The organism is Streptococcus sp. 2021WUSS109, from assembly GCF_044427305.1.
Classification (GTDB): Bacteria; Bacillota; Bacilli; order Lactobacillales; family Streptococcaceae; genus Streptococcus; species Streptococcus suis.
This window is the reverse complement of the sequence record NZ_JAOTGF010000007.1, coordinates 1-57671: the sequence shown is the minus strand read 5'-3', so window position 1 is coordinate 57671 and position 57671 is coordinate 1. Positions and strand designations below refer to the sequence as shown.

Genomic DNA, 57671 nt, shown 5'->3' with positions numbered 1-57671 from the left:
CATTTTCTCTCACTTTCCGTCCTATCATTCTATCAAAAAAACATGAAAAATGCACTTACCAAGTAGGCCAAGCGCAAATTTTTATCATGTTGAAACTATCACCAACTCCTCAGAGATAGGGAGGAGTCCGAGATTCGTAGAATGTGAACCTCGCTGGTGTTGGAAAGCCCCTCATCTTAAATCGCTAAGTCAAAATTAAGTTGCGGTTTAACTGGCTTCAAAAGTCTGAGTATAGACTGTTGAAGGTTGGAAGTGAAACAGGTCGGGGAATTGTTTCAGCCCGAGCCTAAAAATAAAGAAGCGAGGTAAAAGAACGAAGTTCTTCACTGCTAATCCAGTTAAATTGCTAGATCGAATTTTAACTGCGGCTTAACCGGCTCATAGTCCACCAACTCAAAATCTTCTGCTTTAATATCAAAAAAGTTTGTTCCGTCTGGGACGTTCAAGACCAAACGAGGCTCTACTTCAGATGGTGTACGACGGAGCAATTCTTCAGCTTGTTCAAACTGATTGTCATAGATGTGAAGATTGTTGATGAAATAGAAAAACTTCCCAACCTTCCAGCCAAAATGTTTAGCAATCATCATCTGAAGGGCTACATACTGCATCGCGTTGATATGATGGGCTACTAGCATATCATTTGACCGCTGAGTTAGAGTTGCATCCAGGTAAATCTCCCCATTCACTCGTCGAACGTCAAACATAGTCTGAAAGGCACATGGCAAGAGACCTGCAGATTGGTCAAACGCTTCATAATCCCACAAAGAAATCACATTGCGGCGATTCCATGGATTTTCCTCCAATTGCTTGAGGATTTTTGAAATGATGTCATGTTTTTTCACAATAGCACCGTAACGTTCACCGATTGTCCCTGTCCCTTCAACTTCCCAGTCATTCCAATATTGGACACCGTATTTTTCCTGTAAAACCGACAAATCATTGGTCTGGTCTTGGTAAATCCAGAGAATTTCCTTGATGGCCGACTTAATTGGAATAGGTCTAAGTGTTGTAATAGGAAACTCGCCCTTAGACAAATCATATTCAGCAAAGGCACCTGTAACGTACTTGGAATTAGCTACATTTCCATCCTTGTAACGTGGGCGAGCATTTTCTGAAAAAACGCCCTCTTCCATAATCTTACGAATGTTTTCTTTAAAAATAATATCTGCTTTAGTCATGGTCTTAGTATAGCAAATTCTAGCAAAAAACTCCAGTTTTGCACCGGAGTTCTCATTTGAAAAAGAATGAATAAAAATTAAGGTGGAACAAACCAGATAGGGCAGTTATTAGGCTGAACTGTATAAAATACAAGGCAACCAAGAGAACACTCAACAATATCTGACGAACATTTTTAGTGTAAATAGCCGTTGGTAAGCTGGCTAGTCCGAAAAATGGAATGATGAAAAATGTTAGTTTAAAATTCACATTTACAATATCAAACCATTGCCCTATTGGCAAAAATAGCATGACGAAGAGAAAAATTGCGATACCATACAAAACTAGATTTAATCTTTTTAGTAAAGTCAGGTTCATAACCGCTCCTTCTAGGGGCCAAATATAAAGTAGCCAATACCGAATATCAGAGGAAATGAGATTATTAAGAAGATACTAATCAAACCAGTCCACAATTTTTTATAATAGATAGATAGTATGAGAATTAGAGCCCCCAGTAGAGGGAGAATCAACATGGTTGCTACGTTTCCCCAGCTAGACGGGAAAAACCAGTCACGAATCCAGTTATCAAGGAAAAAAGCAGATAACAAAATCAATAAACCAAGAATGGTCAGATAGTTGATTATTTTAGACATGTTTACCTGTTTCATAAGGTGACACTCCTTTCTCTTTACACTTTCATTGTACGCTTAAATACTACATTTTTCAATATATGTATATAAAGAAAATGTGACAGCGGAATTGAAAAAAAGCAGAGTTTCCCCTGCTTCAGTTATTATTTCAAAACAAGTGATGCTGCGCCCAATACACCTGCATCATTACCACGTGTTGCCAAAACAATTTGTGTACTTTCCTTAATTTGTGGGAAGCTATTTTCAGCAAAGACCTTACGAACGCCATCCAATAAGAACTCTCCCGCAGCTGATACACCACCACCCAGAACGATGTAGGCTGGATTGAGGACTGCAGCAATGTTTGCACAAGCAACACCTAAGTATTCTGAGAAGTGACGGTAGACAATCAAAGCCAAGTCATCGCCTTCTTTTGCCAAATCAAAGACATCTTTAGCCGTTACATCTTGCCCATCATCAATCATTTGTTTCAGTTTTGCATCGCCTGCGTATTGGTCCGCATAACGACGGCTAAGGTTGACAATACCTGTCGCTGAAGCCACGGTTTCCAAGCAACCTTTCTTACCACAAGTACATGCAAATGGCTCATCAAAGTCAACTGTGATATGGCCCAATTCGCCACCAGCGCCTTTGACACCACGAATCAAGTTTCCAGCAGCGATGACTCCGCCACCAACACCTGTACCAAGCGTCATAAAGACAACGTTTGGATTGTTGTTTCCAGCACCAACCCACTGCTCACCTAGAGCTGCTACGTTTGCATCATTGTCGATAAAGAATGGTAAACCGAGCGCAGATTCAAACTGATCTTTAACCAATTGCAAGGTCTTCCAGTTGAGGTTATAGGCTCCGATAACAGTGCCAGCTTCACTATCAACGATACCAGGAGACCCCATACCAACACCCAAAAAGTCATCTTTTGTCAAACCATGGGTTTCAAATCGCTGCTTGATACTGTCAATAATATCAGGTACAATGTGACTTCCCTCATCCAAAATATTGGTCTTGATAGACCATTTTTCTTGAATTTCTCCTTCAGTAGTCAAAATGGCCAATTTAACAGAAGTTCCCCCAAGGTCAATACCGATAATTTTTTTAGACATAATCATCACCTCAAATGTATTTTCTTTATTATAACACAATGCAAAGGTTTGCGTAAAGCCTTTGCAAAAATTTGTACGGATAAAAATAAATTGCTCTATCGAAAGAGATAGAGCAAAATTAAAAATTGAATATGTAAGATAAACCTTCCAATGGAAAAGAGCATAACTGTCGTAAAATTACTACCTTCTTTCGTTCCATTATAGAGAAAAAGAGTAGAAATAAAGGTAAATCCCAAAGCAAACCCCACCATCTGCAAGTCGTGATAAGACTGACTATAAAAATACAAGGTGCTTGTCAGCAATATCATGGATAGGATAGTTAAAATCAAGCGCAATGTATTCATTTTTTGGGTCTTTAGATAGCTAAACAAAGCCGCTCCCAAGGTCACCAAGAGATAGATGACCATATATGACATGACAAGAACTTTCATCTAGCCCTCCAGTTCGCTCAAATACTCATACCGCTCATATTTTTCCAAGAGCAGGTCGTTTTTCTCATCCAATTCCTTCTGCAAATCGGACAATTTTGTAAAATCACTACCACAGGTCAGCATTTCCGCCTCGATTTTCGCAATCCGCTCCTCCAAGTCAGCAATATCCTCTTCGATGGTTGCCCATTCCTGCTTCTCAAAGTAGGACATCCGCTTCTTGTTCTCTTTGACCTTCTCGGTTTTCTCCTTTGGTTTTTCCAAGGAAATGGCAGAGCTGGAAGCCAGAAAGGCCTTCTCATCCAGATAGTCTGTGTAGTTGCCAAAGAAAGTCTCTATACCGCTATCTTCGAAAGCCAAGATTTTATTGGCTACCTTGTCTAGGAAATAACGGTCGTGACTAACGGTAATGACTGGACCAGTAAAGCCCTGCAAGAAATGTTCCAAGACTGTCAGAGTCGCTATGTCCAAGTCGTTGGTCGGCTCATCTAGTAAGAGAACATTGGGCCGTTGCAAGAGAATCTTCAGCAAATAAAGTCGCTTCTTCTCCCCACCAGACAACTTTTCAATCAGGGTACCATGGGTATTACGTGGGAAGAGGAATTGTTCTAAGAGTTCGGCAATAGAAACCATACCAGATGTCGTCTTAGCTTCTTCTGCCACTTCCTGCAAGAAATTGATGACCCGCTTGCTTTCGTCCAAGCCCTTGATGGTCTGAGAAAAATAACCGATACGGATAGTTTCACCAATATCTACCTTACCGCTGTCTGCCTGCAAATCACCTGCAATAAGATTGAGTAAGGTAGATTTTCCTTTACCATTATCACCGACAATTCCTATGCGGTCCTTGTTTTGAATGAGCAGGTTAAAGTCTTTTAAAATGGGCTTGTCAGGATAGGAAAAGCTGACATTTTCAAAGTTAATGACTTTTTTACCGATACGAGAGGTTTCAAAATTGATTTCCAGTTCGCTATCGTCTATCTTGTTGGCTAAATCGCCTTTGAGGTCATGGAAACGATTGATACGGGCCTGTTGCTTGGTTGCACGAGCTTGAGGTTGTCTGCGCATCCAAGCCAGCTCTTGTTTGTAGAGCTGCTCTTTCTTATGGCGAAGGGCGGCATCTCGCTCGTCCTGTTCTGCCTTCAAGCGAACATAGTCCTGGTAATTTCCCTGATATTCGGTTAAGCTGGCGCGGTCCAATTCAAAAATCCGTGTCGCCACATTGTCCAAGAAATAGCGATCGTGGGTAATAAAGAGAACAGACTTTTTAGTATTTTTCAAGAAAGTCGTCAACCACTCAATGGTATCAATGTCCAGGTGGTTAGTCGGTTCATCCAGCAAGAGCAAGTCAGCATTGCCAAGGAGGACTTGGGCCAATTGCACTCGTCTACGTAGACCACCCGATAACTCAGCAACGGTTTTGTTGAGGTCTGTTAGCCCAAGTTTCGACAAGACAGTCTTGACCTGGCTTTCAATCTCCCAAGCATTGAGAGAATCCATCTCAGCCATGACTTTCTCCAGTCTTGCTTGACTGGCTTCATCGTAATGAGATAAGAGCAGCTCGTATTCACGAATCAGCTGGGTTTCACGGAGGTCAGATGAAAGAATGGTGTCTAAAACTGTCTTACTTTCATCAAAATCAGGTTCCTGGGTCAGATAGGCGATTTTATAGGCATTTTTAGTGCGAAAAGGCGACACGTCTCCATCAAAACCGATGCGACCTGACAGAACATCCAACAAAGTCGTCTTTCCAGTACCATTGACCCCAATAATCCCGATTCGGTCGCCCTGATGGATGATGAAAGACAAATCAGCAAAGACCGTTTTATCACCGACAGATTTAGTCAGGTGTTCAACGATAAAATCACTCATTCTCTAAAATTCCTTTCACAAATGTCATAATCGCTTGCTCTTCGTTTTCCAGCTGTCCTTCCACAATCTGGAATTCCACCTCTTTGAGTAGTTCTCCTAGTACTGGACCAGGTTTGAGGTCAAATGCTTTCATCAGATGACCACCATTGACAACAATTTCATGCTTGTCATGGATAGTCAAGGCTTGGTCAATCTTGTCAATTGCTGCAAAATCTGTAACAAGACCTTGTGCTTGACGGAGTTCCTCTACTAAGTACAAGAATTCTTTGCCATACTTGAAACAGATTTGCTTGGTAACAGGTCCTTCTTGGCGGAGCTGGTAAATCTCTACCAACTTGACCACGCTGCGTTGGAAATCATTGCTGGTTTTCCATTTTTTCAGGAAGGACTTGATGTTATCAATACCTAGGCAGACAAAGAGCAGGGCCCAAGCTTGTTCAGATGTCGAAAAGCAAAATTCCTCTGTCAGACTTGTTAGCATGGCCTCTAATTCATCACTTTTTCCAGCTAAATCAGGCAAGAAATTGTAAGCCTTGGAATCAATCATAGCGCGCAAGCCTTTTCGCCAAAAGTCCGCCATCAGGAGTTTATCAAACTCGATAAAACTACGTTCCACCGAGATTTTTTCCAAAAGCGGTGCGGTTTGAACCATGGCTTCAAAGGTCGTCGGTTCAATCTCAAAGTCCAAGGTCGCCGCAAAGCGAAATCCACGCATGATACGGAGAGCATCTTCGTTGAAACGCTCAGCCGGGATGCCTACAGCCCGTAGGGTGCGGTTTTCTAAGTCATTCATCCCATCAAAGAGGTCAACAATCTGTGCATCTTCATCCAGAGCAAAGGCATTGACTGTGAAGTCGCGACGTTTGAGATCCTCTTCTAAGGAACGCACAAAAGAAACCTGACTCGGCCTACGGAAGTCGACATACTCCTCCTCTGTACGAAAGGTGGTGATTTCATACTCCTTTTTCCCCTCTAATACCAACACCGTACCGTGTTCAATTCCGACATCAATAGTCCGTGAAAAGATTTGTTTCGTTTCCTGAGGGTAGCTGGATGTCGCAATATCGACATCATGAATAGGCCTACCGAGAATGGCATCACGAACGGAACCGCCAACGAAATAAGCCTCGTAACCAGCTGCTTTAATTTTCTCTAAAATCGGCAAAGCCTCCTGAAACTCAGAAGGCAGATTGTTTAATTTCATAATAAGTGTTCCAAACCATAAACGAGTTGTGAGCGTTTGACTACCTCTTTAATGCCGAGATTGACACCGCCCATAAAGGAAATACGATCGTAAGAGTCATGACGAATGGTCAAGCCTTCTCCCTGTGCCCCAAAAATCACTTCCTGATGGGCAACAAGGCCTGGCAAGCGTACTGAGTGGATACGGAAGCCGTCAAATTCTGCACCGCGAGCGCCAGCAATCAGTTCTTCTTCATCCGCTGCACCTTGAGTCTGTGACGGACGGACTTGTGAAATGAGTTCGGCCGTTTTGACAGCCGTACCACTCGGTGCATCCTTTTTCTTATCATGGTGTAATTCAATGATTTCAAGATTTGGGAAATACTTGGCTGCCTGTGCTGCAAATTGCATAAGCAAGATAGCGCCAATAGCAAAGTTAGGAGCAATCAAGCCTCCCAAGCCCTTCTCAGCAGACAAGGCGGTTAATTCTTCAATTTCTTCTGGGGTAAAGCCCGTTGTTCCAACCACAGGTGCAAAGCCGTTCTCCAAGGCAAAGCAAGTGTTTTCATAAGCAAATTTTGGCGTTGTAAAATCCACCCAGACATCAGCTTCTAGGCTGGCAACTTCTTCTTTGGTCTTGAAAACAGGAACACCATCTACTTCTGTTTCTGTCGCAAATGGGTCTACCAAGGCAGCCAGACTAAGTTCTGCGTCACCCTTGACCATCTCAACAGCCGTTGAGCCCATTTTTCCTTTGAATCCTGCGATAATTACCTTAATTGTCATGCAAACTCCTATTCAATAATGGGAGAAATACCAAAGGCCACTGCCCCTTCTCCCAAGTGCGTACCGATGACCGAACCAAATGACACGATTGGTAAATCGCTACCGACACCTGCTTCTTCCAACTGCTGTTTAAAGTTTTCAGCCTTCTGAGGTGCGTTGGCGTGAATAATAGCAATCTGATATTGTCCTTCTTTGGTTTGTTCTTGGAGGATTTCCAAGAGTCGCTTAATGGCCTTCTTCTCCGTCCGAACTTTTTCATACACTTCAATCTTACCCTCGCCTGTAAAATACAGAATAGGTTTGATGCTCAAAAGATTGCCAAGCAAGGCTGCACCATTGGACAAGCGACCACCTTTTACCAAATGATTGAGGTCATCAACCATGATGAAGGCTGTAGTCTTCCCAATTTCTTGGTCCAATTTCCCAGTAATCTCTTCAAAACTAAGTCCCGCATCAGCCCATTTGAGAACATTTTCGACCATCATGCCTAAAGGAGCCGATGTGATTTTGGTATCTGGAAAGGCAACGGTTAATCCTTCAAATTCATCAGCCAAATATTGAATATTTTGATAAAAACCTGAAATACCTGATGACAAGAATAAGCCAAGTGCGTGTGTATAGCCTTTCTCTGTTAATTTAGCCAGAATTTCTTCTAGTTCCATCAAACTCGGTTGACTTGTTTTAGGTAATTCTTTCGATGAAGCCATTTTTTGATAAAACTCTTCAACCGTCAAATTTTGCCCTTCGATATAATTTTCCCCATCGATGCTGACTGGAATACTTAGGACAAACAGGTCATCCCGCTCAATACTTTGAACATTCAAAACAGCCGATGAGTCAGTTATAACTGCTAATTTCATATTAAAACTCCAAATTCACTCCTGGTGCATCAAAGGCGATTTCAGTAACCTCATAAGTCATTCGTTTTAAAATGTCCAAAAGAGGCTCTACCAAAACACGTTTTTCCTCATCAGTAAATTCAGTTGGCTCTTCTACCAATCGATTTGGTAAGTGAACGGCCTGACTCATGGCACCTGAAATCACAAAATGATCTAGTACAATCATAAAGCGCAAAATGGTAATCATCGATGTTCGATTTTCTGCACGATTTTGCTCAATCAATTGAAAGTCAACTTTCAATTTTGTTTCCGGAATTCCGTTCTCTTTTTCCCACGCATGATTGCGGGCATCAAAATGATACTGATTGACAAATTCTTTATCGCGAATGATTTCCATTTCAAGACTCCTCTAATAACAATAATACTCACATTATACCATAATCCTCGTGAAATAGCTAAAAAACCTTGCCAGAAGCAAGGTTTCAATTAAAATTATTTAGCTTTACGAAGTGCTCCGTAAAGGACACCTGATACAACCGCACCGATCAAAACATAGGCGATGTAAAGCAATGGATTAGATGTCAAAGCGATAACGAAGATACCACCGTGAGGAGCCATCAATTGGATGCCTGACAAACCAACCAAGGCACCTGCAAGGGCAGAACCAGCGATAAAGCTTGGGATTGCACGAGCTGGGTCAGCAGCACCAAACGGAATCGCACCTTCAGTGATGAATGAAAGCCCCATAACAATGTTTGTCAAACCTGAGTTACGCTCTTCTTGTGTGAATTTGTCTTTGAAAAGAAGGGTTGCAACGAATACTGCCAACGGTGGAACCATACCACCTGCCATTACCGCTGCCATGGCAACAGAACCACCATCTGCAACAGTTGCTGCAAGTGTACCTGTACCGAAGACATAAGCTGCCTTGTTGACTGGACCACCCATATCGACTGCCATCATACCACCGAGGACAAGGCCGAGGAGAATAGCAGAGCTACCTTCAAGACCTGCAAGGAAGTTGTTCATACCTGTGTTGATTGCTGCCATTGGGATGTTAACGAAGAACATCAAGAAACCAGTGATTGCTGTTCCCAAAAGTGGCAAGAGCAAGATTGCATTCAAACCTTGGAGTGATTTTGGCATATTACGCAAAGCGTTGCGAAGAACGAGCACTACACCACCAGCAAGGAAACCACCAACAAGGGCACCCAAGAAACCAGATGATACACCTGCAAGAGCAAGCGTTTCTTCACCACCAGCTGCGTAAGGAATTTTACCGAACGCAAGACCGCTACTAGCAATTGCACCAGCTACGAAACCTGCAACCAAACCTGGTTTTTCAGCGATTGAGTAAGCAATATAACCTGCTAGAAGTGGCAACATGAAGCCGAAGGCTGCTCCACCGATCTTCATGAACATAGCTGCGATTTCATGGTATGAACCAAGACTACCAAGGCTGTCTTGTGGCACACCTAGAGCTCCATCGAATAGGAAGGCAAGGGCAATCAAGATACCGCCACCGATAACGAATGGCAACATTTGAGACACACCACTCATCAAGTGTTTATAGAACGCTTTGCCAAGACTGAGTTTTTCTGAAGATTCCACAGTAGCTGCTCCTTCTGACGCAGTGTAGGCTGATGCTTTACCATCCAAGATAAGGTTAATTAATTTTTCTGGTTGTTTGATTCCAGCTGCAACTGGCCGAGATACCAAAGGTTTGCCATTGAAGCGAGGCATATCAATAGCCTTATCTGCTGCGATGATAACACCTGCTGCATTCTTAATGTCTTCAGCGGTTAGTTTGTTTCCAACACCTGAAGCACCGTTGGTTTCAACCTTGATGTCAACACCCATCTCAGCAGCTTGTTTCTTAAGTGCTTCTTCTGCCATGTAAGTGTGGGCGATACCTGTTGTACATGCTGTAACAGCAACGATAAATGGACGGTCACCATTTGGTGCTGCAACTACTTCTTCGGCAGCCTTATCTGCTGCTTCAGCTTCGTCAAAGACTGAAATGACTTCTTCTGGGCTAGAAACACCACGAAGTTTGTCAGCAAATCCAGGCTTCATCAAGTATTTAGACAATTCAGCAAGGGCAGCCAAGTGTGTATCGTTTGCACCTTCTGGAGCTGCAATCATGAAGAACAAATCAGTTGGTTGACCATCAAGACTTGCATAGTCGACACCTTTGTTTGATTTTGCAAAGAGAACAGTCGCTTCTTTTACAGCCGCATTCTTAGCGTGTGGCATTGCGATACCGTCACCAAGTCCTGTTGTCGTTTGTGCTTCACGGTTCATGATACCTGTTTTGAATACGTCAAAATCCGTTACATAACCTTTATCAACCAAACTAGCAATCATTTCATCAATAACTACTTCCTTGCTTGTCGCTTGCAAATCAAGTAACATGACATCTTTTCTCAAAACGTCTTGAATTTTCATAGTGTTTCTACCTCAACTTTTTCATAAGTTTCCTTAATAAATTCGATACTTGCCAAATCATCTGAAAAGGCTGTTGCCGTACCGCAAGCAACTCCCCATTTGAGGGCTTCGATTGGGTCTTGTGAGCGAACGTATTCACCTGTAAAACCTGCCACCATGGAGTCTCCAGCTCCGACAGAGTTTTTCACTGTTCCCTTGATTGGTTTGGCAAAGTAAGTAGCTGCTGGAGTGACCAACAAAGCCCCATCCCCTGCCATAGAAATGATCACATTCTGAGCACCCATTTCTAAGATTTTCTTAGCATAGGTCTCGATGTCTGCGATGCCATTCAACTCGACATTGAAGATTGCTTCAAGTTCATGGTTGTTTGGCTTGACCAAGAGTGGCTGGTGTGCTAGTGAGTCAAGAAGTGTTTGACCTTCAAAGTCACAGACCACTTGCGCTCCTGCTTTTTTAGCCACAGGAATCAGCCTATTGTAGACTTCATTTCCAAGACTAGCTGGAGCAGACCCCGCGAAGACAACGGTGTCTTCTTTGGTCAATCCTGCTAAGACCATTTCTAATTCGGCCAACTGTGTATCTGTCACAATCGGACCCAAACCGTTGATTTCTGTTTCTTGGTCAGCTTTGATTTTCACGTTAATACGTGTATCTTGATCAACCTGAACAAAATCAGTATCAATTCCTTCGGCAATCAATCCATCTTTGATGAACTGACCTGTGAATCCCCCAAGGAAACCCGTTGCTGTATTCGGATAGCCCAATCGCTTCAAAACACGGCTAACGTTAATTCCCTTACCGCCGGCATACTTATCGTCGCTCTCCATACGATTGACACTGCCCGTCTCGACATGTTCTAAACGAACGATATAGTCAATCGCTGGATTGAGCGTAACTGTATAAATCATACCTCGATTACCCTCGTTTTCTCTTTTATGATGTCCAACAAACTGCTTTCTGAAGATTGGCAGATAATGTTGGATTTTTCGATTGCCGCAACTTTAACAAAGGAGAATTGACCAATTTTAGAAGCATCTGCCAAAACATAGCTTTCTTTAGCATTGTCTATGATAGTGCGTTTGATGGTCGCTTCTTCAATATCTGGCGTTGTAAAATAGTTTTTATCAATACCATTCATCCCCAGAAATGCCTTATCAAAATTGAGCTGTCGAATTTGTTCCAAAGCTACTGCTCCAACGGAGGCATCTGTTGATTGCTTAACAAAACCACCTATAATGATTGTTTTTATCTTGTGTTCAACCAGCCTCACTGCGTGGTGAATAGAATTGGTAACGACTGTCAGATTTTCCTGCTGAAGATAATCAATCAGTATCCCTGTGGTTGTACCTGCATCTAAAAAAATTACGTCTCCGTTATCAATCTGTCGAGCTGCTCTTTCCGCAATCTCTCGTTTTTCTTGAACGTTTTTGACAGATTTTTCTAGAATAGACTCTTCAAGTTGCAAATTTCCTGGCGCTTCAGCACCGCCGTGTACACGACGAAGCTTACCTTCGTTTTCCAACTCGTCCAAATCCCTACGTACAGTAGACTCAGATGTATCAAGAACTTCGATTAATTCCTCTAGCCGAACAAACTGTTGAGAGTGTATTCGCTCCAATATAATCTGTTTTCGTTCTGATTTGAGTATGTTCAACACCTCCTGCAATCGTTTACAAAAATCATTATACACGATTTTCTGTCATTGTCAATCATTTTCTATCATTTTCTTTCAAAAAAATAAAAAAACTAGCAGAATCTACGCTTCCACTAGTTTCTCAATCATTTTTTTCATCATGTCCATTTCTTCTGGACGGCCAATAGATAGGCGAATATGCCCTTCTAATTTACCTGTTGGATAATATTTGAAATTCCAATCCTGTGCCAAGGCTTGCTGATAAAATTCTTCTGCCCACGGTGCTTTAAACGTTACAAAACTAGCCTGACTAGGAAGAACTTGACAGTTATCTAACCCTTGCAAGAATAAAATCATTTCTTCTCGCAAATTCTGAATTACTCCCACCGTTTCTAAAACTTTGTCTGTATAATTCAATGCAACAGCTGCCATTTTTGCAGTCAAGTTTGACAAGCTGAATGGGGGAATGACCTTGTCCAATTCATAAATTAACTCTTCACTTCCTACCGCAAAGCCAACTCGTAAACCTGCAAGTCCAAAAGCCTTTGATAAGGTCCGTAAAACTAAAACATTGTCAAATTGTTGTAGACGACTGATGAAGCTTTCGACATTTGCAAATTCAATATAAGCCTCATCTACAACGAGTAACCCTTTAAAAGAAATAGCCAATTTCTCCAAATCTTCTAGCGAATAAGCTACTGAAGAAGGATTGTTAGGATTGGAAAGCATGATTATCTTCGCCTTCAACTCCTCTGCACGCGCCAACAATTTCTCTACTGGCAGGACAAGTGTATCGTTTTTTGCTTCCAAATCAATGGCTTCAAAACGACTACCGTGCATGTGATTATAGGTTTCATACATGAAGAAGTCTGGATTGACAGTCAAAAAAGTATCATCCTTTTCCATAAAGGTGGAAACAATCATGTGAATAAGGTGATCAGAGCCCACACCTACTGTTACTTGTCTGGGATTCACTCCAAGATAGGCCGCATATTTCTCAATCAGCTCGGAGTAAGTGTTATCACCATAAAAACTTAATTGACTGACATCCAAATTTTCCAAGGTCTCTTGTGGCAAAAAGGACCAATCAATGATACGATTTTCGTTATTTCCTAAATCAAATCTTGCCTTTTGTTTGATTTTATAAGGTTGGTAATGTTCAAATACCTTGCGTTTCATCATTTCTCCTTCTAGCAAGAAAAACACAGTCTAATCAACTGTGTCTTCTGCCTTGATTTTTTCAAAAATAGTTAACTCTTCAGCTGTAAAGTTGTAGTTTTCTAACAAGTCTGGACGACGTTGATAGGTTTTGCGTAGACTCTCTTCCAAACGCCATTTACGAATATTTTCATGGTGACCGCTCATTAATACATCTGGAACTACCATTCCACGATACTCGTATGGTCGGGTGTATTGAGGATATTCCAATAGCCCTGATGAAAAACTATCATCCGTATGACTGACTTCCTTGCCAATAACCTCTGGAATCAGGCGAACGGTAGCATCAATCATGGTCATAGCTGCCAACTCTCCACCTGTCAGAACATAGTCTCCGAGAGAGATTTCATCTGTTACCAAGGTCTTAATCCGCTCATCATATCCTTCATAGTGACCGCAAATGAAAATCAGCTGCTCTTCCTGTGCCAATTCTTCGGCATAGGCCTGATTGAAAGTACGCCCAGCGGGATCCAATAGGATAACACGTGGCTTGGTTTGTTCAATGCTATCCATGGTATCAAAAATTGGCTGGGCACGGAGCAACATGCCTTGTCCTCCACCATAGGGTTCATCGTCCACATGGCGAGCCTTTTCAGCATTCTCTCGGAAATTGTGGTAGTTGATTTCTAGCAAACCCTTGTCACGCGCCTTACCCACAATAGAGTGTTCTAGAGGTGCAAACATCTCAGGGAAGAGGGTCAAAATATCAATTCTCATCGTCTAGGCCCTCGAGCAATTCCACATCGACACGGTTATTTGGAATATCAATGTTCAAGACAACAGGTGGAATATATGGCAAGAGCAGGTCTTTCTTACCTTTTCGTTTCACCACCCAGACATCATTGGCACCTGGCTGTAAGATTTCCTTGATTTGTCCGATCAGAATATCATTCTCATAGACATCCAAGCCGATAATTTCATGGTAATAAAACTCACCATCTTCAAGGTCGGTCAAGTTTTCCTCGGCAATTTTCAAACTAAAGCCCTTGTACTTTTCAATATCGTTGATATGGTACATGCCCTTAAACTTGATAATATCAAAGTTCTTAGCCTTACGGTGACTAGCAATTTCCACTTCCATGACAAACTGATCCTTGTCATCAAAAAGTGCAAGCTTTGCCCCTTTTTTAAAACGTTCTTCTGCAAAATCGGTCACAGACAAAACACGCATTTCCCCTTGTAGGCCTTGCGTGTTAACAATCTTTCCTACGTTAAAATAATTCATAATTTCTCCATTTGATTTTCTATCCTTTTATTTTAACATGAGCAAGATATTTTCACAAGAGAGAAAAAGCCGGATGCCTCCGACTTTCATAGTTAATTTATTTCACGGACAAATGGGAATGAGCTATTTTGATCAAGCGCAAATTAAGAGCTATTCCGCAGACAAAAATCCCTGAAATAAGACCGATCCAATAGGCTTCTGGACCCATTTGGATAAATCTTTCAAGCAAGAATGCGACTGGGAAGGTCATGGACCAATAGGCAACCAAACCAAGTATAAATGGAACAGTCGTATCCTTGTAACCACGTAAAATCCCCTGAATAGGTGCTGTAAAGGCATCTGCTAACTGGAACATGAGGGCAAAGCTCAGGAAATGCGAGGTCAGACGGATAAATTCTGCGTCATTACCATAAAGGTAGGCAACTTTGGAGCGGAAAAAATATAGGAAAGTTAGCGTCAAACCTGCAAAACCAAGTGCAACCAAGCGTCCCAGACGGCTGTAGGCTTTCACATCCTGTGGTCGTTTAGCCCCTACTTCATAAGCAATGACAATAGCTAGGGCTGAAGAAACTGAGGCAGGAAAGGCATATAATAATGTCGCAAAGTTCATAGCTGACTGGTGGGCTGCTATAATCTGTGCTGAAAATTTTGCCATGTAGAGTCCTACTACTGCAAAAATTGCTACTTCTGCAAAGACTTGTAATCCGATGGGAAGACCGATTTTCAAGCCTTCCTTCAATAAAGAAAGGTCAATCGGACTCCACCGCCAAATCTGATAAGAAGAAATAGTCTTATTTTTGCACATGACAAGGACAATTACGAGTAACACGGCCCAGTAAGCTAAAGCAGTACCCAATCCAGCTCCAGCTCCGCCCAGGGCCGGTAGGCCCATTTTCCCATAAATTAAGAGATAGTTAAAGAGGCTGTTAAATGGGACAAGGAGCAACATGAGGTACATGGATAGCTGAGTCAAGCCGAGGGCGTCGAAAAAAGAGCGACAGACACTAAAGAGCAAGAGGGGCAGAATGCCAATGGAAATAAAATAGAGGTACTGCCGACCAACTTGAAAAACAGATTCATCAAGTCCAAACTGAGCCAAGGCGGGAACAGCGATAAATAGGACCGAGCACAAGAGTAAAATGGTTAATCCAATGGCCAGATAGACAAACTGATGAAACTCCTCACGAATCTTATCTCTTTCACCTTTTCCTAAATATTGAGCGATGATTGGGACCAATGCAGATACAATCCCTGTTAGAAATGAAAAAAGCGGATTCCAAAGACTTGTTGCCATGGAAACACCTGCCAAATCCATAGTACTATACTGACCAGTCATCATGGTATCGATAAAGGATGCGGAGTAATTAGCAAATTGGTAAATTAAAATGGGCAAAAATATTTTGATAAAGAGCCAGAGCTTCTCTTTGTTATTTCTTGTTTGGTACATACTTATTCTCTTTCAATTTTATATAAATATTGTAACAAGAAAAGGACCTGCATTGCAAGTCCTCTTTGACTAGATAGAGTCACCATTCCAGATAGAGTTTTTCACGATAACATAGTCCACATGCTTCAAGCTGGTAATGTCACGTCCTCCTGCATAAGAAATAGATGACTGCAAATCTTGCTCCATTTCAACCAGAGTATCTTTTAAATGTCCTTTGGCAGGGAGTAAGATTTTCTTGCCTTCTACGTTTTTATAGGCACCTTTTTGGTATTCAGATGCTGAACCGTAGTACTCTTTGAATTTCTCACCATCAACTTCAATTGTTTTACCTGGGCTTTCAATGTGACCGGCAAAGAGCGAACCAATCATGACCATGCTTGCACCGAAGCGGATGGATTTGGCAATATCTCCGTGGGTACGAATACCACCGTCCGCAATAATTGGTTTACGGGCAGCTTTTGCGCACCAACGAAGGGCAGCCAACTGCCAACCACCTGTACCAAAACCAGTCTTAACCTTTGTAATACATACTTTACCTGGACCAATACCAACTTTTGTCGCATCTGCACCAGCATTTTCTAGTTCACGAACTGCTTCTGGAGTACCGACATTACCTGCAATGACGAACGTCTCAGGCAGTTCTTTCTTGATATGTTGAATCATCTTGATAACACTTTCTGCATGGCCATGAGCAATATCAATGGTGATAAACTCAGGAGCATCAGCTTTCAAGCTAGTCACAAACTCATATTCATATTCTTTTACGCCAACAGAGATAGAAGCAATCAAACCTTGCTCGTGCATGCGTTTGATAAATGGAATACGACCAGCTTCATCGAAACGATGCATGATGTAGAAATACCCTTCTTTGGCAAGCATTTCTGCTACATCTTCATCAATAATAGTCTGCATATTAGCTGGAACAACTGGTAATTTAAAGCTATATTTCCCAAGAGTCACTGTTGTATCTGCCTCGGAACGGCTATTGATGATACATTTATTTGGAATGAGCTGAATATCTTCGTAGTCAAAAACTGGAGTTTCGTTGAACATGCTTCTACCTCTTTTTCTTAACATTGGAACAGAAAAACGGTTTGTTTTTCGTATTTTTTCCTTATTACAAGATATAGTATAGCTTATTGTTTGTGTTTTGTCAATAAAAAAGAAACCTATCTAGACAATATTCGGATATATCACTTTTTAGGATTGTTTATAAAATATAACATTCGTATAATTCTTTTCTGAGTTACTATTCTTATAAAATTTAAAAAAATGTTCAGAATTTACTCAAACAATTTTACATAAAAACTAAAAAAATCTTCAAAAACAGAAGATTTTTTAGTCAAATTCATATAATTGTGGGAATTTTTCGCATTCAGGGTTCTTAGGATGGCAAACCTCACGACCAAAATAAATCATAGCTTGATGAGCAGGGAGCCAGAGTTCAGGAGGTAAGACTTCCATGACTCGTTTTTCTGTTTCCAGGGGTGTAGCCGATTTTTTGACAATATCGTGGTGTTTACAAATCCGTCCCACGTGGGTATCAACTGCGAAGGCGGGAATTCCGAAACCGACACTTAAAACAACATTGGCCGTTTTTCTTCCCACTCCTGCCAAGGCTTCTAATTCCTCACGAGTTTGAGGAACAATGCCGTTATGCCGTTCCATCAACTGCTGGGCACAGTCTTTTAAAAACTTTGCCTTGTTTCGGTACAAACCCAAACGAGAAATATAAGGCTCAATATCCTTCACTTCTGCTGCCGCCATGGCTTGGGGCGTAGGGAAAGCTGCGAACAAACCAGGTGTTGCCTTATTCACCGCAGCATCTGTAGTTTGAGCAGATAAGAGCACTGCACATACCAACTCAAAGTGATTTCGAAAGTCCAAGCTAGGCTTAGCATCAGGATATAGAGCGATGATTTCTTCAATAACTTTTCTTGCACGTTTTTTTGATAATACCATGAATTCATTATAGCATGAAAACTTGGATTTATCTAAAATCTGGATTGTCATAAACCTCATTCCTCGTGGTATAATAAGAAGAAAAGGGGGAATATGTATGGACTTACAAGAACTCTGTAGAAAGGTCATTCAAGCAAGGCCACGCAACAGCCATAAGGGAAGCTATGGTCGAGTCTTGCTGATTGGTGGACTGTATCCCTATGGTGGAGCGATTATCATGGCCGCACTAGCAACCGTCAACAGTGGAGCAGGCTTGGTAACTGTTGCTACTGAAAAAGATAACATACCAGCCTTACATAGTCATCTGCCTGAAGCCATGGCATTTTCATTTGACGATCAAGCCTTGCTGATAAGCAGCTTAGAAAATGCTGACTTGGTATTGATTGGTCCAGGTTTTGGGGAAAATAGCAGAGCTGAACAGTTATTGGACTTTGTTTTTGAACATTTATCTGACCAGCAGATTTTAGTTCTTGACGGCTCAGCCCTTACCTTAGTCGCAAAGCAAAACAGAAAGAACTTCCCGTGTAAACAAGTCATCCTGACACCCCACCAGAAAGAATGGGAACGGTTATCAGCCATTCCGGTTGCTGACCAAACAAGCCAAAGAAATCTTGAAGCCCTGCAATCTTTTCAAGAAAATACAATCCTTGTAGCTAAAAGTTCTGCTACTCAAATCCTAAAAAACCAGCCAAACCAAGTCACCCCAATTGGAGCTGGTGGTCCCTACCAAGCAACAGGAGGTATGGGAGATACTCTTGCAGGTATGATTGCAGGATTTGCTGTACAATTTCCCCATGTTCAACTATATGAAAGAATCCTTGTAGCAACCTACCTCCACTCCTATATTGCTGACCAACTGGCTCAAGATTATTATCTTGTAAAGCCAACTGATATCTCAAGAAACATCCAAAAGACAATGCTTCAATTTCAAACACAAACAACCGCCTAATCAATGATTAAGCGGTCTTTTATATAACAAACTCGTGATTAAAGCCTGACAAATGGTAGAAAATGATACTCAATGCAAATCAAAAGTTGCCTAGGAAACGAAGCCGAAGATAGAACTGGAGTTCATCAAGGCAAGTTGACAACGGATAATTTTGATTTTCGAAGAGTATGACTATATTTTCTTAGACTTCTTCTTTATGACGTCGTTTGCTTACCAACAGAGTCCCTAGCCCAATAATGACACCAAGAACAAGATAGTATCTCGTATCATTTTCTCCAGTATTTGGTAGTTGAGTCACCTGTTTTTCTTGATTAGGGCTAGATAGACTAGCTTGCAAAGTGACTGGACGAGGTAAAGTTGGTTGAGGGTTTGGCTTCTGACCTATCGGTACATGCCCTGAATTCCCAGTATCTTTTACAGGAGGTGCCTGTACATCAACTTTTTCTGAGTCTATAGGTGGAGGCGTTACAGTGCCTTCATCTTTTTTGTCAGTGGCAGTATTTGCTGGCTCTTTGGCATCATTTGTTGAAGTAGCAACACCATCCAGTTCTGCCTGAGCGCTTGTCAGAACGGCTAGAGCTTGATCGACACTTGCTTGGCTTGCAGATTCATCAGCTAGAATCGCTTTCGCTGCTTCAACTGCCTGGTCATAAGCTTGTTTCACGTTTTCAGATGCATTGAGATACTTAGCATCTGTCGCTTTTAATACGGAAGAAACGGATACTGCGCTACGAAGGGCTGAAATATCAGTCTTTTGACCATCTAAGCCGGCTTTCGCTGCTAACAAGTCCGCCAACGCTTGGTTGACAACTGCCTGTGTTACATTCTCTTGGTTCAATACAAGTTGTGCTGAACGAACAGCTGTATCATAGGCAATTTGTTTGGTATTTTCAGCATTGTAATAAATAAAGTTTGCCTGAGTCGGTGTGTAGTTTGATACTTCAGCAATTAGTTTTTCCTTATCGGTAGCCTGACCGTTTAACTGCTCTCTCGCTGCCACAAGACTGGCAACTGCTGAATCTACTTGTGTCTGATTGTGTTTGTTGGCATATACTGCATTGGCATCTTCTAATGCTTTAGCATAGGCAGTTTGAAGTTCTGGACTAGCATTGTAATAACGCGCTGTTTCTTCAAGTCCTGCAAGTTCAGCAATCAGTTCTTTCAAAGCAACTTTATTAATCAAGGTTAATTTCTTAACATTTGACTGGTTTGCAAGTACTGCTACGTCTAATTCTTCCAAAAATTCATAGCCTTCTGGGAGGGTTGGAAGGATAGTGTAGGTACCAACTGGTACAAATTTACCATAATCAGTCTTAGAATATTTAGCATTTGGTAGCTGAATAGTCTGACCATCAGCAGTTACCAGTTGGATGGTTGAACCAGAAGGTAGTAATGCATCAATATCTACCAGCAAGTTGGCCTTATCTTTCAAAGTCACATAGAAATTCACCTCAGCAATGCTATTTTCTTCCGAAATCGTCACGACTGCTTTTGTTTCACCTGCTAGGCTTGACCACTCTGTATCATATAGGAATAAATCAAAGGTGTAAGTACCAAATGGTAGCTTGAGAACGCTAGTATCGCCGGCATATCGTGGTAATTCTGCAACAATCTTGCCTGTTTCATCGGTGACTGAGTAAGAGAAAAGTATTGGTACAGGACTATTTGTGTCTTTATCAAGAATATTGACAGTTACCAATCCTTTTTCATTGCCAATACTGATCAGATTCTCTACTTTTTCATAGCTGATGTTACCAGCATAATCCTCTACTGTGTAGTAGAATTTTGAAATATCTGCAAGATCAAGAGGCAATGTGAAGGAACCATCGTCATTTTGTGCCACAAATACCTTGTTATCAGAAACGGTTACATCACCATTTTCTAATAAGGAAGGAATAGTTGTCGTACCATTGGCATCTGCTACAAGATAGAATACTTGCTCGCGATATAGACCAGACTCTCCTTTTTCAATGGCTGGGCGAGGGTTAAATGTAAAGTTTGTTTCATCATAGGTTGCGGTCGTAATAACTGGTGATTGTCTATCAATGATAACATCGAAAATCATAGTTTGGACTGCTGCACCTGGAACTTCAGATGAGTAGGTCAAAACGTATTGATATTTACCATCTGCTAAAGTATTCCCCTCACTGTCTGTTCCATTCCATTCAGTAGGGTAAACAATGCTTGATTTTGGATTTTTAGGATTGCCACTATAGAAGTTTTTATTGCCTGACTGTGGTTGACTTTCCCAAAGTGGATTTCTGCGCTCAGTATCATCTGCAGCATAGACACTTGCGACTAAATTAGTATAATTTCTTAAGAATACACCTTTGAAGGCTAGAAAATCTTGGTTCTCATCCCCATTTGGTGAGATAGCCAAGTGAGGCTTACCAGATTCATCGAGCTCTAAAACAAAATACCCTGCTTTGTTTTTAAATGTTCCGAGGGTCTTGAGTGCAAAGTCAGAACGCTTGTTTGTAGAATAGATTAATTCTTTACTTCCTGTCACGAGACCTGTGTAGTGATGGCTAATATCAACCGCATCTAGCTGTGCTGCAACAGGTTCAAAGTAGAAGCCCCCTTTACCATCAGCAATAAGATTGTAAATCGGCTTTTCTAGAACGGCTAGATTTTGGAATTCCCCACGGAAACCAACGTATGGAATGCTGACAATATCACCGCCGTCGGCTACATCTGTAAATCGAACAAAACCTTCAAGATAGTAACCGTTTTTCATCAATCCTGTCAATTCTTCTGCAAAGCTTGATGCATCGACATTAATTGTAACAGTTGTACTTGAATTAGCTTTCACAGTCACCTTACCGCCAGCAATCTCTGCTAATAGACGTGGAGCCAAGGTGATCAATCCGTTTTGAACAGTATCCGTTGTTAACTGTGTTGAGTAGTTTAAAGTCTTATCTTCGTTTGTAATGTTATGAAGTGTGACCGTAAAGCTGAATGTATCCTCAACATTTCCCAAGGTAATGCTGCCATACCCATCTTCGCCAGTCAAATATAAACCTGTAGAAATAGCTGCCGCAGTATCAATAATACCCGCACCTTGTTGACGTGGTGAAGTGTAGGCATTCGTATCTTTGTTCACATGAGCTTTTGCAGTAGACATAAGCAAGTGTTTTACTAATGCTTCGATTTCTTGAGGAGACTTAGTTGGATAAGTTTCCTGTAAATATTGTTTTACTAATACAGCTACTCCCGCCACATGTGGAGAAGCCATACTTGTTCCCTGCATGTTGGCATAGTCATTATCATTAATCGCTGCATAAATAGCACCACCCGGAGCAGCTAAGTCTGGTTTTAGTTCGCCATCTGCTGATAGGCCCCAACTTGAAAAATCTGAAAGAAGACCTGCTTTGGGGTTAGGACGAATGTCTGTTTCATTATTGAACGCAATCTTATATGGCTTAGCCGCCAAAGCTTCACCGAATTCCAATGGAATGAAGATAGATGGAATTGCGGTAGCTGTATCATCCAGTTGCATGCTCACATTGGCTTCACCTGGGCGGCTATTGAAAATAACGACCCCTACTGCCCCTGCAGCTGTTGCATTGGCTATTTTTTCTGAGAAACTGATGGTTCCTCGTTTGATGAGCGCAAGTTTTCCAGTCAAATCTAAACCATCAAAATCCGAAGCCTGACCGATTCCTGCATAGACATATTCATATTCTTTCCCGATTTCAAATGGTACAGGACTTTTCTCTGGATTATCGAACGAACTCTTTCCGTAGTTCAAATCAGCATTATTTTCTAAGCCAATGATATTAATTACTTTACTGCCAACCGTTGTGTTATTGTAAGAAGCGACAGAAATTGCATCGCGAGCTGTTGAAGGAGCTCCGACCAAGCCATAATCTGGATAATCGGCTGACGGATTAGAATGACCTGAACCAAATGTTCCATCATTACCAGCGGCAATAACAACAGAAACACCTGCACGACGAGCAGCCTCGATTGCTGCAGTCACATTTTCATTCATGTTAACAACAGAGCCGTTAGCTCCTCCCAAGCTGAGGTTGATGCTATCGGCACCCAATTTTACAGCATCTTCAATCGCCTTTACGTACAATGCTGCGCCTGTTGTAGCTTTGAGATCTGAGAATACGCGCATAAACATGATTTGCGCTTCAGGAGCTACACCATACATTAATTGTCCAGCAACTGGTTGCGTCGGATTTCCTGTGGCAATGCTTGTCACGTGCATACCGTGTGAACGTTTATCTTCTTCTTTCAAGACAGTATTCACATCGACATAGTTATAACCAAATACAACCTTATCGTTAAACCATTCACCGTAGGTAATTCCTGCTGCCTTTTTAGCTGCTTCTATCTCTTTTTCTGATTTATATTTCGCAGTTGAGAGGTTTGAAATACGCAATATGTCGTGGTCAACATCAAGACCAGAGTCTATGATTGCAACTACTGTTCCTTCGCCTTTGTAACCACTGTCCCAAACTTTAGGTACTGTAATGATCGTATTACTATCAATGTTTTGTGGTTTCGCTTCTTCCTGATTAGTAATAGCAGTAGTCACATCTGCTGTGGAAAGCTTCTCCTCTTCTTCTACTTTTTTCTCTGAAGTAGCTGGAGTTTCTACAGCTGGTTGAGTTGCTTCTGTCTCTGCATTTGTGACATTTTCAAAAGCAGTTCTTCCCTCTCCATTATCTGTGGTGGTCACATCAGTTGGGTTAGCCTCCACAGAAGTGTCAACTAACTCCTCGACTACGGGAGTTTTTGAGGCTGATTCGCTTACGATTGCTTCAGGAACAGTTGTTTCCGCCTTAGTCTCTACAAGGCTTGTCAATTCATCTGCAGCTACCGATGGTGCACCTGCAAACAAAAAAACTGCACCCAAAAGAACAGACACAGTTCCAATTTTATACTTCCGAAGTGAGAAAGTTTCTTTCTTTTTCATAACTTTTCCTCCTAGTTTTTCTCCTTTATTATTGGCAAAGCCAATAAATATATTAAAACATAAAATTATCAGCATTGCAAGTATATTCTGAAAATTCAGTTATTTATTCAAACTATAACTAGCTATCAATAATATCTATAACCATAGATACAGATAATGCACACTAAAAAGGGAGTGAGCAAGACATTCATGATGGCTCCGTCCTTACCCACAGAATAATGAAATAAGCATAAAGCCCTCACTAAGATTATATACCTAATGAGGGCCATTATTGATGTTAATTATGATGACAAAACTGCTCTACCCTACTGATAAGAACCACAATATGCGCTCAAGAATATGACTAAAATTCAGTAGATAGGCTCTCTAATTTTAAGAAGGAAGGAATTGTCATAGATAATCATGTGTAGATCAAGTCGATATTGTCGTTTGTATTCCCCTTAATTTGTCCAAAGTGTTACTTAGCTACATTTGATACAACGACTAAAGGTCTACCGTGCTTACCACGATTTTCTCAGTCAATTTCATGTGGAAGCTGTTGGTATGGAAAGCACAGGTGTCTATTGGCGACCTGTCTGGCATGCTCTATGTGATGACTTCGAGCTAATACTTGCTCAACCAGCCCACATGAAGGCCATTACAGGTCAGAAAACTGACAAGAAAGACGCTTACTGGATTGCCAAATGAATGCGGATTGGTCTGCTGCCTCGGAGTTTCGTTCCCGATGAAATTATTCCTGAATTGAGAAAGTTGACCAGACAACGAAAACAGTATAATATTGGGACTTTTCTACCTCATCTCTTTGTTAAGACAATCTAAAAAAATGCTAATCTCCCCCAAATATCCTACGAACGGCATGAATTTGAGAGATTGGAACTGCAACGAGCAAGGAATCACCCATAGAAAGTTGGCTATTTCCTTTCACAATCCTTGACTTACCATGATGAATTTGACTGGTAATCAAGCATGAATCCGGCAAACGTAACTCACTTACAAATATTTGATCCAATGTTTCGTTGACAACAACCTCTATTAAGGTCATATGTTCTTGCTGTTCTACTTCTTCTGGCAGAATTTTTTCCAACATTGCTTCATAGACTGGCGCGCCACCTAAGAGGTCCATCATCACATAGGAACTCAAAGCTACCAACCCGATGACCATCAATTGGTTCAAACTTCCTACCATTTCAGTAACTAAAATAATAGCAGTTAGAGGTGCTTTGGAAATCGCTGCGAAAAAGCCTGCCATACCCAATACAATAAACAATAGCATCTGGTCCTGACTGATGAAACCAATATCAAGGAAGAACCGTGCGACAAAAAGCCCAAGGAGACTTCCTAAAGTTAATATGGGCAAAAAGATGCCCCCTGGTAGACCAGAACCATAGGAAATCATGCTCCAGACAAATCGTATTAAAATCAGGATTGCCAATGTCAGTAGTCCTTGTTCCAAATATGGAAGCTCTAAAATCAAATGATGCCCGCCACCCAACAGATTAGGGAAAAAATAACCAATCGGTATAATGAACAAAAAGGCAAATACACTGTAGTATGGAACTGGGAGAGGAATGATTTTTGAGAGGAGGGTATAGAAACCTTGTATATTGAGGATAACAACTTCATACACATATCCAGCAAGTCCAAGGAAAACTCCAAGTAAGATATAGATCCAATATTGGTCAAGAGATAGTAACTGTAAGTCCTTCGGCATATGCAAAACAGGCATTAATCCAAAAACATGTAAGGAAATAAAGTTCGCAGTGATACTGGCTGCCAGGGCTGAGACCCATACCAGACGTGAAAACTGATGATAGACTTCCTCCACAACAAATAAAAGGCCTGCTATTGGTGCATTGAAAGCTGCTGCCAAACCTGCCGCAGCGCCACTAGCAATCAAACTCCTTCTTTCCATTTCACTGGATTTAAGAAGAACTGATACACCTTTAGCCGTTACAGCTCCTAGTTGAATGCTGGGACCTTCACGCCCCAGCATTAGGCCAGATGCAATGGATAAAACACCGCCGATAAATTTTTTCCAAAGGACTGACCACCAGTTTAAATCCATAATTCCTTTTAGTTCTGCCTCTACCTGAGGTATACCAGAACCTTTTGCATTTGGCTCGTCTTTGATCAACTTGCCAACAAGTAAAGCTATGACCAGATAAAGCCCTCCAATAAGAAGTAAATAGATTACATTGTCTGTTGCCAGAGAATAGAGGTGCGTAAAGACAGAAAATAGTTTTTCAATGGCTAAGCGAAATGCAACGACCACTAAACCAGCGACAATGCCAACTAAACTACCACGCAGAACCGAATAGAGGATTGATTGAGAAATAAAACTAACTTCTTTCCGGTGATTTTCCATTGGGATTTCCCTTCCTTTCTATAGTATGTATGACCAAAAAATGGGAGCAATAAGTACTTAGTAAAGAACCTCACTCCCATTCTTTTATTTACATTGCTACCTGTCCAATCAGACTATTTCCGATACATCTTGAATTGGAGATAGAGGTCATTATACATTCCAAGCATCTCTGGTCCAAGATTATCATAAACTTCCATCTTCTTCATCGTTTCTTCTGAAGGATAGAAAGATTCGTCGTTCTGAGTCTCCTCATCCAGCATAGCCTTGGCTGCAGGAATTGGTGTTGAATAACCAACATATTCTGCATTGCGAAGCGCATTTTCAGGACGAAGCATAAAACTCATAAAGGCGTAAGCTCCATCAATATTTTTTGCTGTTTTTGGAATGACCATATTATCGAACCAAAGGTTAGAACCTTTTGATGGTACAACATAGCGCAGATTTTCATTTCCATCCAACATCTCACTAGCTTCACCAGAGAAAGATACTGCGATAGCTGCCGCATCTTGTATCATATAACCTTTTATCTCATCAGCAACAATTGCTTTGACGTTTGGAGTTAGATTATAGAGATGTTCGGTAGCCTTTTCAATCTCGGTAGGATTGTTGGAATTGAGACTATACCCTAGTGATTGTAGACCAACCCCCATAACTTCACGCACACCATCAATTAACATGATATTGTCACGATATTCTTCTGACCACAAGTCTTCCCATTCCTGAGGAGGATTTTCTACCATGGTTTCATTGTAAACAATGCCCAAGGTTCCCCAGAAATATGGAATAGAATAATCATTATTCTTGTCAAAGCTAAGTCCCATAAATCGTGGATCGATATTTTCTATCCCTTCAATCTTAGATTTATCTAGCTTGATTAACATATTTTCTTCTGTCATCTTAGAAATCATGTACTCAGATGGGATTGTCAAATCGTATGTTGTTCCACCCTGCTTAATCTTTGTGTACATGGATTCGTTGGAGTCAAAGGTCTGATAATCTACCTGAATACCTGTTTCAGCAGTGAATTCTGCGAGTAATTCTGGGTCAATATAATCGCCCCAGTTATAGATGACAAGCTTATCAGTTGTCCCCTGGGTTGAATCAGCTTCTAACTTATAACTAATTCCCCATAAAACTAGGACAATAGCTATAATTCCTACAAAAAATGAATACAATCGTTTCATTAGTTGGCCTCCTTTTCACGTGAGATGAAATAATAACCCACTACCAATAAGATAGAGAAAAGGAAAACTAGGGTTGACAAGGCATTGATTTCCAGAGAAATTCCCTTACGAGCTCGAGAGTAAATCTCAACAGATAGGTTTGAGTATCCATTTCCTGTTACGAAGAAGGTCACGGCAAAGTCATCCAAAGAATAGGTAAAGGCCATGAAGTATCCAGCAATGATGGCTGGTGTCAAGTATGGCAACATGATTTCTTTCAGCATTTGTGGCTGAGTTGCCCCCAAATCATAAGCTGCTGAAATCATATCTGCGTTCATCTCTTTCAGCCGTGGCAAGACCATCAATACTACGATTGGAATAGAAAAGGCAATATGACTGAGCAATACCGAGACAAAGCCAAGCTGGAAACCAATCATGGTAAAGAGAATTAGGAAACTCGCCCCAATCATGACATCTGGTGCTACCATCAAAATATTATTGACAGACAAGAGTGCATTTTGAAAACGAGGTTTTGCCTGATAGATATAGATGGCGCCGAAAGTTCCGATAAAGGTCGCAATCAAAGAACTCAAAAAAGCTAATAGGAAGGTTTGAGCTAAGATGAGCATGAGACGGCTATCGCCAAGCATAGATGAAAAATGCTCCAAGGTAAAGCCTGTAAAGCCATTCATATCTCCGCCTTCATTAAAGGCATAAAAAATGAGATAGAAAATCGGTAAGTAGAGAAGGAGAAAGGCAACTGTTAAGTAGATATTTGCAAATTTCTTCATTATTTCTTCCTCTCTTTCGTCATCCACATAATCAAGAGCATGGCCAAAATCAAGACCACACCAATGGTTGAACCCATTCCCCAGTTTTGTGTTGTGAGGAAATGTTGTTCGATGGCTGTTCCCAGTGTAATGACTCGATTACCTCCAATCAAACGGGTCAACATGAAGAGGCTCAAACTCGGAATAAAAACTGCTTGAACACCTGAACGAACACCGTTCATGGAAAGAGGAAAAATAACTTTTGTAAAGGTCTGCCAAGGAGTTGCCCCCAAATCACGACTGGCATTGATTAGGTTTTTATCCAAATCATCCAAGGCGTTAAAGATCGGCAAAATCATAAACGGAATCTCGATATAGGCTGCAACAGCAATAAAGGAGAAATCTGTGAAAAGAATTTGCTGAGCTCCTAGACCAATAAATTCTAGGAACTGGTTGATAGAGCCGTGTTGCCCAAAAATACCGATAAAGGCATAGGCTTTCAGCAAAAGATTGACCCAGGTTGGCAAGATAATCAACATGAGCCAGAGTTGTCTATGCTTGAGCTTGGTCAAGAAATAGGCTGCTGGGTAGGAAACCAAAAGTGTGACCAGAGTAATAATACCTGCGTAAAAAATAGAGTTAAAACTCATTCGCAGATAGGTCATATTTGGCGAGTTAAAATAGGTCTGGTAGTTGGCCAAAGTGAAATTGCCATGAATATCAAAGAAAGATTTGAAGATAATCAAGGCAACTGGAGCGAGTACAAAGAGAAAGACCCATAGGGCATAGGGAATTACAAAAAGCCTAGAGGTTTTCTTCATTGCGTTCCTCCTCAATGGCGTTAATCAAGCCATCTTCTACTTCTTCCACTTCAACATATTCTTCGATACGAGCATCGAATTCTTCCTCTGTTTCATTGAGACGCATGATATGAATATCTTCTGGCTCAAAGCTTAGTCCAATCACTTCTCCGACAATGGCCTTACGAGTTGAGTGAATCATCCACTCATTACCAAGGTCGTCATAGGCGATGATTTCGTAGTGAACACCACGGAAGAGCTGAGTATCCACTTTTACCTGCAATTTGCCTTCTTCAGGTAAGGTAATCTGCAAATCTTCTGGACGGATAACAACTTCAACTTCTTCGTTTGGTCGCATACCGCCATCGACAGCTTCAAAGCGTTTGCCGTTAAACTCAACCAAGTAGTCTTCTATCATGCGGCCTGGAAGGATATTGGATTCACCGATGAAGGTAGCAACAAAATGGTTGATTGGCTCGTCGTAAATGTCCACTGGCGTCCCAGACTGGACAATCTCACCTTCATTCATGACAAAAATCCAGTCACTCATGGCCAGAGCTTCTTCTTGGTCATGGGTAACGAAGACGAAGGTAATTCCTAGACGTTGTTGCAATTCACGCAGTTCGTACTGCATTTCCGTTCTTAGTTTCAAGTCCAGAGCAGAAAGTGGTTCATCTAGCAAGACAACACGAGGCTGGTTGATAATCGCACGTGCAATAGCAACCCGCTGGCGTTGACCACCAGACAATTTCTGAATGGAACGATTTTCATAACCAGAAAGTCGGACCATTTGTAAGGCTTCTGTCACACGGCGTTCGATTTCAGCCTTGTCAACTTTTCGTAATTTAAGAGGAAAAGCCACATTTTCAAAGACAGTCATATGTGGGAAAAGGGCATAGGACTGGAAAACAGTATGGACATCCCGTTTATTGGTCGGAACATCATTAATCCGTTGACCGTCCAGATAAATATCACCTGAACTCGCATCCAATAGACCAGCAATAATGTTCAAAATCGTTGATTTACCTGAACCAGAAGCTCCTAAAAGGGTATAAAATTTCCCCTCTTCCAATTCAAAACTAATATCCTTTAATACAGTTGTTCCACTGTCTTCAAATACTTTTGAAACGTTCTTAAATTCAATAATTGGCTTTTTCAATTCTCATAAATTCCTTCTTTTTTGTAAGAGCCTGATGGCTAGAGTGTATCAGCAGGGTCGCCGATAATACGCACCTCTCTCTCCAGAGTAATTCCTGAAGATTTTTCAACGACTTCAATCACATGGGCAATCAAATGTTCATAGTCCAATGCCGTTCCATCAGCAACATTGACCATAAAGCCAGCGTGTTTTTCAGAAACTTCGACTCCACCGATTCGATAACCTTTTAAACCCGCATCCATAATCAACTGTCCTGCGAAGTGACCAAGTGGACGTTTGAATACTGAACCACAAGATGGATATTCCAAAGGTTGCTTGAGCTCGCGTAAATGTGTCAAACGAGCCATTTCTTGTTGAATAACCGTATGATTTCCTGGCTTGAGGGCAAATTTTGCAGACAAAACAATCGCACCGTTTTCTTGCAAGATAGAAGAACGGTAGCCAAATCGTAACTCACGATTGTCCAATGTTTCGACATAACCTGCTGGAGTCAAAATCTGCGCTGAAACTAGAATGTGTGCTACTTCACCTCCGTAAGCACCTGCATTCATATAGACAGCACCACCAACGCTTCCCGGAATACCACAAGCAAATTCAAATCCTGATAAAGAATGGAAAAGTGCGACTTTTGTCGTTTCAATCAGATTGGCACCTGCTTCCGCTTCAATGGTGTATCCTGATACAGTAACGGAGTTAAGTTTATCCATACGGATAACAAAACCACGAATACCGCCATCTCGGACAATGATATTACTTGAATTTCCTAATACTTGCCATGGAATACCTTCGCGTTTAGCAAATTCTACTATACGAACAATCTCGTAACGATTCCGCGGAAAAGCTAGATAATCAACAGCTCCTCCTACTTTTGTATAGGTATATTCTTTTAAAGGCTCATCGAATCGAATATCGATGCCTTCTAATTCAAGCCTAATTTTATCTTTCATAACCTTCTCATTTCAATTTAAGATATACAGGATTTATTATACCAAAAATTACAGGAGAAAACGAATAAAATTCAACAAAAATACTTTCACAAGCCAAATTAATTTGCCCCAATATTTTGAAATGGAGAATGGAATGCACAAAAAAAGGAGTTCCCTTCCTACCGCATATAGTTGCGATGGCGAACTCCAATAAAATAAACATTTTTAGTTTTGCAAATGATAGATTCTCACTATCTATACAATAGCAATCCCCTTGGTATCAACTTGAAGGCGGTGGACGGTTCCGTCTAGATTTAGTTCCTCTAATGCTAGAACAATAGCGTCCTCCCTATCTTTGGGCGCTAATACCATCACTGTTGGACCGGCACCTGATAAGTAGGTTGCATAGGCTCCCAACTCCTGTGCAGTTTGCTTGATTGGACAAAACTCCTTAACAAGTAGCTGACGAAACGGTTCATGGAACATGTCTGACTGAATTGCTTTCCCAGCTTTTTCCAGATCACCTGCCATCAAACTGGCAACAGCAACGTTTGCAATGGCACTAGCAGCCACTGCTTTCTTGTACCCCATCTGAGAAGGTAGTACACCTCGGCTTTCAACCGTACGCAGTGGGTAGTTTGGAATAAAGGCAACAAAACTTGCTTCTGGGAATTCTGTTACAACTGCCTGTACTTTCTTATTAACATAGCTAGAGATGACTAAATTACCAAAAATTGCTGGTGCTACATTATCAGGATGTCCTTCAATTTCTGTAGCTTTGAGCAATTTTTCATCCGCTGTCATATTCAAACCTGCTAATTGATTAGCCAATTCGATACCAGCTACGATAACGGAACTGGATGAACCCAAACCGCGTGCCAAGGGAATATCGCTAATCATTCTGATACGATGCGGCTGCAATCCTTTTTCAATCTTTAAAGCTGTCTTGATCAAAAGATTGTTCTTGTCTGATGGAACATGTTCAAGATTGTGCTCAATCACCCATTCATCAGTCTCTTCAAACACTTCAATCGTTAGATATTTCGAAAGGGCAACACCTACTGAATCAAATCCTGGACCGATATTAGCTGAAGTTGCTGGAATAATAATTTTCATTGCTTATTCTCCCAGTACTTTAAAGGTATTTAAGACAGTAAAGTCTGTTTCTTTACTCAATTTGTCTGTTACATTTTCCAACTGAGTCTTACTCATTTCATGGGTCACAATCACTAGACGGGCTGTTTCTCCATCTGCAGCTTGTTGCAGAATTTGCTTGAAGGAAATTTCTTCAGAATTGAAGATTTCTGCTAAACGAAGCATTTTTCCATTTTTATCAGGCGCATCAATTGAGAAATAATATTCGCTCTTCACATCGCTTGGGGCGGACAATTGAAGTGGGCGGCTATATTCGTTAAAAGCTTTGCCGATAGTATTGTCTTTCAAGCGACGAACGATACGAATAATGTCAGCCATAACACTTGTTGCAGTCGGTTTTTGCCCAGCACCCGGTCCATAGTACATAGACTGGCCGATGCCGATAGATTCGACAAATACAGCATTCATCACACCATTCACGCTTGCAAGTGGATGATTTTTCGGTAGGAAGGTTGGAGATACTTCGGCAGCAATACCAGAGGTAGTTTCTTGAATATCACCCACAAGTTTGATGACATAGCCCAACTCTTGTGCCACTGCTACATCTTCTGGCGTGATATTTGAAATACCCTTGTGTGCTACGTGTTCAAAATCAACTGTCATCCCGAAAGCAAATTGACTGAGGATAACAGCCTTGTAAGCCGCATCAATTCCCTCAACGTCATTTGTTGGGTCAGATTCTGCATAGCCAAGTTCCTGTGCTGTTTGAAGAGCTTTTTCGTAAGTCCATCCTTCATCAACCATCTTAGTCAACATGAAGTTTGAAGTACCATTCAATACACCTAGGATACGAGTCACCTTATCAGCAGCCAATGAGTTAACCAAGGTACGCAAGATTGGAATACCACCTGCAACTGCAGCTTCATAATAAAGTGCAAGACCTTTCTCTTCAGCCAAGGCACGCAATTCGCTACCATGAACAGCAAGTAAATCCTTATTGGCTGTTACAATATGCTTGCCTGCTTCCAAGGCACGTGTAATAAATGTTTTTGCTGGCTCAATACGTCCCATCAGCTCAACGACAATGGCGATGTCTTCGTCAGCCAAAATGTCATCAATATTTGTTACAAAATGATAGTCATGACCTGCAGCCAAGAGACGGTCTTTTTCTGCTTCATCCTTGACCAAAACCTTAGCAACTTCAATACTATCATGCGCGGCTTTCTCTATTTTTTCCTGGTTTTCTTCTAATAAAAATGGCACACCACTCGCAACGGTTCCAAATCCTAATAATCCTATCTTAACTACCATGTGCTCTCCTTTAAAATGTATTTCTCCCATTATAACAAATATTCTGACTATTTGGCAAAAAATTTGATATAATTGTTTTAATATATGATTATGGAGATAAGATAATGAAACATTCAAGAAGAGCCCGTCGAAGCCGCACACAAAAGAAACAACTTGTGCCAATGCTACTTGGTATCGCATTATTAGTAGTGACTCTACTATCTATTTTTCTAATCTTTCTAAAACAGCCATCTAAGCAACAAAGTGATTCCAAAGCTTCAACGGTAGAGACAACAACCAGTTCGAGTGTTATGACTTCAGAAAGTAGTGAAGTACAAACAGAAATCATTTGGGAACAACAAACTGAACCTATCAAACTTCCAATCCTCATGTATCATGCCATTCACGTAATGGCTCCTGAGGAAGAAGCTAATGCGAATCTTATCGTAGATCCAACGACTTTCGAAAGTCATCTAAAAGCATTGCAAGATGCAGGTTACTATACTTTATCACCTGAAGAGGCTTATAAGGTATTGACAGAAAATGTCCTTCCTGCTGGCAAAAAGGTTGTCTGGCTAACCTTTGACGATAGCCTCTGGGATTTTTATAGTTATGCCTACCCATTGCTTAAGCAATATCAAATGAAGGCAACCAACAATGTCATTACAGGGTTTACTGAATATGGACAAGCAGGGCACCTTACTCTTGATCAAATCAAGGAAATGCAGACCGCAGGGCTCTCCTTCCAAGGGCATACCGTCAACCACCCTGATTTAGAGTATAGTTCTATCGAGGATCAAACAAATGAACTTACTTCCTCTAAAGCCTATCTTGACAGCCAATTAAATCAGGAAACCATCGCTATCGCCTACCCTGGTGGACGATACTCAGCAGATACAGTAGCCTTAACTGAACAAGCTGGCTACAAACTTGGTGTGACTACTAACAACGGCTTAGCTTCTGCTAGTGACGGATTACTGACTCTCAATCGTGTCCGCATCCTCCCAACCACTACCGCTGAGGGACTATTATCCGAAATTTCCTATTAATTTTCACAAACATGTATATGAGAAAACTCCCTGTCACTGACAAGGGAGTTCGTTTTTTATTTGGATTCACTAAACTGGCTTTGATAAAGATTATAATAGAAACCTTTGTCTGCCAAAAGACTTTCATGGTTACCTTGTTCGATAATCTGTCCATCTTTCAAGACCAAAATCTTATCAGCTTCCTGAATGGTAGATAAGCGATGAGCGATGACGAAACTTGTCCGCCCTTTCATCAACCGTTTCATGGCCTTTTGAATCAAGAGTTCCAAACGGGTATCAACTGAAGAAGTCGCTTCGTCAAGAATCAGAATAGCAGGGTCTGCCAACAAGGCACGCGCAATAGTCAAAAGTTGCTTCTGACCTTGGGAAATATTACTGGATTCCTGGTTCATTTCCATGTTGTAGCCACCAGGCAGGGTACGGATAAAGTGGTCAACGTTTGCTGCTTTGGCAGCTTCCACAATTTCCTCATCCGTCGCATCCAGTCGTCCAAAACGCATGTTTTCCTTGATGGTTCCTTCATAGAGCCAAGCATCTTGCAAGACCATACCAAATTGACTACGGTAGGATTGACGTGAAAGATTTCGAATATCCTGCCCATCCACCTTGATAGCACCGGATGTGACATCATAGAAACGCATGAGCAAGTTGATAAGAGTAGTCTTACCTGCCCCCGTTGGTCCAACGATAGCCACCATTTCTCCTGGCTTAACATTAAGATTAAAGTTACGGATAAGCGGCTTGTCTTCTGAATAGCCGAATTCAACCTGTTCAAAGCTGACTTGTCCGGTCAGACTAGCTGTCAACTCTAGCGCATTGGCGTCTTCTTCGTCAAGCTCATCTAAGACTGAAAAGATGCGTTCAAGGGAAGATTTAGCAGACTGCAACTGGGGTGCCAACTGGGTCAAGGTTTGGACTGGCTGAGAAATCTGCCAGACGTATTGGACGAAGGCCTGCATATTACCAACTGTCAATGTACCCGCAAGAACTTTCAGACCAGCAAGTAAGGCCACGACTACATAGGCAATGTTCGATAAGCCGTGTACCAGGGGCATGAGCAAGCCTGACATAAAACTAGCCTTGAAACCAACTTCCTGCAAATCTGCGGTAATCTGGCGAAATTCTTCTGTAGAAATTTCTTCACGGCCGTAGAGTTTGAGAACGTTAAAACCTGTCAGATTTTCTTGGACAAAGCCGTTCAATCGACCTAGGGCATCAGCCTGTTGCTTGAAATAAGGCTGGGATTTGCCCATGACAAACTTGGAACCAAAATAGGTCACTGGAACCAAGGTTACGACCACAAGAGCCAGGGATACATCCAACCAGAAACACATGAACATGGCTAGAGAGAGAGTCAGGACGGCATTGACTAACTGAAGGAAACTTTGTTGTAGGGCATTGGAAACAGTTTCGACATCGCTTGTAAAACGACCTAGCAAATCACCATACTGGTGCTTGTCAAAATAAGAAACAGGAATCTTGTTAATCTTGTGACTCAAATCCTGCCGCAGTTCCTTGGTTGCTCCCTGCACTGCCTTGGTCATAAAATAGTTAGAACCATAGGCGCCGATTTCATACATAAGGGCACGAAGTGCATAGAGCGCAAGCATGATGGCAATGTAGGAATAGTTAATCTGCGCTCCGTCTACTCCATTTGCCATGTCCAACAGATTCTTGGTCAATTCTGTGATGATAAGCCCAAGTACAAAGGGCTCCAGAGCATTCATAACTGCACTGATGGTCTTTAGAAAAACAGCTAAAAATACAGAAGATTTATAACGACGCAAATAGTCCCAAACACGGGTAAATACTGATCTATTCTTCATAATTCCTCCTATTCTTCTGTTAGCGATTGACGGTTAAGTTGAGAGTTGGCAATTTCTCGGTAAATCTCATTGCTTTCCATCAATTCATTGTGGGTGCCGCGGCCAACGATTTCACCTTCGTTCAGCACGATAATCTGGTCAGCATCCATAATGGTTCCGACGCGTTGGGCAACAATCAGCACCGTCGCATTTTCCGTCACTTCCTTCAAACGACTCCGCAAAATTGCATCCGTCTTATAATCCAAGGCTGAGAAAGAATCATCAAAAATATAAATATCGGGCTGTTTGACAATAGCACGTGCAATGGACAAACGTTGCTTTTGCCCGCCTGACAGGTTGCTTCCGCCCTCAGCTAGATGGGTGTCGAATTTTTCTTCCTTACTCTCGATAAACTCCTTAGCCTGAGCCACATCCGTCGCATCATGAAGTTCTGCAAGACTAGCATCCATCTTACCGTACTTTAAGTTTTCCGCGATAGTTCCGGTAAATAGCAGAGCTTTCTGCGGAATAAAGCCAATCTTGCTGCGGAGTGCCTTTAGATTGTAGCGTCTGACATCCACACCGTCCACCAAGATACGACCAAGTGTCACATCATAGAAACGTGGAATCAAGTTGACCAAGGAAGACTTACCAGAACCTGTTGAACCAATAAAGGCAATCGTTTCACCAGGCTTAGCTTTGAAGGAAATATTGTGCAGCACAGGCGATTCCGTTTCACCAGGGTAGGCAAACGTTACATTTTCAAATTCCAAATAACCACGAGTATCTGTTTCAGTTATGCCGTCTTCATTCTTAGAAATGGAAATGGGCATGTCCAAGACTTCCTGAATCCGTTGGCTCGATACCGACATACGTGGATACATGTTAAACAAGTTAGCAAAGAGCAAGAAAGAGAAAAGCGCGTGGAAACTATATTCGATAAAGGCTACCAAATCACCGATTTGCAGACTGCCTGTTTGTAAAGGAGCCAATGCGAACCAGACAATGGCTACAATCATAGCAATAATAATCTGGACAAAGAGCGGCTCTGTCAATCCAGTCAGATTAAAGAGTTTTTTGGAAATATCGGTATATTCCTCATTGACCGACTCAAAGCGCTCCTCTTGAAACTCCTCACGAGTAAAGGCACGAATGACACGTAAGCCCATGAGATTTTCACGAACATATTGGTTGATCGTGTCCAAACGTTTTTGTTGCTTTTCAGAAAGAGGACGAGTTTTGGTTGCCACATAGAAAATAACAAAAACCAGAAAAGGCATGGCTACTGCTACTGTCCAGGCCAAGCTCGGACTGGTTACCAAGGTCATGATGACAGAAGCAATCATCATCAAGGGTGTAATAATACCCAGTTTCAACACCATTTCAGAGAATTGCATAAGAACAAAAGCATCATTTGTCATACGAGCAACTAGAGAAGAAACACCAATCTGCTCATATTCATGATGAGAATAGTCCTGAATTTTCTCATACAGATCATTTCGAATATCTTTGACGATGTTGGTAGTCAATTTTCCAGCTGCATAGGCAAGTGTCACTCGACCAACAATACCGAGCAGAACAATCAATCCCATCATCCCCGCCCAGTAGTAAAGCTGTCCAACATTGTTTTTTGTAATCCCTTGGTCAATCATTCTTGCCAAAAATGTCGGCAAGCCCAAGTTAACTACAATGAATAGGAAAGCTCCGAACAAGTCTAAGGCAATCCACTTAGGATATTTTTTCAAATAGGTCCAAATCAGATTCATCATTTCTTCCTTTCTATATGTTAAAAAGGGGCTAGGCCCCTTTTTAACGTTAAAAGCCACCAAACGGTGACTTTCTATTCTTTCTCGTCGATCACTAAACGAACTTTTTTATCACTTGTTGGAACAGAATAGACAATCGTTCTGATTGCAGAAATTGTGCGTCCTTTTCTACCAATGATACGTCCAATATCAGATTGATCCAAATCCAAATGATATTCCAAGAATTCAGGTGTATCAACAATTTTTATTGTCAAGCTATCAGGCTGTGAAATCAAAGGTTTCACAATCGCAATAATGAGATTTTCAATCATGTCCATAAGTGTTCTCGCTTACTGTTCTTACTTAGAGAATTTTTGTTCGTGGAATTTCTTCAATACGCCAGCGTTTGAAAGAAGGCTACGAACTGTATCAGATGGTTGTGCACCTTTTGCCAACCACTCAAGTACACGCTCTTCTTTAAGAGTTACTGAGTTTTCAGCCAAAAGTGGGTTGTAAGTACCAACAGTTTCGATGAAACGACCATCACGTGGTGCACGTGAGTCTGCAACGTTGATACGGTAGAAAGGTTTCTTTTTAGAACCCATACGAGTCAAACGGATTTTTACTGCCATTTTTAAATGTTCTCTTTTCTTTGTATTTTTATTCGGTGAAATAGCAGAGCTATTTAGCACATGTTCTATTATACCACACTTTGACAGGGTGTCAAGAAAAAAACTTGACAGGTTTTAAAAAAATTTATTGTTCGAGCATATCTGCTAGTTCTCTCAGTTGACTTGCTAGATTTGTACGGTCAAACAGTAAATTATAGACTCCATCTTCACTCAATACTCCGCAAGGAATACCATTGAAATGACCCTTATTAGATAAATCAAGATCTTCCATATAGGTCTGGCTCTGGTAATAATCTAATAACTGTAAATAAGTCGATTGTTCCTGGCTAAGTTGTGCCATACTATCGGAAAGGGACTGGTTCAGCTCTAGCTGTCTGTTAAATATTTTTTCCATTTCCTCTACACGTTTTCTTGCTTCCATAATATTTTTCATCAGTGTGTACTACCACCACCCTTTTTAATATCCTCTTTATCCCTATATTCAACAATCGCTCCTATAGCTACTTCAACTCCTCTTACAATATCGTTCAAAGACATGGAAGCCAGTCCTGGCTTGTCGACAACCTGCTCTGGCAAGAAGGGAATATGGAGAAAACCGACCTTAGTCTTTGGAAATTGTTTCTCCGCCAAGTAAAGAGCTTGATACATGAGATGGTTGCAGACAAAGGTCCCAGCAGTATTAGAAACAGAAGCTGGAAGCCCAATCTTATGAATAGCTTCAACCATTGCTTTGATGGGTAAGGTGGAGAAATAAGCAGGCTGACCATCTTCTCGAATCGTTCTATCAATCGGCTGTTGCCCTTCATTGTCTGGAATGCGTGCATCATCTTGGTTAATGGCTATACGCTCAGGAGTTAAATCAACTCGCCCACCAGCCTGACCAATACATAGTACCGCATCAGGTAAATGTTCTGCCATTTTCTCCTCTAAAACATCCGCAGCCTTGTCAAAAACAGTCGGAATCTCTACAAGAATAATCTCTGCACCAGCAATGGTCTTAGGTAGAGATTTTATCGTTTCCAAGGATGGGTTAATAGGCTCGCCACCAAAGGGATCAAAGCCTGTTACGATGATTTTCATACTTCCTCCTCCAAAATAATTTCTCCGTAGTGAAATTTTTGATTGGGTCTGACATGACGTTTAAAGCCGAATTCTTCAAAGACCTGATCTCGAAAATGAGCCTTTATAATCAATTTCTTCCTAGCTACTCGTTTAGCCTCAGATACAATTTCCTCCGTTAAACGGCTTCTGTCAGCCAAACCAGACAAGCCAGAAAGATTTTGTGATTCCTTGATTTCTTCTGAAAACATGGGATCAAAGTAAATGACATCAACAGACTTATCTATTTGCTCTTTCAAATAAGTCAAACTATCTGTCCAAATTGTCTGGATAGATTTCATGGCTCGATTGACCTCTTGCAGCCCACTATCAAAATCCTGTAAACCCCGACTCACAATAAAGTGCACTAGCTTAGAACTTTCCAAGGCTGTCACCCGATGACCAGCACTCGCTAACACTATGCTATCAGATCCCAAGCCCATAGTACAGTCTATTATTGATTGTTTTTCTTTTCCAAGCAATCCTAAAAGCGGATCTCTTCCAGACTTAATCCGCAACATGGCAGTATCTGGGTGGAAAAATAAAACCTGCCCACCCCTCTGTTCTAGTATCAATTTATCCTTATAAAGAACCAAGACAGCCTCGTAGGTACCTAACATTTTTCCAACCGACTGCTTCTTTCTTTCCTTGTATTCAATTCCCAGTTCACTGGCAATCCGTCTAGCCCTATAGACCAGCCCCTCATCCATCCCAAGACTAGTTGTTACAATCATTTTCATACTCTTCAGTATATCAAAAAATCAGGACGAACTCAAAGCTCATCCTGATAGTATCTTCTATATAGCCTGTGTCATGAAGCTACGGCTTTCCAACACCTTAATCATGGCTTCTGCTGTATCAAGGGCTGTAAAGAGTGGGATTCCACCTTCAATGGCAGAGCTTCGAATGACTTGACCGTCACCATCTGCCACCCGTTTTTTCCCAACCGTATTGATAATAGCCTGAACCTTACCTGCCCGAACAAGACTAGGAATATCTGGACAGGAATCATCGCCTAATTTGCCAACAGTTGTTACAGCAAGTCCATTTTCTGTTAGAAAGGCGGCTGTTCCTGCCGTAGCCAGTAGGCCATAACCAAGTTCATAGAAACGTTGAGCCAGACCAAGCACTTCTTCCTTGTCTTCATCTGCAATGGTAAAGACAACGTTGCCAAACTCAGCCAGGTGCTGATAACTTGCCTCGAAAGCCTTATAAAGCGCTTTTTCCAGTGTCAAGTCTGACCCCATAATTTCACCAGTAGATTTCATCTCAGGTCCCAGCAAACTATCTACTTTTGCTAGTTTCGTGAACGAGAAGACCGGTGCCTTGACGTGCACTTGGTTGCTCTCAGGATAAAGACCGTCTTGGTAACCCAGTTCCGCAAGGCTTTGTCCCAAAATCAATTTGGTTGCAACCTGAGCCATTGGAATGTCTGTGACTTTGGACAAGAATGGCACCGTACGACTGGCACGAGGATTGACCTCAATGACATAGACCGTTTCATCCTTGATGACAAACTGGATATTCATCATACCGATACAGTTGAGACCGATTGCCAAGCGTTTGGTGTAGTCTGCAATGGTCGCCTGCACTTCTTTGGACAAGGTTTGTGGCGGATAAACGGCCATAGAGTCCCCTGAGTGAACCCCAGCGCGCTCGATATGCTCCATAATACCCGGAATCAAGACATCCTTACCATCTGAAATAGCATCCACTTCACACTCACGACCGACGATGTAAGAATCCACCAAAACTGGGTGCTCTGGCGAAGCCTTGACCGCAGTTCTCACATAAGAACGTAAATCCTCTTCATTTTCGACAATCTCCATAGCACGACCGCCCAAGACATAAGAGGGACGAACAAGTACCGGGAAACCAATTTTGCGGGCCGCTTCAAGAGCTTCCTCTTCGTTGGTTGCGGTTTGGCCTGGTGGCTGTGGAATCCCTAGGTCTTTCAGGGCTTTTTCAAATAAATCCCTGTCTTCAGCTCTATCCAAATCCGCCACCTGTGTCCCCAAGATTGGAATGCCTGCTTTGGCCAATGGCTCTGCCAAATTGATAGCCGTCTGGCCACCGAACTGAACGATAACCCCTTTGGGTTCCTCAAGGTCGATCACATTCAAAACATCTTCCAAGGTCAACGGCTCGAAGTAAAGCTTGTCCGAAACCGAAAAGTCAGTTGACACAGTTTCAGGGTTTGAGTTCATAATGATAGCTTCGTAGCCCGCTGCCTGAATAGCCTTAACAGAATGCACCGTCGCATAGTCAAACTCAACGCCCTGACCGATACGAATTGGACCAGAACCCAGCACCAAAACAGATTCTTTCTCCGAACGGATGGACTCATTTTCCCACTCATAAGTTGAATAGAAATATGGCGTGGAACTTTCGAACTCAGCCGCACAAGTGTCCACCATCTTGTAAACGGGTACAATCTTGTGGTCTGTTCTCAGTTGACGGATGTAGGATTCAGTTCTGCCCCAGAGTTCCGCAATCTTGCGGTCTGCAAAACCGTATTTCTTAGCTTTTTTCAATAAATCAATATTATCGTGATTAATTGCCAATTCCTGCTCGATTTCTAAGATATGAAGCAACTTATCAAGGAAGAAAAGATCAATCTTCGTCAATTGAGCTAGTTCTTCTACTGTATAGCCACGTCGAAGGGCTTCTGAAAGATAGAAGAGTCGATCATCCTGTGCCTTGACAATCTTTTCAACCAATTGGTCATCTGTCACTTGGCTGAGTTCTGGCATTTCATTGTGGTAAACACCGATTTCCAAAGAACGGCAGGCCTTGAGCAGACTTTCTTCGATATTGCGACCAATAGCCATGACCTCACCAGTTGCCTTCATCTGCGTTCCAAGGCGGCGCTCCCCTTTTTCAAACTTGTCAAATGGGAAACGTGGAATCTTAGCCACAACGTAGTCAAGAGCAGGCTCGAACATGGCATAGGTTGTTCCTGTAACTGGGTTTACCATTTCATCCAAGGTCAAGCCAACCGCAATTTTTGCTGCCAATTTGGCAATAGGATAACCTGTCGCTTTCGACGCCAAGGCAGAGGAACGCGATACACGAGGATTGACTTCAATGACATAATATTTGAAACTATGTGGATCAAGTGCCAACTGCACATTACAGCCACCTTCGATTTTGAGGGCGCGAATAATGCTGAGACTGGCATCACGCAACATCTGGTTTTCAATATCCGAAAGCGTCTGCGTTGGGGCAAATACGATAGAATCTCCTGTATGAATTCCCACAGGGTCAAAGTTTTCCATGTTACATACGACCAAGGCATTGTCAGCCGCATCCCGCATCACTTCGTATTCAATTTCTTTGAAACCAGCAATCGAACGCTCAATCAAACACTGGGTCACTGGTGACAATTTTAGACCATTTTCTGCTATTTCACGCAGTTCTTCTTCATTGGCACACATACCACCGCCAGTACCACCCAGCGTGAAGGCTGGACGAACAATGACAGGATAGCCAATTTCAGCAGCAAATTCCAAAGCCTCATCAACTGTTGTCACAATCGTTGACTCAGGAATAGGCTGATTGAGATCTTCCATGAGTTGTTTGAAGAGGTCGCGATCCTCTGCCTGATCAATTGCAGACAGTTTAGTTCCCAACAACTCAACTCCAAGCTCATCTAAAATACCAGCCTTAGACAATTCCATGGCCATGTTGAGACCAGTCTGACCACCCAGGGTTGGCAAGAGAGCATCTGGACGCTCCTTCCGTAAAATCCGTGTGACAAATTCAAGCGTGATTGGCTCAATATAAACCTTATCTGCTATTTCCTTGTCTGTCATAATGGTCGCAGGGTTTGAATTGACCAGAACAACGCTATAGCCTTCTTCCTTCAAAGCCAAACAAGCCTGAGTCCCAGCATAATCAAACTCCGCAGCCTGACCGATAATAATCGGACCAGACCCAATCACCATAATTTTCTTAATATCCGTACGTTTTGGCATAATGTATGATACAAAGCCCGTTAAGAGGACAAAGCGAAAATAGGAAACACGACGCTGATGCTTCAAGCATCAAGACGACGTTTATCTTTTTCGCACAGTCCTTAGGGCGTGTTCGAATATGAAAATCAAATCTTATTCGAACCTGTACCTTCTCCTTTCTATTCGTCGCCTCTCTGAGCGACATTAAATAAGATAAGTCCGACGTTTAGAATCTCAATTCGATAATAATTGAAATTCTAAACTAGTGTCAGAGTTAGCAAAGGTCCCATTGGACTTTGCGTAGGAGGACACATGCGTTAGCATGAAGTCCGACTTGCTCTGACCGACGCAGTAAGGTTTAGCTCGATAGTAGTTAAGCCTTACTGCCCTTTTTTAAACGAATCCATCAATTCCATAAATTCGTCAAACAAATAGCTGGCATCATGTGGACCAGGTGCAGCATCTGGGTGGAATTGAACAGAGAAACCTGGATAGTACTTGTGGCGTACCCCTTCTACTGATTTGTCATTGATTTCTTCATGAGTAATCATTAAACATTCAGGTAAATCTTCACGAGCCACTGCATAACCGTGGTTCTGACTGGTAAAGTCCACTCGACCTGTCGCAATTTCACGAACAGCATGGTTGAAACCACGGTGACCAAACTTCATTTTATAAGTCGTTGCCCCATTTGCTTTAGCAAAGAGTTGGTGCCCCATACAGATACCAAAAATTGGAATTTTTCCGAGAATGCCCCGAATCATGTCCAAAGCTTCTGGAACATCATCTGGGTTACCAGGACCGTTTGAAAGCATGACACCGTCTGGATTGAGGGCAAGAATTTCTTCAGCAGTCGTATCATAAGGGACAACTGTCACATTGCAATCACGCTTGGCTAACTCTCTAAGAATAGAATGTTTCAATCCAAAATCAACCAAAACAACACTACGTCCAACTCCAGGTGCAGGATAGGCTGTTTTTGTCGATACTTGCTGGATGTTGTTGGTTGGCAAAACAGTCGCTCTCAACTGGTCTGTCAAATGCTCAACGGAATCACCAACATTTGCCAATGTCGCCTTCATGGTCCCGTGCTGACGAATAATTTTAGTTAGGGCGCGTGTGTCAATTCCAGAAATTGCTGGAATTTTCTTAACCTTTAAAAATTCATCCAAAGTCATCTGGTTACGCCAATTACTTGCTCGACGAGCCCACTCGCTAACAACCACTCCCTTACAAGTCGGTTTGATCGACTCGAAATCATCACGGTTAATCCCGTAATTTCCTACCAAGGGATAGGTAAAGGTTAAAATCTGACCATTATAAGACTGGTCCGTGATGGATTCCTGATAACCTGTCATCCCAGTTGAGAAAACCAACTCACCAGTCACATCAATATCAGCACCGAAGGCCTCCCCCTCAAAAATAGTGCCATTTTCCAAAATTAAACGTCTTTTTGACATAATCTATGATACAAAGCCCGTTAAAAGGACAAAGTGAAAATAGGAAATTCGGCGCCGACGCTATAGGCGTCAAGTCGATATTTATCTTTTTCACACAGTCCTTAGGGCGTGTTCGAATATAAAAATCAAATCTTACTCGAACCTGTACCTTCTCCTTTCTATTCGTCGCCTCTCTGGGCGACATTAAATAAGATAAGTCTAACAAATTTCTAACTGCTCAGTTCTAAGATACCTGAACAGCTTACTTTTAAGCCTTGCCATTGACAATTGCTTCCAAAATCGCCATCCGGACAAATACACCATTCTGCATTTGACGGACAATACGTGATTTGGGTGCTTCAACTAGAGAATCATCAATCTCAACATCGCGGTTAACAGGGGCAGGATGCATAACAATTGCAGTATCTTTCAAGCGTTTGTAGCGCTCCTCTGTTAAACCATGCAAACGGTTATAAGTTTCTTTAGAAAAACCACCATCACCATCATGACGCTCGTGTTGCACACGGAGCAACATCAGTACATCTACCGTTTCCACAATATCATCAATATTCAAATGCTGACCATAGACGTCAAATTCCTCTGCGTACCATTCCTCCGGTCCAGCAAAGAAAATCTCAGCTCCCAGACGCTTCAAAATTTGCATATTGGACTTAGCAACCCGTGAGTGTGTAATATCACCTGCAATGGCAATCTTCAAGCCTTCAAAAGTTCCAAATTCTTCATAAATAGTCATCAAATCAAGTAGGGATTGGCTTGGGTGTTGACCTGAACCATCACCACCATTGACAATTGAAGTCTGAATGGTAGGACTATCGATCAATTGCTTGTAATAATCCACTTCCGAGTGACGAATCACGCAGATGTCTACCCCAAGTGCCGACATGGTCAAAATGGTATCATACAAGGTTTCACCCTTATTGACTGAGCTGGTACGAGCATCAAAGTCAATCATTCCCATATCCAAACGAAGCTCTGCCATTTCAAAAGACTTATGCGTCCGAGTTGAATCCTCAAAGAAAAGGTTAGAAGCATAGTACTTCCGATCCAACTCTACCTTTTCACCGCGTTTAAAAGCAATACCACGTTGAATGAGTCCCAATACTTCTTCATTTGAGAGGGTCTCCATTGTAACCAAGTGTTTGAGTGAAACTTTACCATTTGTAATTGTCATGATGATACCTACCTTTATGATCTAGATGTAGAATGAGAATTTGTAAACGAAGCGACTATGCACCTTCAACCAGAAGGACAGCGTCTTGACCATCGATTTCAGCCATGTGCACAATGATTTCTTCAGAACGGCTAGTTGGGATATTCTTCCCAACATAATCTGCTCGAATAGGCAACTCCCTGTGTCCACGATCCACAAGTACCGCTAAACTAACACGAGCTGGACGGCCCAAGGACACTATGTTGTCAATAGCAGCACGAATAGTTCGTCCTGTATAAAGCACATCATCTACTAATATAACATCACGATCGTTGACATTGGCAGTCATATTTGTCGTATCATCTTCTACCTTCATGTCATCTCGAAACGGTTTGGTATCCAACTCACCCAACGGAACGTCGATACCCTCTAATTGCTTAAGTCTCTCCTGAATCCTCTTTGCAATGAAAACACCCCGTGTTTTAATCCCTGCAAGGACAATATTATCCAAATTCTTATTCCGTTCGATAATTTCATAAGTGATGCGGGTGATTGCCCGTTTCATAGTCATATCGTCAACGATTTCTTTTGTCTTCATAAGACCTCCAAAAGTATAGAAAAAGTCTCCTTATACAAGGAGACTATGAAAATATAGGCTAGTTAGAACCAACCTGCTTAACATCCGACTCCTTGTCTGCCTCTCTGGACAGGTTTTAAAGGATTTATTAAGCAGAGTATAGCATAAAATCTCAGCCTTGACAATTTTTTTCTGAAAAAATATAGAAATTATCGGATTTTACTGAGAATTTTTTCCAAAAGACAATGAAGTCTTAAGGTTTATGGATTTTAGTCCCGCCAATAGAAAACCGCAGACTAGATAGGCGATAAAGATGACTCCAGCATAAGTCAAAACATAGGTCCAACCATACTTAGGGACATTGAGAAAGAAATAAGCAAAAGGACTGTCCTTAGCATCTGGGATTGGAATTTTTATGAAAAGACCATTCACTAGACCAAAAATCATGTAGAGAACAGGCAGAAGCGTCCACCAAATCGGGTCAAACCACTTGTACTGTTGCTGACGATCTACTATTAGGGTATCTAACAAAAAATATAAGGGAACAATATAATGGCAGAGCAGATTTTCAAGTCGCCAGAAATCGTCTGCCAAAGGTGCCAACATAAAGTGATAGACTACACAGGTAATCATGATAGACATGGTTACAGCAGCCTTTATCCGAAGAAAACGTGACGTCTGTAAATCCACACTTTTACTCATGGCATAGACCATATAGATAGCAAACAGAGATACTAATAAATTAGATTGTACCGTATAATACATGAGCATCCCGATACCATATTTAATGATTTCTAAGGCGGTACCTGTGATGGCTAAAATGGCTAACAGGCATCTACTGTAAAACAAAATACTTTGATGTTTCATAATATCCTTTCAAAAACAGGAAAAGACTGGTTAACCAGTCCTCTCTCTTAGATTTTCTTAACAAATTCAGATTTCAACTTCATGGCACCAAAACCATCGATTTTACAATCAATATTGTGATCGCCTTCAACGATACGGATGCCTTTAACACGTGTACCTTGTTTAAGGTCCTTAGGCGCACCTTTCACTTTCAAGTCTTTGATAAGCGTCACAGTATCGCCGTCCGCCAAACGATTACCGTTAGCATCAATTGCAACAGGTCCACTTTCTTCCTCAGCTACATCTGCTGGGTTCCATTCGTATGCACACTCAGGGCAAACCAAGAGGGCACCGTCTTCATAGACATATTCAGAATTACATTTTGGACAATTTGGTAAAGTTTCCATTCTTACTCTCCTTAACATTTTTCATGTTCTAGTATAGCATTTGTTGAAAAAATGGGCAAGATGATAAGGTTTTCATGCTATTATTCAGCCTTGCGCAGTTTTTCAAGTGCCTCCTGAAAAATAGCTGGCGCTTCTGCCGTAAATTCAACAACCTCGCCAGTTCTCGGATGGGTAAATCCAAGCGTTCTGGCATGAAGAAATTGGCCATGCCCTTTTAGTGTTTTCCTTGGGCCGTAAGCTTCATCACCCGCAACCGGATGACCAATATAAGCCATGTGGACACGAATTTGGTGAGTTCGTCCTGTTTCCAAGGTCAATTCCACCAAAGTGTAGTCACCAAAACGCTCCAGAACCTGAAAACGTGTCACCGCTTCTTTCCCTTTGGCAGTCACCGCTTGTTTCTTGCGGTCTTTCTCAGAACGACCAATCGGCGCCTCAATTACCCCGCGATCGTTTGGTAGATTGCCGTGTACAATGGCCCAATACTTACGAAGGGATTTCTTGTCTTTCAATTCAGCAGCAAGCTTTGTATGGGCATCATCGTTTTTAGCAACCATGAGCAGGCCAGAAGTATCCTTATCAATCCGATGAACAATTCCTGGTCGCAAGACACCATTGATGCCTGACAAATCTTTTACGTGATAAAGAAGAGCATTAACTAGCGTTCCAGACGTGTGACCAGCCGACGGATGAACGACCATCCCTTGAGGTTTATTTACAACAGCAACATCCTCGTCCTGAAAGACAATCTCTAAAGGAATATCCTCAGCAACATAGTCGATTTCTTCTACTTCTGGAATTTGATAGGTTAGGACATCCCCAACCTGTACACTATATTTAGCTTTTTTAGGCTGTCCATTGACCAAAACCTGACCAGCCTTAATCTGCTCATTTGCAACCGAACGAGACAAATTCGTCAAATCCGACAATGCCTTATCCAAACGAATGCCACCAACTTCAACTCTTACTTCCATTACTCTCTTCTTTCATAATACAAATAAATAAAATACCTACACCAACTGTCAGACAAACATCTGCTACATTAAATACAGGGAAACTAATAAAATCCAAGTGAAACATGTCCACCACATATCCCAGTCTAAGACGATCAATAAAATTCCCAAGAGCACCAGCAATCATCAAAGACAGACTGAATAAAGTCCAGATATTACCCTTGATCTGTTTGATATAGTACCACACTAGGCCTGTCACAGCAACAATTGTCATTATCGTGAAAAACCACTGCTGATTTTGTAAAATCGACCAGGCCGCACCATAATTTCTTAGATAAGCTAAGCTCATCAATCCTGGTATAAATTCCGTTACCGTATCTAATTCAACATTGGCAACTGTCCAAGCTTTTACAAGCTGGTCCAGACCAATTAATACTACCATCAAAAATGGAAATCCAATTTTACGCATTTTCATCCTTCTTCTTATCAAAATATGCCTGCATGGTTTCAATAAAGTCTTTGGCACAAGAACTAAGTTCATCATTGGCTCGTTTAACGTAGACCATGCGATTGTCTACCTTTCCTTTGAGAGGAATTACTGTAATGCCATTGACACTCTCATCATCAAGATAGCCCGAACCAGTTGCATAGGCATCCGTACGCTCCAAAATTCCATTCAAAGTAGCACGGTCTGTCACATCAAACACAACCGAGGAATCCGACGTATCAATCAAGTTCTCGGAATAATAGAGATAAGCCTCTTTTTCTTGAGTGAACCGTACGGTAGGTAGACCTACCAAATCTGCTGGCTCAATCTCAGCTTTCTTTGTCAAAGGATGATCTTCACGAAGGTAGATATGAGTCTGAAATGCAGACAAATCTACAGCTTGCAAGTGAAGTTTATCCAATTTCTGCATGATTCCTTTTGTATTTCTCTCGTTCAAATAAATAATACCAAGCTCGCTATAACCTTGAGCAACCTCATCTAAGATCTGTACTGTAGTCGATTCAAAAATGCGAAAATGAGGGTACTGCGGGTGGCTACGAGAGAACTCCGTAATCAATGGGGGAAGAAAATCATAATGCTGACTTGAAATTGAAAAAGTCTTCTCACCTTCCTCAGGTTGCAAATAGAGATGCTCAAACTGATCAAATCCCTTAACTAAAGCCTGAGCTTTCTCATAGAATTCCATCCCTTTTTGTGTCAAAAAAGTTCCTGAACTAGTTCGGCTAAAAATTTGAAAACCTAACTCTTTTTCCAAATCACGAATGGAAATAGACAAACTAGGCTGGGAAACGTACATTTTTTCCGCTGCCTCACGAAAAGTCCCGCTATTGGCAATCGCCACCACATAGCGCAATTGTTGAATATTCATACCCGATACCTCTTAAAACTGCTTCTACCATTATATCAAAAAACGCAAGAATTTGCTGAACTCTTGCGTTTTCGCAAATAGACTATTCTTCTATTATATAACTACCAGGTTCCCAATTTCTCTTCTTCAACTGCAATTTGAAAGGCTTTGGAATTTCTGTTCGCCAAATCATTAATGACTAATTTTACTAAGTTGGAACCCATACCACTTCCTCTGAACATTTCATCTACTCCTGAACGTAGAACTTATAGGAAGCGCAACAGTGCAGAAGGCAAAATATTTTTATCCTATAGTGAAGATATTGCCGTCTTGAATCACTTCTATCGTACACTTTTAAAAATAGCAAAATCAAATTACAAAAAAGACTCTCCGAAAACAACTCGGAAAGCCTATTGTTAAGCCATTTTCAGACTTATTTTGCGATTGGGTAAACAGATACTTGTTTCTTATCGCGACCTTTACGTTCGAAGCGTACAACGCCTTCTACTTTAGCGTAAAGAGTGTCATCTCCACCACGACCTACGTTAGCTCCTGGGTAGATTTTTGTACCACGTTGGCGGTAAAGGATTGAACCACCTGATACAGTTTGGCCGTCAGCAGCTTTCGCACCAAGGCGTTTTGCTTGTGAATCACGACCGTTTGACGTTGAACCTCCACCTTTTTTGTGGGCCATAAATTGCAAGTTAGCAAGATTCAAGTTTAACATATGTTATTCCTCCGAATTTCTGTAATGATTGCTTCAAGCTACGCCTTAAGCGTTGATAGCGTTGATAGCGTTGATAACAACTTTTGTGTAAGGTTGACGGTGACCTTGTTTGCGGTGGCTACCTTTTTTAGGTTTGTACTTGAAGGTAACAACTTTTTTCTGTTTACCTTGTTTTTCAACAGTACCAACAACAGTAGCGCCTGCTACAAGTGGAGTACCCACAACAGTTTTCTCACCACCAACAAGAACTACTTCTTCGAAAGTAACTTCTTGACCTGCTTCAACGTTCAATTTTTCAACGTAGATAGCTTGACCGACTTCAACTTTAACTTGTTTGCCGCCAGTTTTAATGATTGCATATGTGCTCATTATGCACCTCCTATGATTTTTGGGCCTTGCCCGAATTTGATGTGAAGACTCGCCTAGTACCGTGGGACGAACCACTTTATCTTGCTCAATAAAAATTAAGGTCAGACTTGCTTCAATAGTCTAAGGATAGACTATTGAAGGTTGGAAATATAACGAACATAGTTCGTGTCGTCGCAGACGCAGGTAGAACTTAGGTTCACCAAGTTAAGTCAACGACGTTTGAGCTTAATTTTTGCAGAGCAACGGTATTCGTGCGGTTGCACAGGATGTGTGCATAGTCAACTATTGTAATATACCAAAAAACACTCGCAAAAGCAAGTGTTTTGAATTATTTTTCTTACATTTCAAAAACTTCGCTCTCCTGCTTGTTTGGTAAGAACAGAGAGAGGACAATTCCGACAAGAGCTGGTAATAACCATGCTAATGATTGTCCAGCCAATGGCAGAGCTGAGATGATTTTTGAAACAGCAGTCCAGTTGAATTGTCCTGCTAACACTTCTACCAATGACAAAGCTGTCACTACTCCCACAGTTAATTGCATACCGTAGGTCGAAAGCGGTACAAATTTGTTCACAATGGTAATCAAGACAATACAGATGGTAATTGGATAGAGAACCAAAAGAACTGGAACTGAGAAAGTGATGATATTGTTCAAACCGAGGTTAGCAATCCCAAAACCAATCAAAGTAAAGATTGTCGCATACACTTTGTAGCTAAAATGTGGGAAACGCTCAGCGAAAAATTCACCTGAAGAAACAATCAAGCCAGCCGTTGTCGTAAAACAAGTAACGATAACCATGGCAGCTAAGAAAATTTGTGCACCTGGTCCAAAAATAGCCTGTGTTGCTTGCGAAAGAATGTAAACACCCTTGTTGGTATCAGAAGCCAAAACATCAGCAGGCACTAGGAAATGATTTCCAAGGAAGGCCAGACCGACATAGAGTGCTGAGAAAGTTAAGGCCACAACAAAACCAACAGACCAGATGGTTGAAACATATTCCTTCTTGCTGGAGAAACCAAGTTGTTTTAAGGTATTCACTGCTACAACACTAAAGGCAATTGAGGCAAGGGCATCAAGGGTGTTGTATCCTTCAATAAATCCTGTACCAAATGCCTGTCCTGCTGAGTAAGCATCGGCTGCAGGAAGTGGATTTGTAGAACCATATTTAACAATACCTAGCACCACTAAAATCACAATCAAAATGGCAAAAACAGGGGTTAAAATACGTCCGATACTGTTTAAGATTTGAGATGGATTGAGGGCAATTAAATAGGCTGCCACAAAGTAAAGAGCTGTAAAACCAAACAACCATAGACCCAGATTCGCTTCACCCAACAATGGAGCAATTCCAACCTCAAATGACGTTGTAGCTGTACGTGGAATTGCAAAAAATGGTCCAATCGCCAAATACAAGGCAACAAGATAAACAGTAGCAAACAAGGGTGAAATCTTACGTGAGATCTCATGTACGTACCCTTTAGGGTTGAGTGTTCCTACAATCAAAGCAATCACGGCAATTCCGACACCTGATACGACAAATCCTAAAATGGCTGGCCAGAAATTATCACCAGATAAGACACCAAGTGCAGGTGGGAAAATCAAGTTTCCTGCACCAAAAAACATACCAAACAGGAGTAAACCTGTTAGCGCTCCTTTTTTCATAATAACTCCTTTGTATTTTTCTGAAGTCTTATTATATCATACAAATTCGATTTTTCCGAACGATTCGTATTAAAAAATCCAGCAATAACTGGATTTACATGTATGTCAAAATAATTGTATGCTACAGTAAGTCTTCAATCAAACTATCCACTTCGTCTTTCACTTCCTCTTTCGGTGTGATTTCAGTTACGATAATCCCAGCCACAGCTCGTTCTACCAAGCTTTCAACATCCATACGGGCTTCGTATTGCTCGACATTTTTAATTTTAGGGTTGGTTTTTGGACGGTCAGGGGCAAAGATAGTACAGCAATCCTCAAATGGCTGGATGGAAATGTCAAATGTATCAATTTCTTGAGCAATATCAATGATTTCCAACTTGTCCATGGTAACGACTGGACGGATAACAGGTGTATTTATCACCGCATTGATAGCCTGCATGGATTCCAAGGTTTGACTGGCCACTTGTCCTAGACTTTCACCATTAATAATAACCATGGCACCACGCTCTTCCCGTACTCGGTCTGTAATCCGCATCATGAAGCGACGTGTCAAGGTCATCAAATAAGCTTCAGGTGCCTTTTCCTTGATTTCTTCTTGAATTTCTGTAAACGGCACTTCGATAAAGGTGATATTACCACCAAAGGCAGTCAATTTACGAGTCAAATCATGGGCCTTTTTAAGTGCACCTGGGCTAGTATAAGGCGGACTTGCAAAGTGCAGGGCTTCGATTTCAACCCCACGTTTAAGTGCTAAATAGCCCGCAACAGGCGAATCAATACCACCTGATAGCATCAGCGTACCCTTGCCAGATGTACCAACTGGAAGACCGCCCGCTCCCTTGATTTCTTCATGGGAAATATAAGCAGCGTCAGGACGAATTTCCACTCGCAAGGTAATATCTGGTGACTTCATTTGCACTTGCACATTTGGAATGGCTGTAAAAACCGCATCTCCAAGGACTTGGTTAAGGTCACGGCTGTCCAGTTCAAAACTGTGGTCGCTTCGACGTGCCGCAATCTTGAATGTCATCCCTTCCTTGTAAATAGACTGCATAATCTCCACAACTGCCTCTTTCAAGGCCGGAACAGACTTTTCAATCTTATAAGATGGTGCGAAATTTTGGATCCCAAAAATCTTCTTCAAAGAAGCTGAGACTTCCTGATAATCTGCCCCGTTCAAATAGACATGACCACGGTCACGGTCAAAATAAACCGTCACTTCTGGGTAAACAGAAAGGACATGCTTGATATTATTGCGGAGTTTGTTAACAAACCGCATCTTGTTTTTCCCTTTAGTTGACAATTCGCCATAGCGAATCATAATTTCTGAATAGTTCAATAGTCTACTGCCTACTTCCTATAATATTTTTAAGTTCTGAAACCATCAACTCCGGTTTCTCTGAATCAATTTGAATAATTTTATCTTCATCCAAACGATGAGAAGTATTTGAAAAAGAGAGGATAACCTTATTGTATTCTAATGCTTTACTAATTATTTCATCTACTTCTCTACCATGATTGATATCTAAGTAACAATCTGCTTGCTTCAGTAATATATCCAAACTATAATCTGCATACACCAATGGATAAAGTTGACAGTTGGAAAATTTGCGTCCTAATTGTTCCAAACTTGAAGAGATACAGGTTGGAGCAGCTATATGAAAATCCATCTCCGGTAAATGTTCCAACAGATACTCAATATGCTCAATCCTATCTGATACTGTAAGGATAAAAGCATGTGTACTGGCTTGTTCTCTTTTCTTTATAACTAAATTCTTTTGACCATATACCAAAGAATCATTTGGAACATCTTTTGTAACAACAGTCCCTGCACCGATGATTACATTATCTCCAATGGTGACTCCTTTTGTAATCACACAGTTCGCTCCAATCCAGGAATTTTTGCCAATTACAACTGGAGCAACTGTAGAAGACAACCTGCCAATATGGTAAGCAGAATAAGAATGATCAAAGTCAAAAATTCGCACACCATCTCCTAGCATAGTATTTTCACCAATCTCAATCGAGTGAAAACAACGGATATTCGAATAGTTGTTGATATAAACATTGTCACCCAATGTTAAAGACGCACCATTATTGACTTCAATACTGATAAAATTACGCAAAACAACATTATTTCCAACTGAGAGTTTCCCAACTGGCGAAAGCTGAAAATCATAAAAACTTCCTTTTTTGATTAACTTTGATTCCGAAAGAACATCCGTCATCAGTTGCTACCTTACTTTCTGTGTGTTTTGATAAATTTGTTTGAAAATCGTGAGGAATTGTTCGATTTGCCCCATATCATTATCATCATCCAAGCTGATACGGACGGCAGTTTGAGCCAACTTCTGCGGAACACCCATAGCAATTAGTGTTCCAGCTGGTTTTCCAGCCTTGGACGAGCAGGCCGAGGTTGTCGAAATGTAAATCTGGTGGTCTTCAAAGGCATGGACGATAACTTCACCACGGATATTTTTAATCCCGAAAGTTACGATGCTTGGCACAAAGTCATCTATTCCAGAAAAAACTGTCACATCGTCGTATTTGCCCAATTCATCTACCAGAATCTGCTTCATGGCTACAAGTCGCTTCTGGCTGTCTGTCGCCTTGTCCAAGGTCAAGCGGAGCGCCTTAGCCGTTGCTGCGATACCTGCCACATTTTCAGTTGTTGAGCGTTTGTCGCTTTCCTGTCCTCCTCCTGTCAATAGCGGAGCGATTTTCTTGCCTGACTTGACATAGACGAAACCTACTCCTCTGACGGAGTGGAATTTGTGACCTGAAAAACTGGCAAAATCAACTCGGTCTGTCAAATACCGTTCCGTCGGCACCTTGCCGATAGCCTGCACAGCATCCACATGGAAGGAAATGGTTGGCTTATCAGCTAAAAGCTGGGAAATTTCCTGAATGGGCTGAATAGCACCAATTTCATTATTGACGGCCATGATAGAAACCAGTGTGGTATCTGGACGAATCAAGCTTTCTAAGGCTGAAACATCAACAAAACCTTGGGCATTGACCGGAGCCAAATCCACCTCAAAACCTTGCGTTTTGAGCCAAAGTGCAGACTCTTTTACCGCTGGATGCTCAATAGCTGACACGATGATGTGCTTGCCCAGATGTGCCTTTTCAAATGCTACTCCCTTGATGACCCAGTTGTCACCTTCCGTACCACCTGAGGTGAAAAAGATTTCTTTGCTATCCTGGCCAAGCAAGTCTGCGATTTGCTTGCGGGAAGCTTCTAAAATCCGTGTTGCCTGACTGCCTAAACTATGGAGGCTAGAGGGGTTTCCCCAGATTTTTGTCGCCACTTCCGTATAGGTCTTGAGAACTTCTGGATAGACCTGTGTCGTTGCCGCATTATCAAAATAGATCATTTTTTATATTCCTTTTATTGCAATAGTCCTATTTTATCATGTTTTTATGCCTTTCGGCAATCTTTAAGATAGTTTTAAACTTCCTATCTTAAACTAAAGGTGGAGGTACATCATGAATACACGTAAGAATACAAATAAAAAACCGGCTGGTTTAACTAATTTTCAAAAATATTTAACCTTTATCGGGTCTATTTTAGGGATTATCACTGCCTGCATCACTATCTACACCTTTACAGCAAAACCTGCAACATCCTCAACATCTCCAAGTACTACCATTTCATCATCCAGCGACACTAGCCCCAGCCAATCATCCAGCGACAATCCGTTAACAGAAGTACAAGATTTAACAAGTTCAAGCTCCGAAACAACATCCTCAACCCAAACCGAGACCAGCTCTTCAGTAGAGTCTACTGCCTCTTCCTCGTCTACAGAAACGTCTGTTACCCAAGCTTCGGAGACAAGGACAGAAACCAGTACTGATACAGAGGTAACTAGTGGGGCATCCGAAACGACTTCTAATCAATAGCACAAAAATATTTGTTTTACTTTCTTGGATTTGATATACTAATTTCAGGAGGTGTGCAATATGAAATACGTCATTCTAAAAACGCCGATTTTCGTTTGGCTACTGATTTTTGCACTTATACAAGTCTTCGCCTTATCGTCATTTTTACCAGAACCATTTGATACTCGTTCATTGCTCCCCATGGGAGTATTAACCGGCTGTTCAATCAGGGTTCCCAGTGAAGTTAAAGACCAGGATGGCCAGTATGCTCCATTTAAGTACTTATGGTGGGTGATACTAGGATGGACTGTAATCGGTATTCTATTTGGTATCACTATAAAAGCACCACTAGAATTGCACATTGCCCTGATTGTACATGCAATCGCAGGAGGAATAGGCTACCGCCTTATTGAACGTTATGCAGTTTATCGCTATCATTATTTACAAACTAAAAAGAAAGGCTAACCCTTTCTTTTCAGAATGAAGACAAACATCTCGCTTGATGTTTGTCTTTTTCTGTTTATTGGTCTGATAGTCCGTCTTTTTGCCAGAATAGTGGCTATTTGGACAAAATAAAAAGGCTTCCCTGTCCTCATTTTTAC

At 41.5% G+C, this 57671-nt stretch carries 56 protein-coding genes and 1 pseudogene (1 of these 57 running past the window's edge); 5 read left to right on the top strand and 52 right to left on the bottom strand.

Translation table 11 applies throughout. From position 1 onward, the window contains the following. The 20 genes from ODU37_RS03945 to nth all read right to left on the bottom strand — a co-directional run. Positions 1 to 3, bottom strand: partial view of a dihydrofolate reductase gene (locus ODU37_RS03945; protein ID WP_398580420.1) — the beginning only. 510 nt of this gene lie to the left of the window's left edge; only the first 3 of its 513 coding nucleotides appear in the window; it begins with the start codon at positions 1 to 3; the stop codon falls past the left edge of the window. Positions 4 to 338: 335 nt separating this feature from the next. Next, positions 339 to 1178 (bottom strand): thymidylate synthase, encoded by an 840-nt coding sequence (locus ODU37_RS03940; RefSeq protein WP_029171793.1) that lies wholly within the window; start codon positions 1176 to 1178, stop codon positions 339 to 341. A gap of 52 nt (positions 1179 to 1230) precedes the next feature. Beyond that, positions 1231 to 1533: a hypothetical protein gene (locus ODU37_RS03935; RefSeq protein ID WP_044671131.1), complete on the bottom strand. Its 303-nt coding sequence runs from the start codon at positions 1531 to 1533 to the stop codon at positions 1231 to 1233. A gap of 11 nt (positions 1534 to 1544) precedes the next feature. Then, complete coding sequence (locus ODU37_RS03930; protein ID WP_012775087.1) at positions 1545 to 1823, bottom strand: hypothetical protein; 279 nt, start codon at positions 1821 to 1823, stop codon at positions 1545 to 1547. 125 nt (positions 1824 to 1948) lie between these two features. After that, on the bottom strand, positions 1949 to 2908 hold the full coding sequence (locus ODU37_RS03925) for an ROK family glucokinase (RefSeq protein ID WP_249562390.1): 960 nt from the start codon (positions 2906 to 2908) through the stop codon (positions 1949 to 1951). Positions 2909 to 3003: 95 nt separating this feature from the next. Next, positions 3004 to 3339, bottom strand: a complete 336-nt coding sequence (locus tag ODU37_RS03920) for a hypothetical protein (protein ID WP_023370404.1) — start codon at positions 3337 to 3339, stop codon at positions 3004 to 3006. Further along, on the bottom strand, positions 3340 to 5208 hold the full coding sequence (locus tag ODU37_RS03915) for an ABC-F family ATP-binding cassette domain-containing protein (RefSeq protein ID WP_249562389.1): 1869 nt from the start codon (positions 5206 to 5208) through the stop codon (positions 3340 to 3342). After that, positions 5201 to 6412: a CCA tRNA nucleotidyltransferase gene (locus ODU37_RS03910; RefSeq protein ID WP_249562388.1), complete on the bottom strand. Its 1212-nt coding sequence runs from the start codon at positions 6410 to 6412 to the stop codon at positions 5201 to 5203. Before ODU37_RS03910 ends, ODU37_RS03915 begins: the two co-directional genes overlap by 8 nt. After that, complete coding sequence (gene dapB / locus ODU37_RS03905; protein WP_024395560.1) at positions 6409 to 7176, bottom strand: 4-hydroxy-tetrahydrodipicolinate reductase; 768 nt, start codon at positions 7174 to 7176, stop codon at positions 6409 to 6411. Before dapB ends, ODU37_RS03910 begins: the two co-directional genes overlap by 4 nt. 8 nt (positions 7177 to 7184) lie before the next feature. Then, positions 7185 to 8036 (bottom strand): DegV family protein, encoded by an 852-nt coding sequence (locus tag ODU37_RS03900; protein WP_014637961.1) that lies wholly within the window; start codon positions 8034 to 8036, stop codon positions 7185 to 7187. A 1-nt stretch (position 8037) separates the two neighbouring features. Next, positions 8038 to 8412 (bottom strand): DUF1149 family protein, encoded by a 375-nt coding sequence (locus ODU37_RS03895; RefSeq protein ID WP_002934959.1) that lies wholly within the window; start codon positions 8410 to 8412, stop codon positions 8038 to 8040. Between the two features lie 95 nt (positions 8413 to 8507). Next, a complete protein-coding gene (locus tag ODU37_RS03890; RefSeq protein WP_105159036.1) occupies positions 8508 to 10463 on the bottom strand; it encodes a fructose-specific PTS transporter subunit EIIC in 1956 nt (651 codons plus the stop codon). After that, positions 10460 to 11371: a 1-phosphofructokinase gene (gene pfkB, locus ODU37_RS03885; RefSeq protein ID WP_015646871.1), complete on the bottom strand. Its 912-nt coding sequence runs from the start codon at positions 11369 to 11371 to the stop codon at positions 10460 to 10462. Before pfkB ends, ODU37_RS03890 begins: the two co-directional genes overlap by 4 nt. Beyond that, positions 11368 to 12117, bottom strand: coding sequence for a DeoR/GlpR family DNA-binding transcription regulator (locus ODU37_RS03880; RefSeq protein ID WP_105159037.1), 750 nt, complete (start codon positions 12115 to 12117; stop codon positions 11368 to 11370). Before ODU37_RS03880 ends, pfkB begins: the two co-directional genes overlap by 4 nt. A gap of 102 nt (positions 12118 to 12219) precedes the next feature. After that, positions 12220 to 13275 carry a histidinol-phosphate transaminase gene (locus ODU37_RS03875; protein WP_192872534.1) on the bottom strand — a complete coding sequence of 352 codons (1056 nt, stop codon included), beginning with the start codon at positions 13273 to 13275 and terminating at the stop codon, positions 12220 to 12222. Positions 13276 to 13305: 30 nt separating this feature from the next. Beyond that, the gene (gene trmD, locus ODU37_RS03870) at positions 13306 to 14031 is read right to left on the bottom strand and encodes a tRNA (guanosine(37)-N1)-methyltransferase TrmD (protein ID WP_002941457.1); all 726 of its coding nucleotides are present in this window, start codon (positions 14029 to 14031) and stop codon (positions 13306 to 13308) included. Next, entirely contained in the window at positions 14021 to 14539 is a 519-nt protein-coding gene (gene rimM, locus ODU37_RS03865) for a ribosome maturation factor RimM (protein WP_015646874.1), read from the bottom strand. The genes trmD and rimM overlap by 11 nt, the downstream gene beginning before the upstream one ends. 97 nt (positions 14540 to 14636) lie before the next feature. Continuing rightward, positions 14637 to 15986, bottom strand: coding sequence for an MATE family efflux transporter (locus ODU37_RS03860; RefSeq protein ID WP_105105835.1), 1350 nt, complete (start codon positions 15984 to 15986; stop codon positions 14637 to 14639). Between the two features lie 69 nt (positions 15987 to 16055). After that, on the bottom strand, positions 16056 to 17039 hold the full coding sequence (guaC, locus tag ODU37_RS03855) for a GMP reductase (protein ID WP_014637970.1): 984 nt from the start codon (positions 17037 to 17039) through the stop codon (positions 16056 to 16058). A 285-nt stretch (positions 17040 to 17324) separates the two neighbouring features. Further along, entirely contained in the window at positions 17325 to 17948 is a 624-nt protein-coding gene (gene nth, locus ODU37_RS03850) for an endonuclease III (protein WP_012775083.1), read from the bottom strand. A gap of 97 nt (positions 17949 to 18045) precedes the next feature. Here nth and ODU37_RS03845 point away from each other — a divergent pair, with 97 nt between their 5' ends. Further along, positions 18046 to 18897, top strand: a complete 852-nt coding sequence (locus tag ODU37_RS03845; RefSeq protein ID WP_249562387.1) for an NAD(P)H-hydrate dehydratase — start codon at positions 18046 to 18048, stop codon at positions 18895 to 18897. A 181-nt stretch (positions 18898 to 19078) separates the two neighbouring features. Here ODU37_RS03845 and ODU37_RS03840 read toward each other — a convergent pair whose 3' ends face one another. After that, positions 19079 to 23827: a S8 family serine peptidase gene (locus ODU37_RS03840; RefSeq protein ID WP_249562386.1), complete on the bottom strand. Its 4749-nt coding sequence runs from the start codon at positions 23825 to 23827 to the stop codon at positions 19079 to 19081. Between the two features lie 449 nt (positions 23828 to 24276). Between ODU37_RS03840 and ODU37_RS03835 the strand changes: the two are divergent. Then, a pseudogene (locus ODU37_RS03835) lies at positions 24277 to 24601 on the top strand (transposase); the annotation flags it as partial. Between the two features lie 52 nt (positions 24602 to 24653). Here ODU37_RS03835 and ODU37_RS03830 read toward each other — a convergent pair. The 8 genes from ODU37_RS03830 to ODU37_RS03795 all read right to left on the bottom strand — a co-directional run bounded on the left by ODU37_RS03830 (position 24654) and on the right by ODU37_RS03795 (position 33416). Further along, positions 24654 to 26192: a ClC family H(+)/Cl(-) exchange transporter gene (locus tag ODU37_RS03830; protein WP_249562385.1), complete on the bottom strand. Its 1539-nt coding sequence runs from the start codon at positions 26190 to 26192 to the stop codon at positions 24654 to 24656. A 113-nt stretch (positions 26193 to 26305) separates the two neighbouring features. Continuing rightward, a complete protein-coding gene (locus tag ODU37_RS03825; RefSeq protein WP_105105831.1) occupies positions 26306 to 27376 on the bottom strand; it encodes an ABC transporter substrate-binding protein in 1071 nt (356 codons plus the stop codon). Further along, on the bottom strand, positions 27376 to 28146 hold the full coding sequence (locus ODU37_RS03820) for an ABC transporter permease (protein WP_105158572.1): 771 nt from the start codon (positions 28144 to 28146) through the stop codon (positions 27376 to 27378). The genes ODU37_RS03825 and ODU37_RS03820 overlap by 1 nt, the downstream gene beginning before the upstream one ends. Beyond that, a complete protein-coding gene (locus ODU37_RS03815; RefSeq protein WP_249562384.1) occupies positions 28146 to 28946 on the bottom strand; it encodes an ABC transporter permease in 801 nt (266 codons plus the stop codon). The genes ODU37_RS03820 and ODU37_RS03815 overlap by 1 nt, the downstream gene beginning before the upstream one ends. Beyond that, positions 28930 to 30084, bottom strand: a complete 1155-nt coding sequence (locus tag ODU37_RS03810; protein ID WP_014637974.1) for an ABC transporter ATP-binding protein — start codon at positions 30082 to 30084, stop codon at positions 28930 to 28932. The genes ODU37_RS03815 and ODU37_RS03810 overlap by 17 nt, the downstream gene beginning before the upstream one ends. A gap of 38 nt (positions 30085 to 30122) precedes the next feature. Continuing rightward, positions 30123 to 31031 carry a UDP-N-acetylmuramate dehydrogenase gene (gene murB, locus ODU37_RS03805; RefSeq protein WP_029171811.1) on the bottom strand — a complete coding sequence of 303 codons (909 nt, stop codon included), beginning with the start codon at positions 31029 to 31031 and terminating at the stop codon, positions 30123 to 30125. Positions 31032 to 31265: 234 nt separating this feature from the next. Beyond that, positions 31266 to 32126, bottom strand: a complete 861-nt coding sequence (gene thrB / locus ODU37_RS03800) for a homoserine kinase (protein WP_002938588.1) — start codon at positions 32124 to 32126, stop codon at positions 31266 to 31268. Between the two features lie 3 nt (positions 32127 to 32129). Continuing rightward, complete coding sequence (locus ODU37_RS03795) at positions 32130 to 33416, bottom strand: homoserine dehydrogenase (protein ID WP_053867127.1); 1287 nt, start codon at positions 33414 to 33416, stop codon at positions 32130 to 32132. A gap of 104 nt (positions 33417 to 33520) precedes the next feature. Between ODU37_RS03795 and ODU37_RS03790 the strand changes: the two genes are divergently transcribed. Continuing rightward, positions 33521 to 34444 (top strand): polysaccharide deacetylase family protein, encoded by a 924-nt coding sequence (locus tag ODU37_RS03790; protein ID WP_014735889.1) that lies wholly within the window; start codon positions 33521 to 33523, stop codon positions 34442 to 34444. A 56-nt stretch (positions 34445 to 34500) separates the two neighbouring features. Here ODU37_RS03790 and ODU37_RS03785 read toward each other — a convergent pair whose 3' ends face one another. The 23 genes from ODU37_RS03785 to ODU37_RS03675 form a co-directional block, all read right to left on the bottom strand. Continuing rightward, positions 34501 to 36270, bottom strand: coding sequence for an ABC transporter ATP-binding protein (locus ODU37_RS03785; RefSeq protein WP_398580419.1), 1770 nt, complete (start codon positions 36268 to 36270; stop codon positions 34501 to 34503). 8 nt (positions 36271 to 36278) lie between these two features. After that, entirely contained in the window at positions 36279 to 38015 is a 1737-nt protein-coding gene (locus tag ODU37_RS03780) for an ABC transporter ATP-binding protein (RefSeq protein ID WP_398580418.1), read from the bottom strand. 74 nt (positions 38016 to 38089) lie between these two features. Further along, positions 38090 to 38332 carry a KH domain-containing protein gene (locus ODU37_RS03775; RefSeq protein WP_012028079.1) on the bottom strand — a complete coding sequence of 81 codons (243 nt, stop codon included), beginning with the start codon at positions 38330 to 38332 and terminating at the stop codon, positions 38090 to 38092. Between the two features lie 21 nt (positions 38333 to 38353). Next, positions 38354 to 38626, bottom strand: a complete 273-nt coding sequence (rpsP, locus tag ODU37_RS03770) for a 30S ribosomal protein S16 (RefSeq protein WP_002940682.1) — start codon at positions 38624 to 38626, stop codon at positions 38354 to 38356. 124 nt (positions 38627 to 38750) lie between these two features. Continuing rightward, entirely contained in the window at positions 38751 to 39059 is a 309-nt protein-coding gene (locus ODU37_RS03765; RefSeq protein WP_024381802.1) for a DUF4298 domain-containing protein, read from the bottom strand. Beyond that, on the bottom strand, positions 39059 to 39706 hold the full coding sequence (gene pcp, locus ODU37_RS03760; protein WP_398580417.1) for a pyroglutamyl-peptidase I: 648 nt from the start codon (positions 39704 to 39706) through the stop codon (positions 39059 to 39061). The genes ODU37_RS03765 and pcp overlap by 1 nt, the downstream gene beginning before the upstream one ends. Continuing rightward, positions 39703 to 40458, bottom strand: coding sequence for a class I SAM-dependent methyltransferase (locus tag ODU37_RS03755; RefSeq protein WP_398580427.1), 756 nt, complete (start codon positions 40456 to 40458; stop codon positions 39703 to 39705). The genes pcp and ODU37_RS03755 overlap by 4 nt, the downstream gene beginning before the upstream one ends. Before the next feature lie 63 nt (positions 40459 to 40521). Next, entirely contained in the window at positions 40522 to 43701 is a 3180-nt protein-coding gene (gene carB / locus ODU37_RS03750; protein ID WP_238710696.1) for a carbamoyl-phosphate synthase large subunit, read from the bottom strand. Positions 43702 to 44060: 359 nt separating this feature from the next. Then, positions 44061 to 45140 carry a carbamoyl phosphate synthase small subunit gene (locus ODU37_RS03745; protein ID WP_029752176.1) on the bottom strand — a complete coding sequence of 360 codons (1080 nt, stop codon included), beginning with the start codon at positions 45138 to 45140 and terminating at the stop codon, positions 44061 to 44063. A gap of 247 nt (positions 45141 to 45387) precedes the next feature. Then, positions 45388 to 46311 carry an aspartate carbamoyltransferase catalytic subunit gene (locus tag ODU37_RS03740; RefSeq protein ID WP_002939139.1) on the bottom strand — a complete coding sequence of 308 codons (924 nt, stop codon included), beginning with the start codon at positions 46309 to 46311 and terminating at the stop codon, positions 45388 to 45390. A gap of 55 nt (positions 46312 to 46366) precedes the next feature. Continuing rightward, on the bottom strand, positions 46367 to 46888 hold the full coding sequence (gene pyrR, locus ODU37_RS03735; RefSeq protein WP_011922318.1) for a bifunctional pyr operon transcriptional regulator/uracil phosphoribosyltransferase PyrR: 522 nt from the start codon (positions 46886 to 46888) through the stop codon (positions 46367 to 46369). A 198-nt stretch (positions 46889 to 47086) separates the two neighbouring features. After that, positions 47087 to 47734 carry a Pr6Pr family membrane protein gene (locus ODU37_RS03730; protein ID WP_029752175.1) on the bottom strand — a complete coding sequence of 216 codons (648 nt, stop codon included), beginning with the start codon at positions 47732 to 47734 and terminating at the stop codon, positions 47087 to 47089. 47 nt (positions 47735 to 47781) lie between these two features. Next, positions 47782 to 48120: a zinc ribbon domain-containing protein YjdM gene (locus tag ODU37_RS03725; RefSeq protein ID WP_012775074.1), complete on the bottom strand. Its 339-nt coding sequence runs from the start codon at positions 48118 to 48120 to the stop codon at positions 47782 to 47784. A gap of 80 nt (positions 48121 to 48200) precedes the next feature. Beyond that, positions 48201 to 49094 (bottom strand): RluA family pseudouridine synthase, encoded by an 894-nt coding sequence (locus ODU37_RS03720; RefSeq protein WP_398580416.1) that lies wholly within the window; start codon positions 49092 to 49094, stop codon positions 48201 to 48203. After that, positions 49078 to 49542, bottom strand: coding sequence for a signal peptidase II (gene lspA, locus ODU37_RS03715; RefSeq protein ID WP_015646892.1), 465 nt, complete (start codon positions 49540 to 49542; stop codon positions 49078 to 49080). The genes ODU37_RS03720 and lspA overlap by 17 nt, the downstream gene beginning before the upstream one ends. Continuing rightward, a complete protein-coding gene (locus tag ODU37_RS03710) occupies positions 49535 to 50449 on the bottom strand; it encodes a LysR family transcriptional regulator (protein ID WP_023370460.1) in 915 nt (304 codons plus the stop codon). The genes lspA and ODU37_RS03710 overlap by 8 nt, the downstream gene beginning before the upstream one ends. Positions 50450 to 50550: 101 nt before the next feature. Further along, complete coding sequence (locus ODU37_RS03705; RefSeq protein ID WP_105158580.1) at positions 50551 to 50652, bottom strand: transcriptional regulator; 102 nt, start codon at positions 50650 to 50652, stop codon at positions 50551 to 50553. 209 nt (positions 50653 to 50861) lie between these two features. Continuing rightward, a complete protein-coding gene (rpmA, locus tag ODU37_RS03700) occupies positions 50862 to 51155 on the bottom strand; it encodes a 50S ribosomal protein L27 (protein ID WP_009909754.1) in 294 nt (97 codons plus the stop codon). 45 nt (positions 51156 to 51200) lie between these two features. Further along, entirely contained in the window at positions 51201 to 51524 is a 324-nt protein-coding gene (gene rplU, locus ODU37_RS03695) for a 50S ribosomal protein L21 (protein WP_044667261.1), read from the bottom strand. Positions 51525 to 51861: 337 nt separating this feature from the next. Then, entirely contained in the window at positions 51862 to 53190 is a 1329-nt protein-coding gene (brnQ, locus tag ODU37_RS03690; protein WP_044762096.1) for a branched-chain amino acid transport system II carrier protein, read from the bottom strand. Between the two features lie 118 nt (positions 53191 to 53308). Further along, positions 53309 to 54526 carry a tRNA uracil 4-sulfurtransferase ThiI gene (thiI, locus tag ODU37_RS03685; protein ID WP_044762095.1) on the bottom strand — a complete coding sequence of 406 codons (1218 nt, stop codon included), beginning with the start codon at positions 54524 to 54526 and terminating at the stop codon, positions 53309 to 53311. 4 nt (positions 54527 to 54530) lie between these two features. After that, positions 54531 to 55415 (bottom strand): DapH/DapD/GlmU-related protein, encoded by an 885-nt coding sequence (locus ODU37_RS03680; RefSeq protein ID WP_044762094.1) that lies wholly within the window; start codon positions 55413 to 55415, stop codon positions 54531 to 54533. Between the two features lie 6 nt (positions 55416 to 55421). Continuing rightward, positions 55422 to 56564 carry a cysteine desulfurase family protein gene (locus ODU37_RS03675; RefSeq protein WP_024400301.1) on the bottom strand — a complete coding sequence of 381 codons (1143 nt, stop codon included), beginning with the start codon at positions 56562 to 56564 and terminating at the stop codon, positions 55422 to 55424. Positions 56565 to 56676: 112 nt separating this feature from the next. Between ODU37_RS03675 and ODU37_RS03670 the strand changes: the two genes are divergently transcribed. Continuing rightward, positions 56677 to 57090 (top strand): DUF6556 family protein, encoded by a 414-nt coding sequence (locus ODU37_RS03670; protein ID WP_024400300.1) that lies wholly within the window; start codon positions 56677 to 56679, stop codon positions 57088 to 57090. Between the two features lie 60 nt (positions 57091 to 57150). Continuing rightward, positions 57151 to 57534: a hypothetical protein gene (locus tag ODU37_RS03665; RefSeq protein ID WP_024400299.1), complete on the top strand. Its 384-nt coding sequence runs from the start codon at positions 57151 to 57153 to the stop codon at positions 57532 to 57534. The last annotated feature ends 137 nt before the right edge of the window (positions 57535 to 57671 follow it).

What these genes read in the sequence shown, in the direction of transcription:
- dapB (WP_024395560.1), bottom strand. Translation starts at nt 7,176, where the DNA reads ATGACAATTAAGGTAATTATCGCAGGATTCAAAGGAAAAATGGGCTCA.
- ODU37_RS03860 (WP_105105835.1), bottom strand. Translation starts at nt 15,986, where the DNA reads ATGTACCAAACAAGAAATAACAAAGAGAAGCTCTGGCTCTTTATCAAA.
- lspA (WP_015646892.1), bottom strand. Translation starts at nt 49,542, where the DNA reads ATGCGTAAAATTGGATTTCCATTTTTGATGGTAGTATTAATTGGTCTG.
- ODU37_RS03815 (WP_249562384.1), bottom strand. Translation starts at nt 28,946, where the DNA reads ATGAAGAAAACCTCTAGGCTTTTTGTAATTCCCTATGCCCTATGGGTC.
- nth (WP_012775083.1), bottom strand. Translation starts at nt 17,948, where the DNA reads ATGGTATTATCAAAAAAACGTGCAAGAAAAGTTATTGAAGAAATCATC.
- ODU37_RS03830 (WP_249562385.1), bottom strand. Translation starts at nt 26,192, where the DNA reads ATGGAAAATCACCGGAAAGAAGTTAGTTTTATTTCTCAATCAATCCTC.
- pfkB (WP_015646871.1), bottom strand. Translation starts at nt 11,371, where the DNA reads ATGATTTATACAGTTACGCTCAATCCAGCGATTGACTATATCGTTCGT.
- ODU37_RS03755 (WP_398580427.1), bottom strand. Translation starts at nt 40,458, where the DNA reads ATGATTGTAACAACTAGTCTTGGGATGGATGAGGGGCTGGTCTATAGG.
- ODU37_RS03670 (WP_024400300.1), top strand. Translation starts at nt 56,677, where the DNA reads ATGAATACACGTAAGAATACAAATAAAAAACCGGCTGGTTTAACTAAT.
- ODU37_RS03775 (WP_012028079.1), bottom strand. Translation starts at nt 38,332, where the DNA reads ATGGACATGATTGAAAATCTCATTATTGCGATTGTGAAACCTTTGATT.
- ODU37_RS03935 (WP_044671131.1), bottom strand. Translation starts at nt 1,533, where the DNA reads ATGAACCTGACTTTACTAAAAAGATTAAATCTAGTTTTGTATGGTATC.
- rimM (WP_015646874.1), bottom strand. Translation starts at nt 14,539, where the DNA reads ATGAATTATTTTAACGTAGGAAAGATTGTTAACACGCAAGGCCTACAA.
- ODU37_RS03840 (WP_249562386.1), bottom strand. Translation starts at nt 23,827, where the DNA reads ATGAAAAAGAAAGAAACTTTCTCACTTCGGAAGTATAAAATTGGAACT.
- ODU37_RS03915 (WP_249562389.1), bottom strand. Translation starts at nt 5,208, where the DNA reads ATGAGTGATTTTATCGTTGAACACCTGACTAAATCTGTCGGTGATAAA.
- ODU37_RS03940 (WP_029171793.1), bottom strand. Translation starts at nt 1,178, where the DNA reads ATGACTAAAGCAGATATTATTTTTAAAGAAAACATTCGTAAGATTATG.
- thrB (WP_002938588.1), bottom strand. Translation starts at nt 32,126, where the DNA reads ATGAAAATTATTATTCCAGCAACTTCAGCTAATATCGGTCCAGGATTT.
- trmD (WP_002941457.1), bottom strand. Translation starts at nt 14,031, where the DNA reads ATGAGAATTGATATTTTGACCCTCTTCCCTGAGATGTTTGCACCTCTA.
- ODU37_RS03730 (WP_029752175.1), bottom strand. Translation starts at nt 47,734, where the DNA reads ATGAAACATCAAAGTATTTTGTTTTACAGTAGATGCCTGTTAGCCATT.
- murB (WP_029171811.1), bottom strand. Translation starts at nt 31,031, where the DNA reads ATGAAAGATAAAATTAGGCTTGAATTAGAAGGCATCGATATTCGATTC.
- ODU37_RS03790 (WP_014735889.1), top strand. Translation starts at nt 33,521, where the DNA reads ATGAAACATTCAAGAAGAGCCCGTCGAAGCCGCACACAAAAGAAACAA.
- rpmA (WP_009909754.1), bottom strand. Translation starts at nt 51,155, where the DNA reads ATGTTAAACTTGAATCTTGCTAACTTGCAATTTATGGCCCACAAAAAA.
- ODU37_RS03825 (WP_105105831.1), bottom strand. Translation starts at nt 27,376, where the DNA reads ATGAAACGATTGTATTCATTTTTTGTAGGAATTATAGCTATTGTCCTA.
- ODU37_RS03820 (WP_105158572.1), bottom strand. Translation starts at nt 28,146, where the DNA reads ATGAAGAAATTTGCAAATATCTACTTAACAGTTGCCTTTCTCCTTCTC.
- ODU37_RS03875 (WP_192872534.1), bottom strand. Translation starts at nt 13,275, where the DNA reads ATGAAACGCAAGGTATTTGAACATTACCAACCTTATAAAATCAAACAA.
- ODU37_RS03725 (WP_012775074.1), bottom strand. Translation starts at nt 48,120, where the DNA reads ATGGAAACTTTACCAAATTGTCCAAAATGTAATTCTGAATATGTCTAT.
- ODU37_RS03720 (WP_398580416.1), bottom strand. Translation starts at nt 49,094, where the DNA reads ATGGAAGTAAGAGTTGAAGTTGGTGGCATTCGTTTGGATAAGGCATTG.
- ODU37_RS03890 (WP_105159036.1), bottom strand. Translation starts at nt 10,463, where the DNA reads ATGAAAATTCAAGACGTTTTGAGAAAAGATGTCATGTTACTTGATTTG.
- ODU37_RS03765 (WP_024381802.1), bottom strand. Translation starts at nt 39,059, where the DNA reads ATGAAAAATATTATGGAAGCAAGAAAACGTGTAGAGGAAATGGAAAAA.
- ODU37_RS03920 (WP_023370404.1), bottom strand. Translation starts at nt 3,339, where the DNA reads ATGAAAGTTCTTGTCATGTCATATATGGTCATCTATCTCTTGGTGACC.
- ODU37_RS03910 (WP_249562388.1), bottom strand. Translation starts at nt 6,412, where the DNA reads ATGAAATTAAACAATCTGCCTTCTGAGTTTCAGGAGGCTTTGCCGATT.
- ODU37_RS03665 (WP_024400299.1), top strand. Translation starts at nt 57,151, where the DNA reads ATGAAATACGTCATTCTAAAAACGCCGATTTTCGTTTGGCTACTGATT.
- ODU37_RS03780 (WP_398580418.1), bottom strand. Translation starts at nt 38,015, where the DNA reads ATGAATCTGATTTGGACCTATTTGAAAAAATATCCTAAGTGGATTGCC.
- guaC (WP_014637970.1), bottom strand. Translation starts at nt 17,039, where the DNA reads ATGTTCAACGAAACTCCAGTTTTTGACTACGAAGATATTCAGCTCATT.
- ODU37_RS03705 (WP_105158580.1), bottom strand. Translation starts at nt 50,652, where the DNA reads ATGGGTTCCAACTTAGTAAAATTAGTCATTAATGATTTGGCGAACAGA.
- ODU37_RS03900 (WP_014637961.1), bottom strand. Translation starts at nt 8,036, where the DNA reads ATGAAATTAGCAGTTATAACTGACTCATCGGCTGTTTTGAATGTTCAA.
- ODU37_RS03795 (WP_053867127.1), bottom strand. Translation starts at nt 33,416, where the DNA reads ATGGTAGTTAAGATAGGATTATTAGGATTTGGAACCGTTGCGAGTGGT.
- ODU37_RS03895 (WP_002934959.1), bottom strand. Translation starts at nt 8,412, where the DNA reads ATGGAAATCATTCGCGATAAAGAATTTGTCAATCAGTATCATTTTGAT.
- ODU37_RS03710 (WP_023370460.1), bottom strand. Translation starts at nt 50,449, where the DNA reads ATGAATATTCAACAATTGCGCTATGTGGTGGCGATTGCCAATAGCGGG.
- ODU37_RS03680 (WP_044762094.1), bottom strand. Translation starts at nt 55,415, where the DNA reads ATGACGGATGTTCTTTCGGAATCAAAGTTAATCAAAAAAGGAAGTTTT.
- ODU37_RS03925 (WP_249562390.1), bottom strand. Translation starts at nt 2,908, where the DNA reads ATGTCTAAAAAAATTATCGGTATTGACCTTGGGGGAACTTCTGTTAAA.
- ODU37_RS03845 (WP_249562387.1), top strand. Translation starts at nt 18,046, where the DNA reads ATGGACTTACAAGAACTCTGTAGAAAGGTCATTCAAGCAAGGCCACGC.
- ODU37_RS03745 (WP_029752176.1), bottom strand. Translation starts at nt 45,140, where the DNA reads ATGTCAAAAAGACGTTTAATTTTGGAAAATGGCACTATTTTTGAGGGG.
- pcp (WP_398580417.1), bottom strand. Translation starts at nt 39,706, where the DNA reads ATGAAAATCATCGTAACAGGCTTTGATCCCTTTGGTGGCGAGCCTATT.
- ODU37_RS03930 (WP_012775087.1), bottom strand. Translation starts at nt 1,823, where the DNA reads ATGAAACAGGTAAACATGTCTAAAATAATCAACTATCTGACCATTCTT.
- ODU37_RS03675 (WP_024400301.1), bottom strand. Translation starts at nt 56,564, where the DNA reads ATGATCTATTTTGATAATGCGGCAACGACACAGGTCTATCCAGAAGTT.
- ODU37_RS03740 (WP_002939139.1), bottom strand. Translation starts at nt 46,311, where the DNA reads ATGACAATTACAAATGGTAAAGTTTCACTCAAACACTTGGTTACAATG.
- pyrR (WP_011922318.1), bottom strand. Translation starts at nt 46,888, where the DNA reads ATGAAGACAAAAGAAATCGTTGACGATATGACTATGAAACGGGCAATC.
- rplU (WP_044667261.1), bottom strand. Translation starts at nt 51,524, where the DNA reads ATGAGCACATATGCAATCATTAAAACTGGCGGCAAACAAGTTAAAGTT.
- rpsP (WP_002940682.1), bottom strand. Translation starts at nt 38,626, where the DNA reads ATGGCAGTAAAAATCCGTTTGACTCGTATGGGTTCTAAAAAGAAACCT.
- carB (WP_238710696.1), bottom strand. Translation starts at nt 43,701, where the DNA reads ATGCCAAAACGTACGGATATTAAGAAAATTATGGTGATTGGGTCTGGT.
- ODU37_RS03785 (WP_398580419.1), bottom strand. Translation starts at nt 36,270, where the DNA reads ATGAAGAATAGATCAGTATTTACCCGTGTTTGGGACTATTTGCGTCGT.